The organism is Alloprevotella tannerae ATCC 51259, assembly GCF_000159995.1.
Taxonomy (GTDB): domain Bacteria; phylum Bacteroidota; class Bacteroidia; order Bacteroidales; family Bacteroidaceae; genus Alloprevotella; species Alloprevotella tannerae.
Genome location: NZ_GG700642.1, coordinates 886,242 through 943,912, shown reverse-complemented (window position 1 = coordinate 943,912; position 57,671 = coordinate 886,242). Strand labels below are relative to the sequence as shown.

General features: G+C 45.8%; 50 protein-coding genes, 4 tRNA genes and 1 rRNA gene (1 of these 55 only partly in view). 31 read left to right on the top strand and 24 right to left on the bottom strand.

Annotation, left to right across the window (positions count from 1 at the left end; all coding sequences use genetic code 11):
* From GCWU000325_RS03910 to GCWU000325_RS12160, 6 genes are all read left to right on the top strand, one after another.
* Positions 1-265, top strand: the final stretch of a protein-coding gene (locus GCWU000325_RS03910; RefSeq protein ID WP_006254845.1) for a lipoprotein N-acyltransferase Lnb domain-containing protein. The gene continues 1,034 nt to the left of window position 1, outside the view; 265 of the gene's 1,299 nt are visible here — the last part of the coding sequence; its start codon lies off the left edge, out of view; its stop codon occupies positions 263-265.
* Complete coding sequence (locus GCWU000325_RS03905; protein ID WP_006254844.1) at positions 258-1,853, top strand: alkaline phosphatase family protein; 1,596 nt, start codon at positions 258-260, stop codon at positions 1,851-1,853. The genes GCWU000325_RS03910 and GCWU000325_RS03905 overlap by 8 nt, the downstream gene beginning before the upstream one ends.
* Before the next feature lie 91 nt (positions 1,854-1,944).
* A complete protein-coding gene (gene secA / locus GCWU000325_RS03900; RefSeq protein ID WP_006254843.1) occupies positions 1,945-5,313 on the top strand; it encodes a preprotein translocase subunit SecA in 3,369 nt (1,122 codons plus the stop codon).
* A gap of 236 nt (positions 5,314-5,549) precedes the next feature.
* Positions 5,550-6,119, top strand: coding sequence for a hypothetical protein (locus GCWU000325_RS12385; RefSeq protein WP_006254841.1), 570 nt, complete (start codon positions 5,550-5,552; stop codon positions 6,117-6,119).
* Positions 6,116-6,745 carry a hypothetical protein gene (locus GCWU000325_RS03890; RefSeq protein WP_006254840.1) on the top strand — a complete coding sequence of 210 codons (630 nt, stop codon included), beginning with the start codon at positions 6,116-6,118 and terminating at the stop codon, positions 6,743-6,745. Before GCWU000325_RS12385 ends, GCWU000325_RS03890 begins: the two co-directional genes overlap by 4 nt.
* 234 nt (positions 6,746-6,979) lie before the next feature.
* On the top strand, positions 6,980-7,243 hold the full coding sequence (locus tag GCWU000325_RS12160) for a hypothetical protein (RefSeq protein ID WP_169303813.1): 264 nt from the start codon (positions 6,980-6,982) through the stop codon (positions 7,241-7,243).
* Between the two features lie 114 nt (positions 7,244-7,357).
* Here the strand turns inward: GCWU000325_RS12160 and GCWU000325_RS03880 are convergent, their stop codons facing one another.
* The 3 genes from GCWU000325_RS03880 to mtaB are packed head-to-tail and all read right to left on the bottom strand — an operon-like array spanning position 7,358 to position 10,619.
* Positions 7,358-8,098: an SAM-dependent methyltransferase gene (locus GCWU000325_RS03880; RefSeq protein WP_006254838.1), complete on the bottom strand. Its 741-nt coding sequence runs from the start codon at positions 8,096-8,098 to the stop codon at positions 7,358-7,360.
* Between the two features lie 22 nt (positions 8,099-8,120).
* Positions 8,121-9,173 (bottom strand): glycosyltransferase family 2 protein, encoded by a 1,053-nt coding sequence (locus GCWU000325_RS03875; RefSeq protein WP_006254837.1) that lies wholly within the window; start codon positions 9,171-9,173, stop codon positions 8,121-8,123.
* A 60-nt stretch (positions 9,174-9,233) separates the two neighbouring features.
* On the bottom strand, positions 9,234-10,619 hold the full coding sequence (gene mtaB / locus GCWU000325_RS03870) for a tRNA (N(6)-L-threonylcarbamoyladenosine(37)-C(2))-methylthiotransferase MtaB (protein ID WP_050756617.1): 1,386 nt from the start codon (positions 10,617-10,619) through the stop codon (positions 9,234-9,236).
* Positions 10,620-11,100: 481 nt separating this feature from the next.
* Between mtaB and GCWU000325_RS03865 the strand changes: the two genes are divergently transcribed.
* Entirely contained in the window at positions 11,101-11,304 is a 204-nt protein-coding gene (locus tag GCWU000325_RS03865) for a PG1828 family lipoprotein (RefSeq protein ID WP_006254835.1), read from the top strand.
* A gap of 585 nt (positions 11,305-11,889) precedes the next feature.
* On the opposite strand, the gene GCWU000325_RS03860 is transcribed toward GCWU000325_RS03865, so the two are convergent.
* Positions 11,890-14,094, bottom strand: a complete 2,205-nt coding sequence (locus tag GCWU000325_RS03860; protein ID WP_006254832.1) for a S9 family peptidase — start codon at positions 14,092-14,094, stop codon at positions 11,890-11,892.
* Between the two features lie 86 nt (positions 14,095-14,180).
* Positions 14,181-14,978: a TlpA family protein disulfide reductase gene (locus GCWU000325_RS10935; RefSeq protein ID WP_211205524.1), complete on the bottom strand. Its 798-nt coding sequence runs from the start codon at positions 14,976-14,978 to the stop codon at positions 14,181-14,183.
* 42 nt (positions 14,979-15,020) lie between these two features.
* On the opposite strand from GCWU000325_RS10935, the gene GCWU000325_RS03850 reads away from it, so the two are divergent.
* Positions 15,021-15,791 (top strand): acyl-[acyl-carrier-protein] thioesterase, encoded by a 771-nt coding sequence (locus GCWU000325_RS03850; RefSeq protein ID WP_006254830.1) that lies wholly within the window; start codon positions 15,021-15,023, stop codon positions 15,789-15,791.
* A 682-nt stretch (positions 15,792-16,473) separates the two neighbouring features.
* Here GCWU000325_RS03850 and GCWU000325_RS03845 read toward each other — a convergent pair.
* Entirely contained in the window at positions 16,474-16,884 is a 411-nt protein-coding gene (locus GCWU000325_RS03845) for an HU family DNA-binding protein (RefSeq protein ID WP_006254829.1), read from the bottom strand.
* Positions 16,885-17,733: 849 nt separating this feature from the next.
* Here GCWU000325_RS03845 and GCWU000325_RS03840 point away from each other — a divergent pair.
* From GCWU000325_RS03840 to GCWU000325_RS03830, 3 genes are all read left to right on the top strand, one after another.
* Positions 17,734-17,919, top strand: a complete 186-nt coding sequence (locus tag GCWU000325_RS03840) for a hypothetical protein (RefSeq protein WP_006254826.1) — start codon at positions 17,734-17,736, stop codon at positions 17,917-17,919.
* Between the two features lie 40 nt (positions 17,920-17,959).
* Positions 17,960-19,699 (top strand): hypothetical protein, encoded by a 1,740-nt coding sequence (locus GCWU000325_RS03835; RefSeq protein ID WP_040599290.1) that lies wholly within the window; start codon positions 17,960-17,962, stop codon positions 19,697-19,699.
* A 232-nt stretch (positions 19,700-19,931) separates the two neighbouring features.
* Positions 19,932-20,357, top strand: a complete 426-nt coding sequence (locus GCWU000325_RS03830) for an HU family DNA-binding protein (RefSeq protein ID WP_006254824.1) — start codon at positions 19,932-19,934, stop codon at positions 20,355-20,357.
* Between the two features lie 291 nt (positions 20,358-20,648).
* Here GCWU000325_RS03830 and lpxB read toward each other — a convergent pair whose 3' ends face one another.
* Both lpxB and surE read right to left on the bottom strand, forming a co-directional pair.
* A complete protein-coding gene (gene lpxB, locus GCWU000325_RS03825) occupies positions 20,649-21,818 on the bottom strand; it encodes a lipid-A-disaccharide synthase (protein WP_006254822.1) in 1,170 nt (389 codons plus the stop codon).
* A 29-nt stretch (positions 21,819-21,847) separates the two neighbouring features.
* On the bottom strand, positions 21,848-22,618 hold the full coding sequence (gene surE / locus GCWU000325_RS03820) for a 5'/3'-nucleotidase SurE (protein ID WP_006254821.1): 771 nt from the start codon (positions 22,616-22,618) through the stop codon (positions 21,848-21,850).
* Positions 22,619-22,801: 183 nt separating this feature from the next.
* Here surE and GCWU000325_RS03815 point away from each other — a divergent pair, with 183 nt between their 5' ends.
* The 7 genes from GCWU000325_RS03815 (at position 22,802) to GCWU000325_RS03785 (ending at position 30,965) form a co-directional block, all read left to right on the top strand.
* Complete coding sequence (locus tag GCWU000325_RS03815; RefSeq protein ID WP_006254820.1) at positions 22,802-23,578, top strand: ParA family protein; 777 nt, start codon at positions 22,802-22,804, stop codon at positions 23,576-23,578.
* 5 nt (positions 23,579-23,583) lie between these two features.
* The gene (locus tag GCWU000325_RS03810) at positions 23,584-24,477 is read left to right on the top strand and encodes a ParB/RepB/Spo0J family partition protein (RefSeq protein ID WP_006254819.1); all 894 of its coding nucleotides are present in this window, start codon (positions 23,584-23,586) and stop codon (positions 24,475-24,477) included.
* 41 nt (positions 24,478-24,518) lie between these two features.
* The gene (locus tag GCWU000325_RS03805) at positions 24,519-25,211 is read left to right on the top strand and encodes a DUF5683 domain-containing protein (protein WP_006254818.1); all 693 of its coding nucleotides are present in this window, start codon (positions 24,519-24,521) and stop codon (positions 25,209-25,211) included.
* A gap of 17 nt (positions 25,212-25,228) precedes the next feature.
* Complete coding sequence (locus GCWU000325_RS03800; protein ID WP_006254817.1) at positions 25,229-26,593, top strand: lytic transglycosylase domain-containing protein; 1,365 nt, start codon at positions 25,229-25,231, stop codon at positions 26,591-26,593.
* A gap of 37 nt (positions 26,594-26,630) precedes the next feature.
* Positions 26,631-28,895, top strand: coding sequence for a RelA/SpoT family protein (locus GCWU000325_RS03795; RefSeq protein WP_006254816.1), 2,265 nt, complete (start codon positions 26,631-26,633; stop codon positions 28,893-28,895).
* A 1-nt stretch (position 28,896) separates the two neighbouring features.
* Complete coding sequence (locus GCWU000325_RS03790; RefSeq protein ID WP_006254815.1) at positions 28,897-30,318, top strand: alkaline phosphatase; 1,422 nt, start codon at positions 28,897-28,899, stop codon at positions 30,316-30,318.
* Between the two features lie 239 nt (positions 30,319-30,557).
* Positions 30,558-30,965 (top strand): pyrophosphohydrolase domain-containing protein, encoded by a 408-nt coding sequence (locus GCWU000325_RS03785; RefSeq protein ID WP_006254814.1) that lies wholly within the window; start codon positions 30,558-30,560, stop codon positions 30,963-30,965.
* A 420-nt stretch (positions 30,966-31,385) separates the two neighbouring features.
* On the opposite strand, the gene GCWU000325_RS03780 is transcribed toward GCWU000325_RS03785, so the two are convergent.
* The gene (locus GCWU000325_RS03780) at positions 31,386-32,474 is read right to left on the bottom strand and encodes a glycosyltransferase family protein (RefSeq protein ID WP_006254813.1); all 1,089 of its coding nucleotides are present in this window, start codon (positions 32,472-32,474) and stop codon (positions 31,386-31,388) included.
* Positions 32,475-32,548: 74 nt separating this feature from the next.
* Here GCWU000325_RS03780 and GCWU000325_RS03775 point away from each other — a divergent pair, with 74 nt between their 5' ends.
* On the top strand, positions 32,549-32,950 hold the full coding sequence (locus GCWU000325_RS03775; RefSeq protein ID WP_006254812.1) for a hypothetical protein: 402 nt from the start codon (positions 32,549-32,551) through the stop codon (positions 32,948-32,950).
* Between the two features lie 43 nt (positions 32,951-32,993).
* Here the strand turns inward: GCWU000325_RS03775 and GCWU000325_RS03770 are convergent, their stop codons facing one another.
* From GCWU000325_RS03770 to GCWU000325_RS03755, 4 genes are all read right to left on the bottom strand, one after another.
* Positions 32,994-33,728, bottom strand: a complete 735-nt coding sequence (locus GCWU000325_RS03770; protein ID WP_006254811.1) for a YebC/PmpR family DNA-binding transcriptional regulator — start codon at positions 33,726-33,728, stop codon at positions 32,994-32,996.
* A 32-nt stretch (positions 33,729-33,760) separates the two neighbouring features.
* Positions 33,761-36,250, bottom strand: coding sequence for a phenylalanine--tRNA ligase subunit beta (gene pheT / locus GCWU000325_RS03765; RefSeq protein WP_006254810.1), 2,490 nt, complete (start codon positions 36,248-36,250; stop codon positions 33,761-33,763).
* A 927-nt stretch (positions 36,251-37,177) separates the two neighbouring features.
* Positions 37,178-38,089, bottom strand: coding sequence for a dihydroorotate dehydrogenase (locus GCWU000325_RS03760; RefSeq protein WP_006254808.1), 912 nt, complete (start codon positions 38,087-38,089; stop codon positions 37,178-37,180).
* 2 nt (positions 38,090-38,091) lie between these two features.
* Positions 38,092-38,859 (bottom strand): dihydroorotate dehydrogenase electron transfer subunit, encoded by a 768-nt coding sequence (locus tag GCWU000325_RS03755; protein ID WP_006254807.1) that lies wholly within the window; start codon positions 38,857-38,859, stop codon positions 38,092-38,094.
* Between the two features lie 70 nt (positions 38,860-38,929).
* Here GCWU000325_RS03755 and GCWU000325_RS03750 point away from each other — a divergent pair, with 70 nt between their 5' ends.
* The 3 genes from GCWU000325_RS03750 to GCWU000325_RS03740 all read left to right on the top strand — a co-directional run bounded on the left by GCWU000325_RS03750 (position 38,930) and on the right by GCWU000325_RS03740 (position 42,182).
* Entirely contained in the window at positions 38,930-39,661 is a 732-nt protein-coding gene (locus tag GCWU000325_RS03750) for a copper homeostasis protein CutC (protein WP_006254806.1), read from the top strand.
* A gap of 302 nt (positions 39,662-39,963) precedes the next feature.
* Positions 39,964-40,899 (top strand): glycosyltransferase family 2 protein, encoded by a 936-nt coding sequence (locus GCWU000325_RS03745; protein WP_006254805.1) that lies wholly within the window; start codon positions 39,964-39,966, stop codon positions 40,897-40,899.
* Positions 40,896-42,182: a DUF3329 domain-containing protein gene (locus tag GCWU000325_RS03740; protein WP_006254804.1), complete on the top strand. Its 1,287-nt coding sequence runs from the start codon at positions 40,896-40,898 to the stop codon at positions 42,180-42,182. The genes GCWU000325_RS03745 and GCWU000325_RS03740 overlap by 4 nt, the downstream gene beginning before the upstream one ends.
* A gap of 564 nt (positions 42,183-42,746) precedes the next feature.
* Here GCWU000325_RS03740 and GCWU000325_RS03735 read toward each other — a convergent pair.
* A complete protein-coding gene (locus tag GCWU000325_RS03735) occupies positions 42,747-43,697 on the bottom strand; it encodes a hypothetical protein (RefSeq protein ID WP_040598882.1) in 951 nt (316 codons plus the stop codon).
* Positions 43,698-43,767: 70 nt separating this feature from the next.
* Between GCWU000325_RS03735 and GCWU000325_RS03730 the strand changes: the two genes are divergently transcribed.
* The 7 genes from GCWU000325_RS03730 to GCWU000325_RS03700 all read left to right on the top strand — a co-directional run bounded on the left by GCWU000325_RS03730 (position 43,768) and on the right by GCWU000325_RS03700 (position 50,186).
* Positions 43,768-45,174: an aminopeptidase P family protein gene (locus tag GCWU000325_RS03730; protein ID WP_040598879.1), complete on the top strand. Its 1,407-nt coding sequence runs from the start codon at positions 43,768-43,770 to the stop codon at positions 45,172-45,174.
* Between the two features lie 37 nt (positions 45,175-45,211).
* Positions 45,212-46,405 (top strand): C1 family peptidase, encoded by a 1,194-nt coding sequence (locus GCWU000325_RS03725; protein ID WP_006254799.1) that lies wholly within the window; start codon positions 45,212-45,214, stop codon positions 46,403-46,405.
* 84 nt (positions 46,406-46,489) lie between these two features.
* Entirely contained in the window at positions 46,490-46,879 is a 390-nt protein-coding gene (locus tag GCWU000325_RS03720; protein WP_006254798.1) for an L-rhamnose mutarotase, read from the top strand.
* 160 nt (positions 46,880-47,039) lie between these two features.
* A complete protein-coding gene (locus GCWU000325_RS03715) occupies positions 47,040-48,578 on the top strand; it encodes a DUF4301 family protein (protein WP_006254797.1) in 1,539 nt (512 codons plus the stop codon).
* A 57-nt stretch (positions 48,579-48,635) separates the two neighbouring features.
* A complete protein-coding gene (locus tag GCWU000325_RS03710; protein ID WP_006254796.1) occupies positions 48,636-49,169 on the top strand; it encodes a chromate transporter in 534 nt (177 codons plus the stop codon).
* A gap of 9 nt (positions 49,170-49,178) precedes the next feature.
* Positions 49,179-49,748, top strand: a complete 570-nt coding sequence (locus GCWU000325_RS03705) for a chromate transporter (RefSeq protein ID WP_006254795.1) — start codon at positions 49,179-49,181, stop codon at positions 49,746-49,748.
* Positions 49,749-50,113: 365 nt separating this feature from the next.
* Positions 50,114-50,186, top strand: a tRNA-Thr gene (locus GCWU000325_RS03700).
* A gap of 94 nt (positions 50,187-50,280) precedes the next feature.
* On the opposite strand, the gene GCWU000325_RS03695 is transcribed toward GCWU000325_RS03700, so the two are convergent.
* The 9 genes from GCWU000325_RS03695 to GCWU000325_RS03655 form a co-directional block, all read right to left on the bottom strand.
* Positions 50,281-51,057: a shikimate dehydrogenase family protein gene (locus GCWU000325_RS03695; RefSeq protein ID WP_006254792.1), complete on the bottom strand. Its 777-nt coding sequence runs from the start codon at positions 51,055-51,057 to the stop codon at positions 50,281-50,283.
* Positions 51,041-51,775, bottom strand: a complete 735-nt coding sequence (gene ubiE, locus GCWU000325_RS03690; protein ID WP_006254791.1) for a bifunctional demethylmenaquinone methyltransferase/2-methoxy-6-polyprenyl-1,4-benzoquinol methylase UbiE — start codon at positions 51,773-51,775, stop codon at positions 51,041-51,043. Before ubiE ends, GCWU000325_RS03695 begins: the two co-directional genes overlap by 17 nt.
* 102 nt (positions 51,776-51,877) lie before the next feature.
* The gene (locus GCWU000325_RS03685) at positions 51,878-52,822 is read right to left on the bottom strand and encodes a phosphoribosylaminoimidazolesuccinocarboxamide synthase (RefSeq protein WP_006254790.1); all 945 of its coding nucleotides are present in this window, start codon (positions 52,820-52,822) and stop codon (positions 51,878-51,880) included.
* Between the two features lie 3 nt (positions 52,823-52,825).
* Positions 52,826-53,827 (bottom strand): PhoH family protein, encoded by a 1,002-nt coding sequence (locus GCWU000325_RS03680; RefSeq protein ID WP_006254789.1) that lies wholly within the window; start codon positions 53,825-53,827, stop codon positions 52,826-52,828.
* Between the two features lie 320 nt (positions 53,828-54,147).
* Positions 54,148-54,220: transfer RNA gene (locus GCWU000325_RS03675), tRNA-Met, on the bottom strand.
* Positions 54,221-54,226: 6 nt separating this feature from the next.
* Positions 54,227-54,300: transfer RNA gene (locus GCWU000325_RS03670), tRNA-Asp, on the bottom strand.
* Between the two features lie 12 nt (positions 54,301-54,312).
* A tRNA-Tyr gene (locus GCWU000325_RS03665) sits at positions 54,313-54,395 on the bottom strand.
* A gap of 33 nt (positions 54,396-54,428) precedes the next feature.
* Complete coding sequence (gene ribH / locus GCWU000325_RS03660) at positions 54,429-54,914, bottom strand: 6,7-dimethyl-8-ribityllumazine synthase (protein WP_006254788.1); 486 nt, start codon at positions 54,912-54,914, stop codon at positions 54,429-54,431.
* 76 nt (positions 54,915-54,990) lie between these two features.
* Positions 54,991-55,701 carry a tetratricopeptide repeat protein gene (locus GCWU000325_RS03655; RefSeq protein ID WP_006254787.1) on the bottom strand — a complete coding sequence of 237 codons (711 nt, stop codon included), beginning with the start codon at positions 55,699-55,701 and terminating at the stop codon, positions 54,991-54,993.
* Between the two features lie 132 nt (positions 55,702-55,833).
* Here GCWU000325_RS03655 and recF point away from each other — a divergent pair, with 132 nt between their 5' ends.
* The gene (gene recF / locus GCWU000325_RS03650; RefSeq protein WP_040598876.1) at positions 55,834-56,931 is read left to right on the top strand and encodes a DNA replication/repair protein RecF; all 1,098 of its coding nucleotides are present in this window, start codon (positions 55,834-55,836) and stop codon (positions 56,929-56,931) included.
* The gene (locus tag GCWU000325_RS03645; RefSeq protein WP_006254784.1) at positions 56,921-57,211 is read left to right on the top strand and encodes a DciA family protein; all 291 of its coding nucleotides are present in this window, start codon (positions 56,921-56,923) and stop codon (positions 57,209-57,211) included. Before recF ends, GCWU000325_RS03645 begins: the two co-directional genes overlap by 11 nt.
* Before the next feature lie 234 nt (positions 57,212-57,445).
* Here GCWU000325_RS03645 and rrf read toward each other — a convergent pair.
* Positions 57,446-57,557: ribosomal RNA gene (gene rrf, locus GCWU000325_RS03640) — 5S ribosomal RNA — on the bottom strand.
* Between the last annotated feature and the right edge of the window lie 114 nt (positions 57,558-57,671).

The window sequence follows — 57,671 nt, the reverse complement described above, 5'->3', positions numbered from 1 at the left end:
TTGGCTCAATCCGCTGCCTTTGCTGCTCTTGCCATGGAAGATTTGGCGGGATAGGAAAGAAAGAATCGATTTTTATACCCCCTACGTCGACTTGTTTTTAGTCGTTTACCTCTTGATTTCGGCATTCTTTCAACAATATCCGCCGGAAATTTATATTTTGGCAAGCGTCTTGTTAGTACGCGGCCTGTCATTGTACTCCCTACAGCGCAACGGAAGAAAAAAATCTTGCGCCGGACAAAAAAATATATCCCATCAACATGGATAATTCTCGCCATCGCTTCATTGTCTCCTTGCTGGCCGTGCTCACAACGCTGTCGGCCGCAGAGGCAATCCCGACTGCCGGCGCACGCCCTGCACCGAAGTTGGTGGTCAACATATTGGTGGATCGTTTGCGTTCCGACTATCTGAACGCTTTCCTACCTCTCTACGGCGAAGATGGCTTCAAACGCTTGCTCAATCAAGGTTTGGTCTATTCGCAAGCAGAATCGACTGCGTTGCCTACGGATATGGCCACGGCGGCGGCTGACATCGCCACCGGCACGAGCGCTTCCGATCACGGCATCATAGGCCTACGCCGCTTGGATCGCACTACGCTACGCCCCGTAGGCTGCGTAGACGACAAGAACTTTACCGGCACCAACACCTCGACAGCTTCGAGTCCGCAATACTTGGCCGTATCGACCATCGGCGACGAACTGAAGGCTGCGACGGAGGGTAAAGCGCTCGTTTATGCCATCGCGCCTTTCCGCGAGGCGGCCATTCTGACGGCCGGACACGCGGCTGACGGCGCGGTATGGATCGATGACGCGACGGGACAGTGGTGCTCTACGCAATACTACGGCGCTATGCCCGCTTGGGTCAACGTGCGCAACAGCACGGCGAGTCCGGCGATGCAGATAAAAGGACTGACGTGGAAGCCTTCCTCTCCTTTGGTGGGCAATTTCAGTTATTTCTTGTCGGGCGGTATGAAGCGGCCGTTCTCCCACAAGTTTGTGGGCGACGAACGTTTCCGCTTATACAAGACGAGCGGACTCGTCAATGAGGAAGTGGCGCGGTTGGCGGAGCAATGCCTTTCGGCAACGTCAATCGGCACAGATGCGCTGACGGATTATCTGGCCCTGACGCTCTACGCGGGCAACTTTAACCACCGACCGGCGTCAGCTGCGCCGATGGAATTGCAAGATACTTACGTGCGTTTGGATCAAGCGCTGGCGAAAATCTTGGCGGCGGTGGAGCAAAAGGTGGGGCTTGACAACACTTTATTCGTACTGACTTCGACCGGTACGGAAGATGAGGAAAACGAAGATTTAAACAAATACAAGATACCGGGCGGGACGTTTGACGTAAAACGGTCTGTCTCGTTGCTAAATATGTATCTCTCGGCCGTTTATGGGCAGGGACAATACATAGAAAGCTGCTTGGGCACTCAGCTTTACTTGGATCGAAAATTGTTGGAGCGCCGACAGCTGAATTTGAGTAACGTTCTTGAACACATTCAGGACTTCCTGCTGCAATTGGAGGGCGTGAAGGATGTGTATACTTCGCAACGTCTGCTGCAAGGCGCATGGACGCCGGGCATAAACAAGGTGCGAAATGGGTATAATCCGCGCTTCTCGGGCGACGTTTATATTGAGGTGGCACCGGGCTGGCGCTACGTGAATGCAGACACGCACGAAAATCAATTGGTGCGCGCGTCGTATGTACCTTTCCCTATTATCTTCTTCGGTTATAGCGTTGTCGCCGGACAAATAGGGACGCCCGTGACGGTAGATTACATCGCGCCGACGCTCTCGCAAGCTATGCGCATTCGAGCGCCGAATGCTTGCAAACTGGCTCCGCTGAAAATCAATTAAACTTTTATTCTCCTCCGCTATGCTCGGGTATACATATATATATAATGTGTGGCACGCGGCGGAAACTCAAAATTAGAAATCATATACTACAATGGATATAATACAATTCCTACAAAAACTTTTCGGCAATAAGTCGCAGCGCGATATGAAGCTGATTCAACCCTTTGTCGAAAAGATTAAAGCCGTCTATCCTACGATTGACGAACTGGATAATGACGCTTTGCGCGCAAAGACAAAGGAGTTGCAAGAAAAAGTGCAACACTCGGCCGATGATATTAAAGAGAAAATCAACGAACTGAAAGGAAAGGTCGAAGAAACACCTATCGAAAACCGCGAAACTATTTTCACGCAAATCGATAAGTTGGAGAAAGATGTTCTCGAACGCTTTGAAAAGGCCCTCGATGAGGTGATGCCTGAAGCATTCTCCATAGTGAAGTCTACGGCAAGGCGCTTTGCTGAGAACGAAACCATTGCTGTCGAAGCGACAGACTTTGATCGTGATTTGGCAGCCACACACGACTTCGTACAAATCGAAGGCGACAAGGCAATTTATCAAAACCACTGGATGGCCGGCGGCAACGAGGTTACTTGGAATATGGTGCATTATGACGTGCAGCTGTTTGGTGGTGTCGTTTTGCACCAAGGTAAGATTGCGGAAATGGCAACGGGTGAAGGTAAAACGCTGGTGGCTACGCTTCCGGTCTTCCTCAATGCGCTCACAGGTAATGGTGTGCACGTCGTAACGGTCAATGATTACTTGGCAAAGCGTGACTCGGAATGGATGGGACCGCTTTATATGTTCCACGGCTTGAGCGTCGATTGTATTGATAAGCACCAGCCGAACTCAGATGCGCGCCGCAATGCGTACCGCGCTGATATTACTTTCGGAACAAACAACGAATTTGGTTTCGATTACCTTCGTGATAATATGGCGATGAGTCCGACGGATCTCGTACAGCGCGGCCATAATTATGCCATCGTCGATGAGGTCGACTCTGTCTTGATTGATGACGCGCGTACGCCGTTGATTATTTCCGGACCTGTGCCTAAAGGCGACGATCAAATGTATGAACTCTACCAGCCTTTGATTGAAAAGTTGGTAGGTGTGCAGCGCCAATACGCAACGAAGTTGCTTTCGGAGGCTAAAACGCTCATTGCGACCGGCGAAAAGGACAAAATGGACGAGGGATTCTTGCAATTGTTCCGCAGCCATAAGGCTTTGCCGAAGAACAAGCCGCTGATCAAATTCTTAAGTGAGCCCGGTATTAAAGTTGGCTTACTGAAGACGGAAGAGATCTATATGGAGAACAACAACAAGCGTATGCCCGAAGCTGTGGAGCCGCTTTACTTTGTTGTAGACGAGAAAATGAACTCCGTAGACTTGACCGACAAAGGTAATACTTGGCTGGCCAAAGAGGTGAACGATGATAAGCTCTTCATCTTACCGGATATAGCTGCTGAGATGTCGGCATTGGAAGCTGACAAGTCGCTCTCAGACGAGGAGCGTATAGAAAAGAAAGACCAACTCTTGTCTGAATATGCTGTGCAGAGCGATCGTGTCCATACGATCCTGCAATTGCTCAAGGCCTACTCCATGTTTAATAATAACGAAGAGTATGTCGTGATGGATGGTCAAGTTAAGATCGTCGACGAGCAGACCGGCCGTATTATGGAAGGCCGTCGCTGGAGCGAAGGATTGCATCAGGCTGTCGAAGCTAAAGAGCACGTGAAGGTGGAAGCGGCAACGCAAACTTTTGCAACCATTACGCTGCAAAACTACTTCCGTATGTATCACAAGCTATCCGGTATGACGGGTACGGCATCAACGGAAGCCGGCGAGTTGTGGAACATTTACAAGCTCGATGTTGTGGAGATTCCGACGAACCGCCCGATTCAACGCAATGATATGAACGATCGCGTTTACCGCACACAACGCGAAAAATATGGAGCTGTGATTGCCGAGATCGAAAAGATGCGTTTGGCAGGCCGTCCGTGTTTGGTGGGTACGTCGAGCGTTGAGATTTCAGAATTACTGGGCCGTATGCTGACGCTTCGTCACATACCTCACAATATTCTGAATGCAAAATTGCACCAGCAGGAGGCGCAAGTCGTAGCGCAAGCCGGACAAAGCAGACTCGGAAAGGTGATGATCACGGACGAGAACGGCAACAGTCACGAAGAAGAGCGCATGCTGGGCGCCGTAACGATTGCCACGAACATGGCAGGTCGCGGTACGGACATCAAACTCAGCGACGAGGTGCGCGAAGCCGGCGGTTTGGCGATCATCGGCACTGAGCGTCACGACAGCCGCCGCGTCGATCGGCAGTTGCGCGGCCGTGCCGGACGTCAGGGAGACCCAGGTTCATCCGTCTTCTTCGTATCTTTGGAAGACCACTTAATGCGTCTCTTCGCCAACGATCGCATTGCCCGCATTATGGACAAGCTTGGTTTCAAGGATGGCGAGATGATCGAGGCCAAGATGATAAACAACAGCATCGAGCGCGCCCAAAAGAAGAAAGAAGAGAACAACTTCGGTATCCGTAAGCGCTTGTTGGAGTATGATGATGTGATGAACAAGCAACGTACGGTCATCTACGAGAAGCGCCACCACGCTTTGATGGGCGAACGTATCGGAATGGATATCTCAAATATGATTTGGGACCGCGTAATAGAAATAATTGAGCACAACGACTACGCAGGTTGCAAGGAGCAGTTCCTCGATATTATGGCGATGGAAGTACCCTTCACGGAGAAAGAGAAGGATACGTTGAAGCGCGAAGAACTCTACGAGCAGTCGTTCCAAGCTGCCCTTGCCAACCTCAAGCGCCGCACAGACCGTATGGCAGATGTTGCCACACCGGTTATCAAGAAGGTTTACGAAGAGCAAGGCGAGCAGTTTGAAAATATCCTTGTCCCCGTCTCCGATGGCCGTTTGGTCTACAACATTCGCACGAATCTCAAAGAAGCTTACGAAACGAACAGCAAAGCCGTTGTTCGCGACTTCGAAAAGGCTATCTTATTGCACAACATCGACGATGCTTGGAAGGAGAACCTCCGCGCCTTGGACGATTTGAAGAAGAGTGTGCAGAATGCAAGTTACGAGCAGAAAGATCCGCTCTTGGTGTTCAAACTTGAAAGTGTGAAACTCTTCGACGAAATGGTCAACAAGATCAACAACGAAACGGTTTCTACTTTGATGCGCTGCCAAATTCCTGTACAGGAAACGCAAGACGTAAAAGAAGCTGCGCCCGAGCAGCGCACGCAACAGCAGTATCAGGAAAACAGAGGCGAAGATCCCTTGGCTGACCCCGATCAGCAGGCAGCAGCCAACCAAGATACGCGCCAAACGCCCAAACAACAGACGCCGATCGTAAAAGAAAAAATGCCGGGACGCAACGATCCGTGTCCCTGCGGCAGTGGTAAAAAATTCAAGAATTGCCACGGCAGAGGCCTTGTCTAAACAGGCCCTTTCATTGTTTCTGAAACCTCCCGCCAACAACAAGGCGGGAGGTTTTTACGTCTTGAAAAAGCGTAGCAAACCCTACCGTGAGCAGCTTTCCGCATCGCTTTCTGTCGTCTTGTTTCTTTTATTCCTACACGCCATTCTTTTCCGTAAAAGCCTTATTCTTCAAAGAGAAAGATTATTTTTGCATTTGCCGATATGCATACGGAAAATAAGTTTAAGCTATTCGAGCAATGAAAGCATTCCTTCTGTCAGGCCTTTGCGCCCTATCCATCGCTTGCAGCCCTCCTCCCAAAAAGGCGGCCGCCAATCGTGCTTTACTCGGCGATCGTCTGGTTAATGAGAAGACGTTTACGGATCAAGTAAATGCCTCTTGCGGTTCGGGGTCAACAAACTGTGTGCTTGAACGACTGACGACAAACTACCATCAGTTATTTTCCCATTCGCCAAAATGGGCGATGCCATTGGATGACATGGCGCATAGCTTATCGCTCAGGACTTATCGAAAGCAGAACATTACGGAAGAGCACATACAAACTTATGCCGTGTTAATGGCCAATAAGTTGGCTGTCGATTCCGTCTTGTGCTATGAATATTACAACAATGCCGATGCGCTTTCCTGCTACGAACGACTCTACTACATCGACATCAGTCAGCGCAAGATTCGGACGGTAATGCTGACTTACGATGAAGAGAGTACGACGGCCGATAGCGCACAAGTCTACACCATAGACTTAATGGCTGAGCATTTTCAGCAAGAAATGAACCACGACAATAAACACTCAAAGACCGACAACCGATGAAGAAATATGGCTTACTGAGCGTGTTCCTCCTTTGTCTCGCAGCTTGCTCTGTCCCTCGCCAAGCGGAAAAAGCAGCATCGAGAAACGCGATCGTTTGGACAAACCAATTAGTCGAACCGCTCTTAGTCTTTGACAACTCGGTCATATCCTACCGATTGAAACCCAAGTATAGACGCCGCGCCGTCCCCTTTTCTGCAGCTGAAAAGGCATTGCCACTCAAGGGAGATACACATAACTACGACTTGAACAGCCTTGACGGACGCTATTACACGGTAGCCGAACACAAAGACAGGAATGGCTACGACTACAAACTCATTGTCTATAACGCAGGTGGCGATAATGATACGGAAATTCTGGTTACGCAGTTGAATTCCTACAAACAAGGAAAGCCCATCGACGCGTTGCTTTTGGAGTTGAACTTTACCTTTGAAATAGCATACTCATCACACTACATCGTCGACAACAAATCGATTCGGATAGATCAATATGCCATTAACGGCCTCCAATGTTCGGAAGATGGAGACATAATCGGCACCAAGGAAGTTCCGGATTCTACAGTCTGGCGCCTCGTTTATCACATCAAAGACGGGCAATTCATGCCGGCATCTGTGCAGCGAATAAAATGAGCGCCCAATAAAGCTATGCCGAGGGCTGCAACAAAGCCTCTGCGGCAAGCATTCGCACCACGCAGGTAGGAAGTGTGCCATACGGCGACTTCCTGCCTTTATTTTTATCCCCATTTTTTGCAGCTCTTCTGTTGATAAGGCCGCAAGCTGCACGCAACGACAGCCACTGCGCCCTCATTTCTGTATGCGTTCTGCTGCTTTCGTTTTCGTTTGGCGGGAGCAAACCATTGTTTGGTGGGAGCAAACTATCGTTTGGTGGGGTCAAACCATCGTTTGGTGGGAGCAAACAATAGTACGATAAGGAAAGAACAGCAGCATAGCAGCGGTTGTCGTGCAATTTGTTGTCCCTTAGCCGCGATTTATCAAGGTCAGAAAAAAGATTGTGAGAGAAAAGGAAACGAAAACAAGAGGGGCGGCCAAACCATTGTAAAAAAGAGCATTGCAGGCAAGCAAGAAGCAAAAAAAATCGGCCACTGCGAGCCGAATAATTGGGCGTAAAGCTTGCGATAGGCAGCCATACGCCATAATATATAAGCGGTATGGATCAAAAATGGGGAGATCAATGGCGCTACAACAGCATGGAGAGAGGGCTTGGCCGGACGCTCCGCGCCATTAGCCGGCGTAAAGCGCAAAAATAGCAGGCGTCTTGCCCAAATCGGGCAGTCCTGTTTGGCGCCATTGGCGAAGGGTGCGCGTGCAAATCCACTCTTGCGGCGTCGTAATGCCCGCCGCTATGCAAAGGCGCGTAGTCGGCTGGCAGGCTTGCAAGACATCAGCAAAAAGGCGCACATTGCGATAAGGCGTTTCTATGAACAACTGCGTGCGGCGCTCGTTGCGCGATTGGCTTTCCAAGTGTTTCAAACACCGTTGTCGCTCCGCGCCGTCAATGGGCAAGTAGCCGTTGAAGGCAAAGCTTTGCCCGTTGAAGCCTGACGCCATCACGGCCAAAATAATCGACGACGGGCCGACCAATGGCACAACTTTCAAACCTTCGCGTTGGGCCAAGGCTACAATATCTGCACCCGGGTCGGCCACGGCCGGACACCCCGCTTCGCTCAATACGCCCATCGGTTTCCCATCGCGGAGCGGCTGAAGATAACGCTTGAAGGCAGCGGCGTCAGCGTGCTTTCCCATCGGGTAAAACTCGCACGCGTCGATGTCAAACGTGCGATCGGCGCGGCGGAGAAACCGGCGAGCGGTGCGAATCTCCTCTACAATAAAATGGCGAATGGAACTTAGCAACGCTATATTGTAAGCGGGCAGCACGCGGTCGCACGGCGTATCGCCCAAAAGCGTCGGGAGCAAATAAAGTGCCGGCTCAAGCGCTTGCGAAGGGGTCTGTGTCTCGTTCATAGGTAGATGGTAACTTAAAATATCAGCGATCGGCCTCGGCCGGAAAGAAGCGGCGCAAACAATCAAAACGCTTGCAGCCCTTAAAATAAAAGAGGTATAGCAAACTGCCCGACAATTGCTGCGGAATAGTTTGCACGACGGCGCGGCGCAAGTTCTCTTCTCGCTGCGCAGTGAAAGTTGGTCGCAAGCGCTTAAACTCGCGTCGGGCTTGGACGACGGCGCGTGCATTGGCAGCGTGGCCCGTCAGCAGATATTTCAACGCAGCGATATAATCCAAACATCGACGCCGGCGCATTACGGGGCGCAAATCGGCGACCGGCAGGTTCTTATAAAGCATCAACAAGTTGTTGCGGAAGTTGAGGAAAGTCTTGCGCGGGTGTTCCATAGCCAAAGTGCCGCCACCCACGTGGTAGACGACACTCTGCGGAATGCAGACCACTTTTCTTCCGCGCGCATTCAGGCGCCAACAGAGGTCGATCTCCTCCATATGGGCAAAGAAGCGCTCATCAAGGCCTCCGGCCGACAACCAATCGGCGCGGCGAATCATCAAAGCAGCGCCCGTCGCCCAAAATACGGAACGGACGTCGTCATATTGCCCACCATCGCGCTCGATCACCGAAAAGACGCGTCCGCGACAAAAAGGATAACCATAGCGATCCAGATATCCGCCCGCCGCACCGGCATATTCAAACTCCTCGGGGCGACGCTGCGCGCGGAGTTTGGGTTGGCAAGCAGCCACTTCGGGGTGTGCTTCCATGTAATCCAAGAGCGGACGGAGCCAAGCAGGCGTCACTTCGACGTCAGAATTGAGCAGGAGTAAATATTTTGCGTCAATCTGCGCCAAAGCTCTGTTGTAGCCGCCCGTAAATCCGTAGTTGCGGTCCAAAGTCAGGACGCGCACGGAGGGAAAATCGTCGCGCAAAAGCTGCAAACTGTCGTCCGTCGAACCGTTATCAGCTACAATTACTTCGGCCTCAGCACTCGAATACGCCACGACGGAGGGCAGAAAGCGGCGCAGCATTGCAGCACCGTTCCAATTGAGAATAACGACGGCTATGGGTTTACTAAGATTCATAAAACTGCGATAAAGGAAATCATTGCCGGGCGGCAGGCGTGGTCAGAAAAGAGATAAGCATCACAAAACTACAGTGAGCGATTCCTCATCTGCGGTAAAGTCACCCAAACGTACGCGCTGGATGGTGTTGTCGGCGCTCTGCCCGCCCTCGACGCGGATGTAATTGTCCGTAAATCCGTGTAAGGGGCGCCCTTCTTTGGAATGCTCCCACAAGACGGGGCGCTCCGTGCCGATGAATCGACGGAAGAAAGCCTTACGCTTCTCCTCCGAAAGCGCCAACAAACGCTTACTGCGGGCTTGCTTGGTTTGCGCATCCACAACGTGAGGGATCTGAAGCGCCTGCGTACCGGGGCGCTCGGAATAACTGAAGACGTGGAGGCGGGATATATCTATGTCTTCGATAAACTTGTAGGCGTCTTCGAAGAAGGCATCCGTCTCGCCGCGTGTGCCGACAATCACGTCCACACCAATGAAGGCGTCGGGAATCGCTGCGCGCACCTTTTCGATCTTACGACGGAAGAGCTCCGTATCGTAACGCCGCCGCATCAGGCGCAAGACATCGTCACTACCACTCTGAAGCGGGATATGAAAATGCGGCATAAAGGCACGCGATTGCGCACAGAAGTCGATAATTTCATCCGTCAGCAGATTAGGCTCGATAGAACTGATGCGATAACGCTCAATGCCTTTCACGCGGTCAAGCGCCTGAATGAGCTGGAAAAAGGTTTCGCCCGTGCTGCGCCCAAAATCGCCGGTGTTAACGCCGGTCAGCACAATTTCTTTTCCACCTTCGGCCGCCACGGCTTCAGCTTGGCCGACGAGCGACGCAATCGTCCCGTTGCGGCTTCGGCCTCGAGCGAGCGGAATCGTGCAATACGTGCAATAATAGTTGCATCCGTCCTGCACTTTGAGAAAGTATCGCGTGCGATCACCTTTACTACACGACGGCACGAACGTGCGTACGTCTCGCGTGGGCAAGGCTATGGCAGCGTGGATGTTTTCTCCCTTCTCCAAGGCCTGACGCTGAGCGAGTCCTTCTCGGATATAGCGTACGACGTCTCCTTTTTGCTCCATTCCGATGACCAAGTCGACGCCCGGAAAGCGGGCTATCTTTTCCGGCTGTAGCTGCGCATAGCAACCCAAGACGACGACGAAGGCGTCAGGGTGCTCTCGCGTAAGGCGGTGTATGGCTTGGCGGCATTTATGGTCGGCCACGTCGGTCACACTACACGTATTAACGATGCAGATGTCGGCCGTTTCGCCGGCTTCGACCGGCGAAACGCCGTAGCGGGCCAAGGTATCGCGCAAGGAGGATGTTTCAGCGAAGTTCAACTTACAACCCAGCGTTTGGAAAGCCGCTTTTTTGCCGGCCAAAAGGCTGTCTTTGGCGTAGTGAAGCGTTTGATTGCCCAAGGCTATATCGTTCTTTTTATCTTCTATATTCATTGTTTTGTCATCCGTTCGGCAGATAGGCGCAGCCTGTTTCAACTTCAGAATTGCCGAATTGTAGCTGCGAAGATACAAATTTTCAACAGAAGGAGCGCATTTCTTATCCCCCATCGCGCAGCGTCCTGCGACAGAGGCCAGCGCCCGACCCGCCCTCGCGCCGGGTTCCTCTTTGAGTGACCTATACACATTATATATATATAAAGGCAGCAAGGGCGACTACTGAGAGAGGAATCGGGGCTTGAAGGAGGCCGTTTCTATACGCCTTTGGTCACATTTTAGAGGGAGAGAATCGCTATTATTATTGCACACTTCCTACTATAAGTGGGAAATAAAGTTGGCAAAATCGCAAAAATGTGTTAAATCGCCGTTGAAGGACGCAAAAAAGAGCACGTTTCATTTGGACTACTTCAAAAAGTCCGTACTTTTGCATCGTTTTAATAAAGGCAATTGATTGTTTTACTTAAAAATTAAAAGACCAATGAAAAAGTTAGTTTTCATGCTCGTAGCTTTCGCAGCTGTTTCTTTCGCTTCTTGCGGTAACAAAACTGAAAATGCAGGTACAAACGACAGCGATTCTGCTGCTCAAATGGCTGACACTACAGTTAAAGATAGCGCTGCTGCTCCTGCTGACTCTGCTGCTGCTCCTGCAGCTGCTGACTCTGCTGCTCAGCCGAAGGCTTAAGCATAGACAAGTCAAAAGAAAAAAAGCCTGTGGGTATTTACCTGCAGGCCCTTTTTGTATCCGGTCGGGCGAGTGGCAACAGGCGATTCGGCCGACTTGATTTTGATGATGCGGCGTGCGAACTGAAGGGGTCGTGCGCTGCTTAGTTTTTGACGACAAAAGGAACGAGGATGACTCGCGCCGGATACAGACTGTGAAAAGTTCACAGGAAACTACTGAAGCATAACCATTTGGAAGTTCTTCGGCCCACGGATGAGGTTTTTTATCACGAGAAAAAAGGCTTGCGCTCGTGATAAAAAAGGCTTCACCTCACGAGCGCAAACTCTTTTCATCGTGAGCGCAAGGGGCGTGAACTGACGCTGCTTGTATGGTAGCGAAGAGAACGCATTGCCCTAAGACTACTTTGTCCGTTTACCTTAGGCTTCTACGCGGCGCGGTATCAGTTGTGCGCAAGTCGGCGTGGGCTGTCAGCAAGAAACAAAAAGTGCGAGGCAAGCCCAAGCCTGCCTCGCACGCGTTTATCCTTTTCCCCACGATCGCACTGCTGCCAACTGCGACGTTTGCAACAGCGCGAAGGGGAGCGTTTTACAAATTATCGAAGAAGAATTTCGATATGCGCTCATAGAGATGCAAGCGCGTATTGCCGCCATTGATAAAGTGGTTGCGGTTGGTGTAGATTTGCATCTGAAATTGCTTGTTGGCCTGTACCAAAGCTTCAGAGTATTCCGTGCAATTGCGGTAGTGTACATTGTCGTCGGCCGTACCGTGAACGAGCAATAAGGCACCGTGCAACTTTGCAGCGCGATTGATGGGGTTGATATCATAGCCCGGATTCTCTTTGGGCGTACGCATATAACGCTCAGTATAGACGGTATCGTAATATTTCCAATTAGACGGGGCGGCCACTGCGACACCGGCTTTGAAAACGGGGCGCCCCTCACTCATAGCCATCAACGTATTGAAGCCTCCAAAGCTCCATCCCCAGATGCCGATGCGACTTCCGTCGACGTAAGGCAGAGATGAGAGATAAACGGCGGTCTCTACTTGGTCCTTAGCCTCTTGTTCGCCCAAGCGAAGGTAGGTGCACTTCTCAAAATCTGCACCGCGGAAGCCTGTGCCTCGACCATCGACGCAGACAAAGATGTAGCCGTTTTGCGCCATATAAGACTCAAACAAGCCGCCGCCGTAAGAACCGATCGACCAGGCGTCTTTTACCTCCTGCGAACCGGGACCGCTGTATTGATACATGATGACGGGATATTTCTTACCGGGATCAAAGTGGCGCGGCTTAATCATCCATCCATTCAACTTCACGCCATCGGGCGTCGTAAAAGAGAATAGCTCTTTCGTACCTACCTTGTCGGCCACGCGCTGCTTGAGTTCGGCGTTGTCAACGAGCGTCGTCAGCGTCTTGCCGTTAGCGTCGCAAAGCGTGGTGATAGGGGGTGTTGTCAGATTAGAATAGACGTTGAGGAAATACTTGAAATTCGTGGAAAAAGTGGCAGCATTCGTGCCCACCTGCGTAGATAGGCGGCGCGTTTTGCCGTTCTTTTCAGCTACATATACGGCCCTGCGCAACGGACTTTCAGCTGCGCTCTGGTAGTAAGTGCGCTCCGTTGCCGGATCGTAGCCATAAAAAGTCGTCACGTCGTAATCGCCGTTTGTCAGACGGCGCAGTTGTGTGCCGTTGAGGTCATATAGATACAGCTGTTTGTAGCCTGAGCGCTGCGAAGTCAGCACGAAGCGACCGGGATAGAAGGTCAGGTCGTTGTAAGCAGCCTCTACCAAATATTTTTTGTCCGTCTCGCGCAACACAAGTTTGGCCACGGTGGAACGCGGATTGACCATATAGATATCCATGCGGTCTTGGTGGCGATTGAGCGTGACTACCGCCAACTTTTCAGGGTCGGAAGTGAAGCAAATGCGCGGGATGTAACCGTCGCTATCAAGCGGCACGGCCATTGTACGCGTGACGCCGGCCTTAATATCAAAACTCTTCACGCAGACATCGGCATTTTTAGCGCCGGCCACGGGATATTTGTAGTTGTAATAGCCGGGATATTCGTCGAATTGCTTGAGCGTGGGATAGGCGCCCTTGTATTCTTGAATGGAATAGACGGGCACTTTGCTCTCATCGTAGCGCACCCAAGCCAGCATCTTGCTGTCGGCCGAGAAATCGAAACTGCAGTTGGTTGAGAACTCTTCCTCGTTGACCCAATCGGGGATGCCGTTGAGCACTTCGTTGAACTTGCCGTCGGTAGTCACTTGGCTTTCGGCATTGTTGAAGAGCAACTTCACCAAGAAGAGGTTGTTGGCTCTGACGAAGGCCACCATCGTGCCATCGGGCGAGAAGTGGGGCACTTGCTGCGGACCACCGTCGCTCAGGCGCTCGAACTTGTTGTTTTGAATGTCGAAGATGTAATACACAGCCGTAGATGAGCGGCGATAAATCATCTTTGTCTCCGTCTGCAATAAGATTTTTGAGGCGTCGGGCGACATAATGTAGCCGTCAATGCGGGTCAAAGTGACTGGGCCGCGCGCCGTATTGCAGTCAAAAAGCGTGCCTACCTCTTGCCCGGTCTTAAATGATCGGCGAATAATACGTGCGCCATCGTCGGAGATTTGCGTGTAGGTCTCGCCGTCGGCAGCCGGACGAACGCCGTAGATATAATTGGGCGCAAAGGCGCCATGTACGACGTCTTCCAAGCGAAGCGGTTGCGTCGTAGGCTTTTGGGCTGAAAGGCCACACCAAGCTACAAGAGCGAGAGCGGCAGTAAGGAAGTATTTCATTTGTTGTGAATTTGTGTGCGTCATAATATAGATAAAATTATAATAGAGTGAGTGGACAAGCGGTATGCACAAGACTCTATGATTTCTTATTCTTCATATAATGTCTTCAATAATTGGTGGAGGAAATCGCGTTTCTGTTGGCTCGTTCCGTCCATTAAGTATCTAATAAGCCCTTTCTTATCAACCAGAACCGTCAGCGGATAAGCGTGGGGTTTGAATTGGAGAAATAGATCATTATCTCCAGCTACTTGATGAAAGCGAAAGCCGCGCTCATCAACAAGCTTTGCAATATCCTCTGGCGCCTCGTAGGTCACGGCAATATAGTTTGCATCAGGCATTTCAACAACCCAACGGCTCAATTCAGGCATTTCAGCTATGCAAGGTTTACAGCCGGTAAACCAAAAATTGAGTACCAACGGCCGCCCTTTGATTTTCCCATTGTCAAAAACACTTCCAGCAACAGTTCGCACGCTGAAAGGCTTAATATACTCGCCGACCTTTGGGCGTAAAGGGTCTACATTGTAACTGAAAGCTGTGGTTCGGGGCTTTTTATCGTTCCTAATAGCCGCTAATATCAAATCTGCATCCAAAACATCTTTAACAGGCGTGCTGTATTTCAAATCTTCCGGAGATAAAGAGTCGGATAAGGTGCAATAAAATATGATCCGATGGCCGACTTGTACGATATTTTTTGGCAAAAGATCTGCGCTCATCGGGCATTCTTTAAAGAAAGAGCCATTGATTACAAAACGACAATCTACGGGCAACGCTAGAGTTTGCCCCCGCATTGAACTGAAGGCAGTGAATAGTAAAATAGTGATCAAAAAGTGCTTCATCAACAGTAAAAAATAGGCTAAACTCCTTGCAAAAATAAAGATTTCCAACGAATTTGCTTAGTTTTGCAGTAAACTATTACGCAACTTATTATGGAAAAGAGGCAGATCGGGACGTATAAGTTCAAGGTAGAGCCTTTTTCAGAAGACTTTACAGGACGCATAGCTTGGGGAAACTTGGGCAATATCTTACTGCGCTGCGCGCAAAAGCACGCTTCGGAGCGCAAATTCGGTTTCGGACCGACCAGTGAGGAGCAATGGAGCTGGGTATTCTCACGCTTGATTATTGAAATGGAGGATCGACCGATCGCCAATGCAGACTTTAGGGTCTCGACGTGGGCCAGTGGCGTCGTCAGACAATTCACGACGCGCTTGTTTTCCATACAAGACGCCGCCGGACGGGTAATAGGGCACGCCTACAGCGTATGGGCCTTGATCGATCTGCGCACAAGGCAACCGGTAGACTTGGCTCAACTCTCGCACTTTCAAAACGTGCTGCTCCCAACGCCGAACTTCCCCATTAAGGGACCGGGGCGCATCCGCTTAAAGCCTGAAGAAACGGCTCAAGCGCAAGCCATCGGACGCGTAAGCTTTTGCGATTTGGACTCAAACGGGCACGCGAATTCGATACGATTGTTAGAAAAAGTGCTGGATCTGTTTTCTAAAGAATGGTATGAGCACAATAGGCTGCGCCGCGTGGAAATAGCTTACGCAAAGGAGACCTTTTACGATCAAGAATTGCACTTCTATAAGGCGAAACGCGAAGGGGGAGTCTACGATGTTGAGATCCACCACGCTGATGGCACGACTGCGGTAAAGGCGCAATTGACCTTCGCGCCCGGCAAGCCGACAGCAAAGCCCTAAAAGAGAGCGGCCGCTGCGCCGTCCGCTTGAGCCGTATACATTATATATATAGGCCGGACATTATATTTAATCTTGACATACGTGTTTTGTGAGCTTTCAAACTGTCAACTTATTTAATCCACTACAGCCCCGTAGTGGAGCAAGGTAAGATTGACAACCCCTTAAGGTTGGTCTCTCAAAAACATCCTAATTTATGGATAAAGGGCGCTTCGCGCTTTTACGGAAACGCGCAAAAAGTAAGATAGAAACGGAAGAAAAGTTCAAAAAATGCTGATTTCATCGAGGATTCAGCTACAAAAGATACCGCTTTCGGCACTCCGATTCACCATCTCCGCACCCCGTTTCACCACTTCCGGCACCTCGATTTACCATCTCCGCACCTCAACTCACCACCTTCGCACTCCGATTCACCCACCTCCGCACCCTCGCCAAACTTTCACCTACGATCGTTGAAACTTTCCTATAAGACAATTTCAACTCTCCTATAAGAGAGTTTAAACTTTCACCTAAGACAATTTTTCCGATCCTATAGGAAAGTTTGTCCGAAACCTATCCTCGCACACACGAAAAACGGGCAAAATTCAAGAAGATACGAAAAAGCCGCGCTTCCCAAACAGGGAAACACGGCCGATGATAAGTGTGAAACGCTTTTTGCTGCGCCTTTCAGTGCCTTTCGACCCGACTACTTCGCATTCAGAATATCGTTCTGCGCACCGAAGATTGAGTTGCGCTTGTCGAGAGCCATCCGCATCGTACTGCTTTTCGTAAACCGCACGCTTACGCGCTTAATGAGATTTGCCCCTTTTTCCTTGGCCTCTTTCGCCGTCAACGTACCCTCGGCGTGCATCGTCAGATGGAAAGAGCCAAGATCGCCTAAGCGAACCGAATTGCCGTCCGCAAGCGTTTCGAGAATCTCATATTGCAATGCATCCAAGACCGCCTTGACGGAGGCCGAAGATACGCCCGAACGCTTCTCGATGCGCCCGACAATCGTGCGCAAGAGTACGGGTACGCCCGGCGCCATCTGCGGATAAAATTTCACTTGATCTCTCTTGAGCGGATTTTTCTTCGCTCTGATAACGAATTTAATCATTGTGGTATAGATTTAATTGGTGAATAATTGAATCAAGAGCGCTCCTCGCCCTTGCGCTTGCAAAGGTAAGCATTTCTGCCGAACCGACAAAACGATCCGAAGAGCCGGCATAAGGCCCTGAAGAGCTAATCACTCCCCCGAAGAGCCTGCAAAACACCTTGAATAGCCCGTAAAAATTCCCCGAAGAGCCTGCACCTTTGCCGATACGCGGACGAATTTGAAAGACCAACCCTAAGGGGGTTGTACTTTTGCGGCGCATCGTGGCAGGGTTGTCACTTCGTTCCAACGCCTGCCCTGCCAAAAGACCAAGCCTAAGGGCTTGTGGGCGTGCTTTTTTCGTATCGTTATATAAATTTGTTGCGGGAAATAGTCGATTGTTCGCCTAAACTCGCGTCTTTTTCCCTGCGATATTTGCCGGTTTCAATAAAAGGCCTTACCTTTGCTCCCAAATACGATTACGATGCCCGGCGGGTGGGTGTGAAGATGTTAGCAAAAACAAATATAAACAAAGCCAATGAACAGGTGCTGCGGAGCAATGTGGATTTCTCTGCACTTTTTAAGGGTTTATATTTGGGCGAATCGGAGATTTTGCTAACACACACACACACACACACACACACACACACACACACACACACACACACACACACACACACACACACACACACACACACAGGCGCAGGCCGTAATCACACACTTTCAAATCCTTTCCTACGCGCGCGCGAAGCGTGCCGTAAACTTAGCAAACAAAGGGCTTCCGGCAAGTTCCCTTTGTTCGTTTTGTCATACCCTTTTGCCTCCTGGGGCAAGCGAAGAAATCAGCAAGATTTAATCCATTAAATAAAGCATATGAAACAGAAAGAAAACGAGAAACGCACCTACGTGACGCCGCAGGCGGAGTTTATCGAACTCGGTCACAGCTTCCAGCTGTTGTATTTCTCCGGCGATCACCAAAGTGTCGGCGATGACGGCGATCCCCTGCACGCCCCGCGCTTCGACGACTTCCCCGACAATGAAGACGAAGAAGATCTGTAGAAGACGGAAACAATTGGTAACGAACAAAAACTACAAAACAATGAAAAGAAAGATGAAGACAAACATTTTATCCCTGTTGTCCCTCACCGCCCTGCTCTTCGCAGCCTGCGCCACCGACGATTTAGACCCGGGCAAGCAGAAGCCGGGGTCGGAGATCGACACCACAGGGCTTACCGCTTTTTCCATGGTAAAGCCCAACGAAGGCCCTGAAACCCGCCTCTCGGGCGAATATACCGGTTCGGGCGTCGACTTCTATTGGTCAGATGACGATAACCTCTTTGTGAATACCCACGCCGAAGGTCCCTCACGCGAGTGGCTGAGGGATAAATGGAATAACATTTATGAACTGGCAGGAACTGTTAGTGGTGGTCCCGGCCGCGCTCCGAGGGCCACGTTCTGGTTCGAAGGCGAATTTACCAAACCTGAATATCGCGTGCGCTACTTAGGTAAGAACCACGGTGCATACCACGATTTAGACGAAATATATATTCCGGAAGATCTCAATTATCTTGGCCCCTTCATTTACGGTGTGAAACGCTCCAGACATGGCGACTTCGCCACGGGCATTGCGCACCGGCAACCCGACGGCAATTATACTTTCACGCTCGAGCACAAAGGCTCTTACATAACCTTTCGCCCCTACTCCGATCATGCACCCTTCACGAAATGGGGCGGATTGTATGTTCGATATATCGATGTAATGGCCGACCAGGCTCTCTGCGGCCGATTTAAAATCAAGGGCGACACCATCGACCTGAGTTCGCGCCCCGTCGACGACCAATACAAGAAGAGCACCTGCTATCACCATTATAATGACCTCTTACGGCTTACTGTAGGGAATCCTCCCGCAGTGCCGCCGGTGCCGGGCGAGGGCCACAAGTATGACACCCCTTTATACGCCATAATGAGCATTGCTCCGGGCACATATACCAACTTCACCGTGAGATACTGTTTCCTTATTCGTAGCACAGGTAGGTATGGTTACGTCACCAAGACCTATCCGCGCGTAACCTTTACCGCCGGTAAGAACAAGGTGATCAGCCAGAACATGCAAGTACACGAATATCCTGCCGATACGTATTATATGTGGGATGCCGCCGTTGGACAGCACTACTGGAAAGGCTATGAATGGAACGGCCCCAACCCCAATCAACCTCCTTATTCATCTGCTGACCAGATAGGCGACAAAAATCCGAAGAACAACCAGGACCCTCGTTGGTACAACGAAGTGGCCCCCTATGCCGATCCTACCGGTGCCGCACCGGCCGTGGCAGCCACCCGAAGCTGTAAAGACCTACCCAATGTCAACGAGCTATGTTGGTATGCCAAGTATGGATTTGGTTATGGAGGAGATTACGAAATATATAGTGTAATGAACTATCTCGAGAGTCATAAAGTCTGGTTTAGAAAATTGAGCGCCATTGCCAAAAGTGTGGGCAAGACGGTCGACGAATTAAAGGCAAAAGCTCCCGACGGCATCGACTACACCAGAAGTATCAAAAAGCCGGACTTTGGTAACGGTTCCCTAACGATGGAGAAGCCGGATAATCTGAAGGACTATTTCTGTCTGCCCATGATGGGAGCATACGTACCGGATACGAACGGGAATGGCTATTTTGGCAATATGGGAGAAACGCTTTACTACTGGTCGAGTACACCTGTTCCGGGGCATCCTGATTATGCATATGCCTTGCAAGCGGGAAGATTCACCTATGGACCGGAAGTCGTGATCATTCCTCGCAAACACGGAGCCTGCACCATGTGGCCGACCGACCGCTAAGCCATACACGCCTTATATAAACCCCGATTGCACTTACACTCCTTATAGGAGTACAAGAGGAGTCCTTATAGGAGTACAAAAGGAGTCCTTATAGGAGTACAAAAGGAGTCCTTATAGGAGTACAAGACAAGTCCTTATAGGAGTACAGGAGAACACACAAAACAATAGTATTAACCGGGTGCCGCTCCAAGACGAACGGCACCCTTTTTCATAACTTAAAACAATAAACAATATGCTGGTATTCAAAGTGATTGAAAGCATCATGCGCATAGGTCCGCGCAAGGGGCAGAAGGCCTACAGCGCTGTGCCGAAGGCTCCGCTGAAATTCTCCTCGAAATGGCTCGTGGAGCGCATCGTCAGGGAAACGTCATTGAGCGAGGGCGACGTGAGGAACGTCATCATCACGTTGCGCAACATCGTCATAGAGATTGTCACCCTCGGCGGCTCGCTCGACTTGGGCGACATTTTCTCGCTGCGCACCGCCATACCCTCGAAGATGGAAGCCAAGGAGGTCGATGTCTGCGCCGAATCATTGAAGCGTCCGCGCATCATCGTGACGTGGAAAGAGCCCGTTCGCCAGGCCTTGAAGAAGATCGAGGTGGAGGTCGACAACCCGAAGCGGAAGAAAGAAAAAGGAAAGTTGGGCCCAAAACCGTAAACCTTCCCGAGACTCTCCGGCTTTGCCTGCTCCCGCAGGCAAAGCCTTCCGGAAGCGGAAGATCGACACAAAAGGCAAGGGAGAAGAGATGCGTTTCTCTTCTCCCTTGCCTTTAATGCTAACAAGCCAAGACCGGACGAACTTGGTTTAGGGGATAAGGAAAATCTCCTCGAGAAAGTTTTCCCGCAACACGAATCAACCTGCTCAACCTACCCCGTTATTGCGCATACAGTTCTTTGTGAAATAATGAGAAATGAAGGGTTAAAATGTTGCGGCAACCGAACTTAAGTCCTATTGTTCAAGCCGTAGACGCTCATAGATTTCTTCTGCCACGCGCAGAGGAGCACCAAGTCCGCCTAACCGCTGTCGCATAGTTTCATAACCGGATAAAACAGCCTCATGCTTACACCCTTCCGGAAGGATATCGGCTAAAGCTTGGCGCACATTAGAGACCGTCATTTCATCGGCCACCAACTCGTTGACCACTTCTTGATCGCAGATGAGATTCACTAAGCTGATATACTTTACTTTCAGGACAAGTTGCCTCATAAAAGAAACCAACTTGCCGGCAGCCGTATGATAGCAGACGACTTGGGGCACATTGAAGAGTGCCGTTTCCAGCGTTGCCGTCCCGCTTGTAACGAGTGCCGCCGTAGCATGCGAAAGTAAGAGGTAAGTTTCATTACGCACCAGATGCAAGTGTGCACGTTCATCGGCCGTCAACCGGGTCAAGACTTTTTCATAAAAGGCCGGATTAACGGCGGGAGCGCACGCTATCACTAATTGATAGGTCTTTTGCAATAAGGGGTGAGCCGCTCGAATCATCTTTATCAAGTTGCGCTCTATTTCAGAAGCCCTGCTACCTGCCAACAAGGCGATAATCTTGCGATTTTTCTCTAACCCGTGCTGCTCGGAAAAGTCTGCAAAAGTTGTTTTATAGGATGATTTGAAGCGGGCCACCTCTTCAACAGACGGATTGCCCACATAGCTGATTGGGTAATGATGCTTCTGCTCAAAAAATTCGACCTCAAAGGGTAATATCGAGAACAGACGATCAACGTAGCGCCTTATGCTTTTAATGCGATACTCCTTCCACGCCCATATCTTAGGTGCAATATAGTAGTAGACAGGACAAATGTTTTGCTTATGTACATACTTGGCCATTTTCATATTGAAACCCGGATAGTCAATCAAGATCACACAGTCGGGACGCCAATCCTTTATCTCCTTTTTGCACCTCCGCAACCCTTTCAAGATAGCAGGCAGATGCAGCGCAACAGCTATGATGCCCATATAAGCCAAGCTGCGATAGTGGTAAAGCAACTGCCCGCCTACCGCGCACATTAAATCCCCTCCGATAAACCGAAATTCAGCATCCAAATCCTTACGCTGCAAGGCCCGCATCACATCAGCCGCATGCAAATCGCCACTGGCTTCTCCGGCAATCAAAAAGTATTTCATATCACAAAAGGGATTTCAAAGAAAGGAACTTAGTAGTCCTGACGCAACAGTTCGACAAAATCGTAGGCTGTATTATCCATAGTAGTCGGCGTCACGGCAACATAATCGTGCGACAAGGCCCAAATATCCGTATCTTCCGCCTCCGGCTCCAGACTCTGCCGACTTCCTGACAGCCAATAATACTTCGCGGAATAGCCGTTGCGTTCGCAGTCTTCAATTTCGTTAATCCAGCGACTACGTGCCATACGGCAAATGCGAACTCCGGCAAACTTGTCGACCTTGGGGAAATTGATATTTAAGCACGTAAAGGGCGGGAATCTCCAAACCAGCGCCTTCCGATAAAAATCCAAGATATACGTCTTTAACGGCTGAAAGTTTGCATCATCTCTATGGTCACACAGCGAAAAAGCAAGCGCCGGAATCCCTTGCAAAGCCCCCTCGCAAGTTGCGCCCATCGTACCTGAATAATGACTATTCACACTCGAATTGTCGCCATGATTGATACCGGAAATAACCAAATCAGGCTTTCGCTCCACTAAACGATTTAAAGCCAACTTTATGCAGTCGCCCGGCGTCCCCGTGCAAGCATAGACCTTCAAATGCTCTTCATCTTTGAGCATTTCTGCTTGAACAGGAAGCATCGAAGTTATAGCCAACGCATAGCCGGAGCGAGCGCTATCAGGCGCCACAACAATTATATCAGCTTCATCTTTTAGTGTATCAATGAGGAAATTTATGCCTTTTGCAAAAAAACCATCATCATTGGAGATCAATATATAGGGTCTCTGTCTCTTCATCATAATCTATTTATCTTCTTTGTTGTTAGAGGTAGAAAATCGTGCGATTCCCTTGCTTTCGTAGGTCGGCAAAATTACGAAAAAAAGGGAGACTGCTTTCTAAATAGCTATATTTTTGCTACCTTTGCCATCTATAAAAAGGCGCCGAGACGACATTTGGCGTTCTTAACTAAGACGATTCCGTAAATGGGTAAAATAATTGCATTAGCAAACCAAAAAGGTGGTGTCGGGAAAACGACCACCTCGATGAACTTGGCCGCATCATTGGCCACGTTAGAAAAAAGAGTGCTCCTGGTAGATGCTGACCCGCAAGCCAATGCCTCTTCAGGCTTAGGCGTAGATCTAAACGAAGTAGACTCTACGCTCTATGAATGTATCATCAATCAGGGAGACATTAAGGAAGCCATCTATACTACAGACATCGAAGGCTTTGATGTCGTGCCCTCTCATATTAACTTGGTCGGTGCGGAGGTTGAGATGCTCAATCTAAAGAAAAGAGAATATATCTTGAAAGAATTGCTCACGCCGATTCGAGATGAATACGATTATATCTTGATTGACTGCTCACCTTCATTAGGGCTGATAACGGTGAACAGCCTTACGGCTGCAGACTCTGTAATCATACCGGTGCAATGTGAATACTTTGCTTTGGAAGGAATAAGCAAACTTCTGAATACGATTAAGATCATCAAGAAGAAGCTGAATCCGGCATTGGAGATCGAAGGCTTTTTGCTGACAATGTATGACAGTCGCTTAAGACTCGCCAATCAAATCTATGATGAGGTGAAACGCCACTTCCAAGAGCTCGTCTTCAAAACTGTGATTCAGCGCAACGTAAAATTGTCAGAGGCGCCAAGTCATGGTTTGCCGGCAATACTCTATGATGCAGACTCAACGGGGTCGAAGAATCATATGGCTTTAGCTAAAGAGATTATTCAGCGAGAAACGACTCCCAAACAATAGACATTATGGCTGTTCATAAAAAATATCCTGCACTCGGGCGAGGTTTAGATGCATTGATTGATAGAGATGAAGAAATTCACACCAGTGGATCTTCATCTATCAATGAAGTTGCCGTAGACCAAATCAACCCGAACCCCGACCAACCTCGACACGAGTTTGATACCGCTGCACTGACAGAGCTTGCTGAAAGCATAAAGCACATCGGAATCGTGCAGCCCATCACACTACGCCAAATGGAGGATGGGAGCTACCAGATCATAGCCGGTGAACGCCGATGGAGGGCCTCAAAACTTGCTGGTCTTAAGACCATCCCTGCATATGTTCGCACAGCTAACGACGAGAATATGATGCAAATGGCGCTCGTCGAGAATATTCAGCGCGAAGACCTGAATGCCATCGAAGTGGCGTTAGCTTACCAGAAATTCATAGAACAATATAGCTGGACACAAGAAGAACTGAGTGCAAAAGTTGGTAAGAACAGAGCAACTGTAGCTAACTCGTTACGCCTATTAAAGTTGCCGGCAACGGTGCAAATGGCACTCCAGAACAAGACATTAAGTCAGGGACACGCGAGAGCTATCTTAGGACTTCCGGAGCCATCGCTACAACTTAAACTCTTTAAAGAGATCAATGAGCAAGGCTATTCTGTACGCCAAGTTGAGGAAATCGTCAAAAAGATAAACAATGGCGAAACCGTAAATAGTGGACGACATACCATAAGAAATAGAAAGGTCGGCTTATCACCGGAATATAATGAATTGAAGGAAAGTCTCTCTAAATTCTTCCAAACGAAGGTGCAAATGACTTGCTCACAGGAAGGAAAAGGCAAGATTACTATTCCGTTTACGAATGAGCGTGAATTGGAACATATCATTGCGCTCTTTGATAAAATGAGATAATCGTGAAGTATAATTCTTGGCTATTTGTTGTCGTAACTTTTATGCTTTGTGTAAATTGTTTTTCACTCAGAGCTCAAACAACTGACACTATACAAACAACACAGGAAAAAGCGATTGCAGCTTCTCATCTATCACATGAACAGAAAAATGTATTTTTGAAAGATTCGCTACTTAAGGAACTTGAAGACTCAATCGGCGTACAAGATCAAAAGTACATCAAAGACTTAAAGAAGAAGAAATTCACCCCTAATCCTCAGCGCGCACTTTGGCTTGCTTTGGTTTGCCCAGGTGCCGGACAAATTTACAACAAAAAATATTGGAAATTGCCCATCTTATATGGAGGCCTGTTGGGCTGCACTTATGCGTTTCTTTGGAATCAGCAAATGTACAAAGACTATTCGCAGGCCTATCTTGATATAATGGATAATGATCCTAACACGAAAAGCTACTTAGATTTGCTTCCTCCCAACTATGATATAACAGGGAAGGAAGATCAATTTAAGAAGATTTTCAAAAATAAGAAAGACTTCTATCGTCGGTATAGAGACCTGAGCATATTCAGCTTTATCGGCGTATATCTTCTTTCAGTCGTGGATGCTTATGTTGACGCTCAGCTCTCCGTCTTTGACATATCAAAAGATTTGAGCTTACGCATAGCTCCCGCTATTATCAGTAACACTCAAAACTTTCGAACACAATCTGCATTTGGAGTAGGTTGTAGTTTGTCTTTTTAAGAATCACTATCATTAATATGAATATAAAGACTTTCGCCATCACAGCTTGTATAGTAGGGAACCTACTTTTTTGCACTCAAACATCGGCACAAGATATAATAACGGTCCACGACTCTATCACAAATTCAGATGAGGAATTTGACCTTCCCGAAGGTATGACTTTCGCAGAGGATTCCTTATTGCGCCAATGGCAAAATAAGAATTATCTATATCCGGATACAACCTGTGAAAATCCGAATTTTAACCCCACATACGCTACCGACGTTTATCAAGATCGATTGAGACGCCTCTTGACTGTAATGGAAATGCCCTACAATCAGGTTGTGCAAAAATTTATCGACCAATATAGTAACAGATTGCGACGTTCCGTCTCAATTATGTTGGGAGCTGGCAATTTTTATATGCCTCTCTTTGAAGAAGCATTAGATCATTACAACCTCCCCTTAGAACTAAAATATCTTCCTGTCATTGAGTCTGCTCTCAACCCTACGGCAAAAAGTCGTGTTGGCGCAACCGGCTTATGGCAATTTATGCTTCCTACAGCTAAACGCTATGATTTGGAAGTAAATAGTTTGATTGATGAGCGTTGTGATCCATATAAATCAACTTGGGCTGCGGCAAAATATTTGAGAGACCTTTACAAGATCTACAAAGATTGGAATTTAGTAATTGCAGCCTACAACTGTGGCCCTGGTCAGATAAACAAAGCAATTCATCGCAGTAAAGGAGAACGCGACTATTGGAAAATATACCCTTATCTTCCTAAAGAGACACGCGGCTATGTGCCGGCTTTTATCGCGGCTAACTACATTATGAATTACTACTGCGACCATAATATTTGCCCAATGAAGACAAAGTATCCCATTGTAACGGATACGGTAATGATCACAAAGGATTTAAACATACAACAGGTCGTAGAACTATGTAATATAGATGCTGACCTTATCCGCACATTAAATCCGCAATACAAAACAGACATTATTCCAGGCTATTCAAAGCCAAGTTCGTTATGTCTTCCTCAAAAAGAATTAAATTATTTCTTAGATTTAGGCGACTCCATATACAACTATAAGACAGAGCTGTATCAAAAGAAACGCTATGAAGTAGCTGTTGACGAAACAGAAATTCCTGTTGAGAGACAGCAATACAGTAGCACCTTTACAAGGTATAGCAAGAACAAAAGCAATGGTCGACACCTCAGTAAAAAAGAACGGCTAAAAGAAAAAACAAGACATAAAGACTCAAAATTAAAAAGAGATAAAAAGAAGCCTTCTTCAAAGAAACATGCCAAAGATTCTAAGAAGAAACCCTCTAGAAAAAATGAGGCAAAACCCTCAAAGCACAACAACAAGAATAGCAAGAAGGGAAAGAAACGTCGTTAATAAAGTAGTAACCCCTCATTTCAAAGGAGAATAAATTATGGACGATCGACATCTCACATTAACGCCTCAAGAGCAAAAAGACGAGGAACTTATACAAGCCGCTTTCCAGCATTTGTTGGACACCTATTTAGCTACGAGCCACAGAAAGAAAGTGGAAATCATAACTAAAGCGTTCAACTTTGCAAAACAAGCTCACAAAGGCGTGCGTAGACTTTCAGGGGAGCCTTACATTCTCCACCCCATTGCCGTAGCTCAAATTGCTTGCGAAGAAATAGGGTTAGGCTCAACCTCTATTTGCGCGGCTCTTCTGCACGACGTAGAAGAAGATACCGACTACACAAACGAAGACATAGCCAATCTATTTGGGCCGAAAGTTGCAGACATTGTTGAAGGACTCACGAAAATCAATCGTGGCGTGTTTGGAGACCGCGACTCTCTACAAGCCGAAACCTTCAAAAAGTTGCTACTAACAATGAGTGACGATATACGCGTCATTCTCATTAAGATATCGGACCGCCTCCACAACATGCGAACTTTGGCTTCTATGGCTAAAAGTAGGCAATATAAAATTGCAGGAGAGACATTATATATATATGCCCCTTTGGCTGATCGTTTAGGGCTGAATAAGATTAAGACTGAACTTGAAGATCTCAGCTTTCGCTACGAACTACCTGAAGAATACGAAAAGATTACCCAGCTTCTTGCCAACACACAAGAAGAGCGAAAGACAATTTTCGATAGCTTCGTTGGTCCGATTCGTGCCGCTTTGGACAAAATGGGTTTCAAGTATGCTATTCTGCAACGTATCAAGTCTCCATACTCCATTTGGTGCAAGATGCAAAACAAGCACGTTGTATTCAAAGAAATCTACGATATTTTAGCTATTCGCATTATCTATACCCCTTTAGATCGCTCGAAAGAAATTGATGAGTGCTTCAGCATATATGGCGCCTTAACTCAGATTTACAAGCCTCACCCTACCCGCTTTCGCGATTGGTTGAGCACGCCCAAGGCCAATGGCTATCAAGCTCTGCACAATACGTTTATGAGTAATGATGGAAAGTGGATAGAAGTACAAATCCGCTCTGATCGTATGGACGACATCGCTGAGCAAGGATTTGCAGCCCATTGGAAATATAAAGACAAAGAAGCAGAGCACGACGAAAGCGAGTTGGATAAATGGCTTGATTCTATCAAAGAGATCTTAGATGATCCTCAGCCGGACACATTAGACCTTTTAGATACAATCAAACTAAACCTGTTTTCCAAAGAAATCTTGGTATTCACGCCAAAAGGTGAAATTAAAACGATGCCCAACAATGCAACGGTTCTCGATTTCGCCTTTTCAATCCATACATTTTTAGGAGCTCACTGCTTCGGTGCCAAAGTTAATCATAAGCTTGTCCCACTCAGCTACCGCTTGAAAAGTGGTGATCAGGTTGAAATCCTAACTTCCAACACACAACACGCACAAGCCGAATGGCTAAACTTTGCCACGACGGCCAAAGCGAGAGGAAAAATTCAAGCAATACTCAGACACGAAAAGAGAGAGGTCATCAAAGAGGGCGAAGCGAAGCTAAAAGCATTCTTAAAGAAGGCCGGCTTAGAACTTTCTGCAAGTAATCTTGATAAGCTGACTAGTAGTCGCAGCTACATGAACAAGGACGAGTTCCTCTATGCTATAGGAAATGAAAAACTTTCCTTGAGCGAAAGCGATCTCAACACGCTATTAGGTAAGACCAGCACATCCGGTTGGCGCAGATATGTACCTTTTATGAACAAAAAAGCGCCTGAACCCCAAATCCTTAGAGAGAGTGACTTCTTAGAAGGACTAAACCACAAAAAGATCCTGACCATCACCGATGAAATCCTTTCTAAGAGTACAATGGCAACTTGTTGCCATCCTATTCCGGGCGATGATGTCCTAGGTTATATCACACCACAAAAGACCTTAGAAATACATTTACGCAACTGCCCCGTAGCCACAAAACTCAAAACACGCTTCGGCAATAATATTGTTGCGACAAAATGGGATACACACAAAGTTCAACAATTTCCCGCAGCTGTTTATATACGTGGCGTAGACAGCCAAGGCGTATTACACACGATAGCTGATACACTAAGCAGTGAGAAAAGCTATGTTTTAAAGCGAATTACGCTTGATACAAACGATGGAATTTTTGAAGGCAAGTTAGAATTTTTAGTCAACGACACAAAAGATCTCAAGCGCATTATTACTAATCTCCAAAAGCTCAACAACGTAGAGAAAGCATATCGCATTGAGGATATCACGATTCAATAATATGAAAAAGTTTTACTTATTAATTCTTTCCCTCACACTGACTTGTGCAGCTTTTGCGCAGCCAAAAGCCAAGTACGTCTTTTACTTCATTGGCGATGGAATGGGCGTTAATCAAGTCAATGGCGCAGAAACTTACTTGGCAGCTCTAGAAGGCCGTATAGGCATTAAGTCTTTGTGCTTTACACAATTTCCTTATGCCGCATTCGTCACGACTTACTCTGCCACCAACGGTGTAACCGACTCTGCAGCCGGCGGCACAGCTTTAGCAACCGGTCATAAAACGAAAAACGGCGCTATTAGTGTGTTAAAAGACCTCCAGACGCCGATTTACAGCGTTGCGGAAGCTGCTCAACGCGGTGGCGCCGCCGTAGGCATCTCTACCTCGGTGACAGTAGACCACGCCACACCGGCCGTCTTTTATGCCCACGCTGAGCATCGAAAAATGTATTATGAAATAGGCAAGCAACTGACAACATCTAATGTTGACTTTTTCGGCGGCTCTGACTTCCATTCGCCGGTAAACAAAGAGAAGAACAATTCAGAACCGGATCTATATCAACAAGCAAAAAATAACGGCTACACGATCGCTCGGGGCTATGCTGACTTTACGCAGAAAGCCGCCAAGGCAAAGAAGATGATTTTATTCCAACCGGAAACCGATAGTAAAGCCTTTCGTTATTCTATTCCTTACAAACTCGACCGCAAGCCGGGCAATCTTTCTTTAGAGCAGATCACCCAAGCCGGCATTAGCTTTCTCACGAAGCAGAAAAAAGATGGTTTCTTCTTTATGGTTGAGGGTGGTATGATTGACTGGGCCTGCCACGGCAACGACGCAGCGTCATACGTCAACGAGTTAATTGATATGGACAAATGTGTACAAATTGCCTACGAATTTTACAAACAACACCCTGACTCTACGCTGATTGTCATTTCTGCCGATCACGAAACAGGCGGACTTTCTCTTGGCCGCGGACCTTACGAATTGCACCTCGATCGCTTAGCCTATCAAAAAACAAGCTTGGCCGAATACACGCGCCACCTGAAAGCGCTACACCAATCATTGAAGGAAAATTTTACTTGGGAAGTTGTCAAAGCAGATTTGCAAACTAACTTCGGCTTTTGGGATAAAATAGAATTAACGGAGCAACAAACCGCGCGTCTCAAGAAGGCATACGACGACCTAATGACCGGTATTGCTGCCGGCAAAGAGGACATGTATAGCAAGAAAGACCCCATTACCTATGCAGCCGGGCTGACGATGGATGAGGTTTCACTGATCGGTTGGCAAAGTGGTGGCCATTCCAATGGTTTTGTAGGCGCTTACGCTATCGGCGTAGGGGCAGAGGCTTTCCAAGGACAGATAGATAACACAGAAATTCCCCGTCTAATTGCCAAAGCTGCAGGCTGGCAACTGCGTCCATAAATAAGGGAATTAGCAAGGCTCAAAGTAACAGCTTTTATCAACAGCGACGATTCGCAATGAAAAGCAACACATCAAAGAGGCGCGACACGAGACGACAAGCAGTTTCTCGTGTCGCCTTTCTTTATTTACCACGTTTGCATTTATTTCTCAAAATAGCAAAGAGAATACCCCTTGCGCTCAATCCTCCTCACAATTCGCCCAAACGAACAACCTCTAAAGGCACGATATCTCTAACAATCATGCAGAAGCAACTCCAAGAAGTCTTAGAATTTCACCAAAAATTTGACGTCTACAGCAACACTACGCCCACGATCAACCTACCCCACGATGCCTACCTCCTACGCAAGCATATCATGCAAGAGGAAGTAAGCGAATACTCAGAGGAATATGAGCGAGAAGGCCTATCTGACGATGAACGCCTGCAAGCTGTGGCCAAAGAGTTAGCCGATATTATCTACACAGCCTTGGGCACGGTCATAGCACATGGCCTACAGGATAAATTTGAACAAATCTTTGATGCTGTACATCAAAGCAATATGAGCAAACTCGATGCAGCAGGAAAGCCTGTGCGCAGACCTGACGGAAAGGTGATCAAGTCTGACTTGTATCAAGCCCCAGATCTTAGTTTCTTAAAGCAAAATGATTAGCAGACGGCTTACGCAACCGGTGCGAAAGCCCAAAAGTATCCAGCTATTCGTCTGATTTTTAACGACGAATAGCCAATTTTCGCGCAAGGACTCCTCATCTTTTCCACTTTTTATCGCGATAACAAAGTCGTACCATCACGAGCGTACGTTTGTATCATCGTGAGAAAAGAGCTGTACGCTCACGATAGTACAATGCAAAAAAAGGAGTTCGTCTGCAAAAACCAGACTAAGCGTCGGAAAAATTAGGGTTTAGTAGTGAGCTTTACTGATGCTTGCTTAAGCATAGATTTATTTACCGAACAACTTATGGGAGATGCGTCAAATGTGTACAACCTGTCTTTAGCATTTAACAAAGAAAGACAGCGCATTTGAGTGTCATAGCAAAACTCGATCAAGACAGCAGCTTGCAAATTATTATTCTCACCGACTCCAGAAGTCCAAATAAGCTGCTGCTACTTTGCGATAATCATGGTAGCGCTCAATATAGGTATAGCTATCCTTTCTGCGCTGTATCAAAGCTGATTTATCCTGAATCAAAGCCTTCAGCTGCTCATACACATCAGCCTCATTGGGCAGCACGTTTACTATCGGAAAGAGATCTTTATCGCCTAATATTTCATAGTTTTCGGGCTCTCCTCCCCCGACAATCGCTATCCCTTGCGCCATAGCCGCCAATGCATTCATCGCAGGCGTGTAACTATAAAGCTGATCCAGCAAGACATCGCTGCCACTTAAGAGCTTCACATACTGCTTAAAAGGTACGGATTCTACTTTTACGACTTCGACAAGCTCCGGATAGTCATTGGCCAAACGCAGCAAGGCTTTGAGCATAACATCTGTGCCTTTATAAGCAGAACGCTCTTTCTGTATGCCGATGAAAAAGCGTACTTTATCGCGAACTTCAATAACTTTCTTTTCAGAAAGCTGAATGGGGAAAGGGATAAATTTTAGTTTGTCGGCATAAGTTGCCACATAAGACACGTAATATTCGTATAAACCAGCAATAATCCCATCGCAATCGGCTGCTACATATTGGTTTAATCGGCCTTTTTCGCCGACCAACCAATCCCGAACCCAAACCGTATTATCCGGATTCTGACGCAAGTGTGGGCCAAAATTAAAATCGCTATACCGAAAAGTATGACCATCTAATCCGGCTTTCACGTAGTAGTGATCCATACCAAAAGCCCCCATGAAGACCTTCTTATTATGGCGCCGCAAATAGCGATAAAAGGGATAAATGCGCTCAGCTTTCAAGGGCAAAAAGACGGGGTTGATAATTTGAACGACATCGTAGTTGCGAAATTTGCGAAACGTACGCCACAATTTTCCGTAATAAAGAAGGGAGGAAAACTTTCCTAAAGATGGGCGCTTCAAGTCGATATCGCGCGGATAGTTCTTCCAGCCATCGCCATCAGAAGCAAGGACTACGTCATGCCCAAACTCGCGCAGACCTTTTAGAAGAGTTGCGTGCACATTACTATAATCGCCGATCAGGAGGATTCGCATAGCGGGTAAAGATAAAGTTTATTTATGTGAGGAATGGTTCATTGCGCAGAAATTTATCACTATCTTCGCCCATTATGATGAAGTTATGCCCCTTATTACTATTATTGGCCTTTGTAAGCTGTCAAGAAAACTTCGATAAACGTTTACATCGTGAAGCAAAAGAGTATTCAGCACAACATTGCCCGCAACAAGTGCAAGAGGAAACCGTATTGGACAGCACGACTTACGACATTTCGACACGCACTTTCACACGCTGGTTTACGCTAAGTGGGAGCTTAGATACGCTACAAGCACAGGAGATCATGCAAAAGCAGCAATCGACCTTACAACAAGCGCTTCTAAAAGAATTACAAGACGATCCTAAATGGAAATATTGTATGGAAAAGGAGATTATCTTCGCCTATAAATATCGCTCAAAAGAGACTGGCAATATCGTTTTCCAAACAACACTTATGCCTAAGGATTATGCGCAGTAAGATATGAGACTTCGCTAACAATAATAAAGAAGAAGCTCCTTAATTAAGAAGCTTCTTCCGGTTTCATGTTCGTGTAGACGGTTTGCACATCGTCAAACTCTTCTAATTTCTCCACCATTTTATCGATGGATTCACGTTGTTCGGGCGTTACGTCCTTAAGATCGTTGGGAATGTAAGTGAACTCAGCACCTACAACCTCAAAATCGTTTTCTTCTAAATGTTTCTGGATCTCACCAAAACTCTTGGGGTCACCATAAATCGTAATACTATCCTCTTCATCATCGATATCGTATTCGTCTTCTACACCATAATCGATCAGATCGAGGATGAGTTCATCCATATCTAAGCCATCTTTCTTCTTGAAAGAAAACACGCATTTGTGGTCGAACAAGAAAGCGAGCGAGCCCATAGTTCCGAGGTTGCCACCAAACTTATTAAAGACGCTGCGAACGTCGCCGACGGTACGCGTAGTGTTATCCGTCAGCGTATCAACAAAGACAGCAACACCATGAGGTCCATATCCTTCATAAGTCATCGGCTTATAGTCGCTTTGATCTTTGCCGGATGCATTCTTTATTGCACGCTCGATATTATCTTTAGGCATATTCTCGCGCTTTGCATTGGCAATGATGGCGCGAAGCGTCGGGTTGTTTTCCGGTTCCGGACCTCCCGCTTTAACAGCTATGGCTATTTGTTTTCCGATCTTTGTAAAAGCTCGCGCCATATGCCCCCAGCGTTTTAATTTGGCGGCCTTTCTATACTCAAAAGCTCTTCCCATAATTTTATATTTCGATGTTTGTTTGTTATCTGTTATCTCAATGTAGCGTTTAGCTGCTTCTGAAGTTGCTGAATAATCTTGTTCATGACAGCTTCCGTTTGCTTATCATTCAAAGTCTTATTCTCATCTTGGAGCGTAAAGTTGACAGCATAGCTTTTCTTATCAGCCCCCAAATTTTTCCCTTCGTACACGTCAAAAAGCGTAACTGATTTGAGCAATTTCCGCTCTGCCTCAAATGCAATCCGTTCAATCTCTGCAAACTTCACGGTTTTATCAACCAATAAGGCTAAGTCGCGACTTACGGATGGGTATTTGGCTATTTCTACAAATTCCACCTTATTTTTTGCCGTCTTACGCATCAATTCATCCCAATGCAAATCGGCAAAATAAACTTCTTGGTCTAAGTCGAATAAAGCATTAATGCGGCGAGCCACCACACCAAATTCTAATAGGACTTTATCGTTTCTGTCTTTTAAGACAAGTCCTTTGCTGAAAAGGTTATTATCTGATTCTTCCGTCTTGAGCCCTTTAAAAGAAAGGCCTAATCGAACTAAAATGTCTTGTACGTAGCCTTTTAATTCAAATACGCTGGACTCTTCATTTGGATGCGCCCAGTTGTTTTCGACACGTTTTCCGGTAATCCACAAGCCTAAATGATATGACTCCGAATAGCGGTTTACTGTTTTAGCAGTTTGCTCTTCACCCTTGCCTTCTGCGTTTTGCAGTTTAGCATCAACGCGATAGCATTTGCCTATTTCAAAAAACCTTAGATTAGAAGTCTTGCGGTTTACATTACGCGTAATGGATTCCATTCCACCAAAAAGCAGCGTCTGTCTGAGCACATTCAAATCTCCACTTAAAGGATTCATTATATGAACAAGATACTCATTTTTATAGGCATTTAATTCAGTATAATAACTCTCTTTCGTCAAAGAGTTATTCATAATTTCATTAAAGCCCTGTCCAACCAATTGCTCCGAAATCAAATTTTGCAATTTGTAGGAGCGGTCTTCTTCACCCTGAATTGTTAGGCAAGTATTCATTTGCTTGGGCAGACCAACATTGTTATAACCGTAAATACGTAAAATATCTTCGACTACATCGCAGGGACGCTGTACATCTACTCTATAAGAAGGAACAAGAAGTTGCAGTCCACTTTCTGTCTCTTCCGCAATCTTCATTTCAAGAGAGGTAACAATCTCTTTGATAACATCAACAGGAATTTCTATTCCGATTACCTCGTGTATATATTGGTAGGTCAAATCAACGGTGAAATGAGAAGGTTGCTTGATGGGATTAACTTCTTTAATCTCCATAGAAACCTTACCTCCGGACAACTCTTTCGCCAACATGGCCGCAACCTTCAGCGCGTAAATCTGCCCTTCCGGATCTATACCACGTTCAAAGCGGAAACTGGCATCTGTGCTGATCGCATGATGACGAGCGCTTTTACGAATCCAAGTTGGATTAAAGTAGGCACTTTCAAACAAGATATTCTTCGTCGTCTCATAAGTGCCAGAACCTTTTCCTCCCAAGATTCCCGCAATGCACATAGGTTCTTCCGCATTGCAAATGGCTAAGTCTTTTCCATCTAGTTTATGCTCTTCTCCATCCAAGGTAACAAATGGCTCACCGTCCGAGCAAGTCCGTACGATAACCTTGTTGCCCTTGACCATATCGGCATCAAAACAATGAAGCGGCTGTCCATAAGCAAACATTACGTAGTTGGTTATGTCGACTATATTATTAATTGGCCTAACGCCAATAGATAATAATCGATTCTTCAACCACGTAGGGCTTTCTTTCACCTCGCAATCGGACAAGGTCACCGCACAATAGCGAGGGCAGCCTTCCGGTGCGTCTATTTGAATGGCTATATCAAGGTCCTTGTTATCTACCGAGAAAGCAGCGACATCTTGTCGATGAAGAGCTGTCTTATGACCGTTTCTTACCAGCCAAGCATACAAGTCTCTGGCAACTCCATAGTGTGAACACGCATCTGAACGATTAGGCGTAATATCTACACCTATAATATAGTCAGACTCTAATTCGTAATATTTCGCAGCCGGAGTTCCAACTTGTGCTTCAGCAGGAAGAACTATAATTCCGTTTTGATCAGTCCCAACGCCTATTTCATCTTCCGCACAAATCATACCGAAGCTTTCAACTCCGCGAAGCTTTGATTTCTTTATCTTAAAGCTGTCTTCTCCATCGTAAAGAGTCGTGCCGATTGTTGCAACCATCACTTTCTGTCCGGCAGCAATATTCGCAGCTCCACAAACTATTTGTATAGGACTGCCTGCTCCCAAATCTACAGAGCAAACATGCATATGGTCTGAATTGGGATGAGGCTCACAAGTTAAGACCTCGCCTACTACAATGCCCTTTAATCCGCCCTTTATCGTTTGGAATTCTTCTATATCATCAACCTCCAGACCTATAGATGTGAGCGCTTTGGCCACTTCTTCTGCAGAGAGGTCAAAATCGACATATTCTTTAAGCCAATTATACGAAATGTTCATAGCCTATCATTTGTTTATAATCGCACATCATTCTTCATGCGCAAGAGAAAGTATGCAAACTTTCCTCCTTATTGTAATCTTATTGGGTGCAAAATTACAACTTCCCAACGAAAAATAGAAGTGAAAGAGCAACGTTTCTATTTGATGATATCTTATTGAAAGAATCTTACTTCAAAAGACGAGTCAAACTATCGCAAATTCTATAGTTCCCATTCGGGATAAGCCACATCTTCGGTATAAGGGCTCGCTGAAGACGCCTTATAGGTGGCGTTAAGGGCTCATATTTTAAGATGTCAAGGAGTTCTATAAGGAGTGCAAGAGGAGTCATATAAGGAGTGCAAGAGGAGTCCTATAAGGAGTGCAAGAGGAGTCCTATAAGGAGTGCAAGAGGAGTCCTATAAGGAGTGCAAGAGGAGTCCTATAAGGGATGCAAGAGGAGTCCTATAAGGGATGCAAGAGGAGTCCTATAAGGAGTGCAAGAGGAGTCCTATAAGGGATGCAAGAGGAGTCCTATAAGGGATGCAAGAGGAGTCCTATAAGGGGTGCAAGAGGAGTCCTATAAGGGGTGCAAGAGGAGTCCTATAAGGGATGCAAGAGGAGTCCTATAAGGGGTGCAAGAGGAATCCTATAAGGAGTGTGAGATGATTTATACTTAAAGATGTCGAGGACTTATACTTGAAGATGTCGAGGATTTATACTTAAAGGTGTCGAGGACTTATATAAAGAACGTCGATAAACTTACTATATCGGCACAAAAGTCTCATAACCGTTTCACCGAATCCGGCGAAACAACCTATGGTGCAGCAGGATTGGAAGTGAGTCTTCGTTTGTGGCGGTTTACAGTCAGTCATAAAATCACGCAGAACGGCTCACTATGACAACTTTTAGTTAGAGAGCCTTGCTTAAACCGAATAGGGATAACAAGCATCAAACTTCCAAAGAACCGACAATCTCTTGTACCTGTTTTATATTATGGTTATCCATCCAAATCTCTAAATCAGCTGCAATTCGCATCGTTATGGAAGGATCAATGAAATTTGCCGTCCCTACTTGCACTGCTGTTGCTCCGGCCATTAAGAACTCCACGACATCTTGCGCCGTCATAATACCTCCAAGCCCTATTACCGGAATCTTCACTACTCGCGCAACTTGCCAAACCATTCTCAAGGCCACCGGCTTTATAGCCGGTCCGGAAAGTCCACCTGTAGCAATACTCAACTTGGGGCGGCGAGTCTCAACATCTATTGCCATCCCCATCAACGTATTGATCAAAGATAAACCATCAGCTCCCTCGGCCTCTGCGGCTTTTGCTATTTCCGCAATATCCGTCACGTTAGGAGAAAGCTTTACGACGAGCAATTTATCATAATGTCTGCGTACCTCTTTCACGACAGCTGCGGCACACTTTGCAGAAGTACCAAAAGCCATCCCGCCATCCTTCACGTTCGGACAAGATATATTTAGCTCTATTCCGGGTATGTCTTCCAATTCATTGACGCGTGCTGCACAAGCCGCATAGTCTTCCGGAGAAGAACCGGAAACATTCACAAAGAAATTGGTCTTCAAATTCTTAATCTTCGGATAAATCTCTTTTGAAAAATAATCGACGCCCTTGTTTTGAAGACCTACACAGTTAAGCATTCCCTGCGCCGTCTCTGCCATACGCGGGTAGTCGTTGCCTTGCCTTGGCAAAACAGTAGTGCCTTTTACAAATACACCTCCCAAGCGGGTAAAGTCGACGAAGTCTGCAAACTCGAGTCCATATCCAAAAGTTCCGGAAGCCGTCATTATAGGCGTGTTTAATGAGAGCTCTCCTATTTTTACGCGTAAATCAGCCATTTTTACCAAGTTAATTGATTTGCATTAAACACCGGCCCTTCCGTGCAGACGCACACATTTCCCTTCACCGTCTTTTCCACACAGCAAAGACAAGCCCCAAGTCCGCAAGCCATTAGGTTTTCAAGTGACACCTCGCAGTTTATATTTCTTGACTTAGCAACCTTTACAACCGCTTTCATCATCGGTTTTGGACCGCAAGTATATATTCCCTCAAACGTGTCTTCCAATACCTTATGATCAGTTACAAAGCCTTTTGTCCCCAAGCTTCCATCTTCTGTCGTCGTATAAGTATCTCCCAGTTTTCTGAACAAATTCAATTGCAAAAGGTCCTCTTCTCTCTTTCCTCCCAACAAGAACACGGGCTCGCTACCTAACTCTTTTAGTTTTTTTCCTAAGAATAAAAGCGGTGCAGTCCCTACTCCGCCGCCAATTAGTAAGTAGCGACCAGTTTTTAAGGATAGCGAAAAATTATTGCCTAAAGGAAATAAGCAGTCTAAAAGGTCTCCTGCTTTCAAACAAGCCAAACGTCGCGTACCTTCCCCCACGCTATGCACCAACAGCCACATTTCATTTTTCGACTCATCTACATAATTAATAGAAATAGGACGACGCAAGAACGTAGCAGGTGAGTTTGTTATTCTTATATTCACAAATTGTCCCGGCATCATATCCGAAAAAAGAATTTGTTCATCAGTTGCTTTTAAGAGCACATAATCATCTTTAAGCTTTTCTACGGCGGTTATTCGTAATTCGCTTACATATTTTTTCATAAGATAGGGCTTTAAACGCGGACAAATTTAGCAAAAACTTGGTATATTCGCAGTTGAAAAACGAAAGACAATGGAATTAGAAATCTGTACAAACAGTTATAATAGTGCATTAGCGGCCCAACAGGGAGGAGCTGATCGCATTGAATTATGTGTAGGCTTGGCTGAAGGTGGACTTACGCCTTCAATGGGGCTAATTAAGCAGGTTGCACAATTAAGCGGACTCAAGAAACATGTATTGATTCGCCCGAGAGGTGGCGACTTTTGCTATACTCCTGATGAAGTAGCTATTATGGAGACGGACATTCGTCTCTTAAAGGAAGAAGGAACAGATGGGGTTGTTATAGGCGCATTGAATCCTGACGGAACAGTCGACTTGCCTACCATGCGGCGTCTTATTACTGCGGCAGAAGGACTTAGTATTACCTTCCATCGAGCCTTTGATATGTGCGCCAACCCCGAAAAAGCCTTAGAAGACATCATAGCATTGGGGTGCCATCGTATCCTAACATCCGGCTTATCTCCAACGGCAGAACAAGGCATTCCGATGTTGCGAAAATTGGTTGAACTTTCCGGACGACGCATTGAAATTATGCCTGGCTGTGGTGTCACTCCGCAAAATGCAGCACGCATCTTACAAGAGACTGGTGCTACCAATATACACGCTTCAGCCAAACATACGAGAGACAGTGTAATGGCTTATCGAAGAGACACTATAGATATGGGCGAAAAAGGAAAGAATGAGTTCGCCATTCAAGAGACTTCACCTCGCTTGGTTGCAGAAATCAGACAAGCTATTGGCTAAAGATGTCCATAGAAGCTCAACGCGTAGGGTCCTTATTCCGATGACGTTCTAAGAAACCTTCCTATTTTCTTTGGTATAAACAGTTACATTCCACTATCTTTGCATAAAATAGGCGGCGCCTCAGCAATTGAAACAAGTTTCATTGCATTCAGCTTGCTCTATCTTTGCATAAAATAGGCGGTAGTTCCACTTCTAAAAGTGAGCGTCTGCAACCTCTACCCTCTCACGCGCACAAGCTAGCCGGGAAAGCAAAACTTTTTCTAAACATCTCCTAGCAGCTTTTTTATGATCTTTACAAGCGTATGAAAAGTATCGAAGTTCTCATCCCCACGTACAATGAGGAGCAATCCATTCCTCTGTTATATGAGGCATTGTCCCATACCGCTCAACAAATAAGCCGGTACGATTGGCGCTTCATCTTTATCAACGACGGGAGTAAAGACCATTCGCAGGACATATTAGAAGCTTTGAGCGAACAGGATGAAAGAATTGCCGTCATTAACCTTTCGCGCAATTTCGGAAAAGAGAATGCAATGCTTGCCGGAATTGATTATGCTCAAGGCGATGCGGTAATTATTATGGATTGCGACCTGCAACATCCCGTTTCAATCATTCCGGAAATGCTCAAAGCTTACGAAGAGGGTTATCAGGATGTTTATGCTCGTCGTGCGCATCGAAATGCAGAGCCTCGACTAAAGCAATGGTGCACGAAGCGCTATTACCGTTTATTACAGAAGTCTACGCGCTTCGACGTACTCCCGGATGTTGGCGATTTCCGACTGTTAGATCATCGATGCATAGGGGCTTTAAAGCAATTGAGAGAAACGGATCGCTATACAAAAGGCCTTTTCTGCTGGATTGGTTTTAAGAAGAAAGAAATCACGTACACTACGGAAGAGCGCCGCTTTGGAAAATCTACCTTCACCTACTTTGGCTTATTGAAGTTAGCCTTAAACGGCTTAACCTCTTTCACAACTGCCCCACTCCGGTTCTCTACCATCACCGGCTGCATCGTATCTTTTTTCGCATTCGTCTACCTCATCTATGTCGTCATCAAGACTTTGATCATAGGCGAACCCGTGCAGGGGTTTCCTACGCTTGTAGTCTTAATACTGTTGTTGGGCGGACTGCAACTACTTAGCATTGGTATTATCGGAGAATACATTGCCCGGATTTTTAATGAATCTAAGCGGCGCCCTAATTATATCGTGGCATCCATTAAAGCAAAGCAGCAATGAAAAAAGGCTCATATTCTCTGGTTCTCCTACTCATGTTGGCGGCGTTGGTCTCTTACTTTTCCTACGTCTCCCCTTGGGTTGGCGACGACATAGAATATGCTTATTTCTCTGCGATCAAAGATACAAACGGCACAAACCTACCTATCCACACGCTACAAGACATCTTTGTTTCTCAATATAACCATTATCAAAGCACAAATGGGCGAACGGTGGCCCATTGTTTCGTACAATTCTTCTGCGGCATTGGCGGACAAATCGCTTTTTCTATTTGTAACGGCTTGATGTATATACTACTCGTCGTACTCATCTGCCGCCTGATACATTGGGATTGGAAAAAACCTCGCTCGGTCTTTGTGACACTCTTATTAGTGCTTTTTACGTTCAATACAGGTTTTACGCCGAGTTGCCAAATTGGCTATATCTGGATGTTTTGCACGGCTTTAGGGACACTCTATATCTTCCAACGACAACCCCAACTCTCATTTTTCTCAGCCATACTCGTTTTTCTATTCAGCATTTTGGCCGGATGGGGACAAGAAAGCTTAAACTTCGGTTTATGCATGTCGTTTTTCGTCTTTTTCTTGCCCCATTTCAAGCAAAACAAGGCCGCTCGCTGGCTTGTACTTATCGGCTTCGGTTTAGGCACACTGATGATCTGCCTCTCGCCCGGCGCTTGGACGCGCGCCGCACAATCACACCAATTGCTAAATGTCTCTCTGCTCAATTTAGCTCACTATTCGCGCGCCCTTTATTTATACCTATTCTATGCTCTTTACCTGCTCTTATTCAGGCGGGCCAAAATTGGGCAATTTTTCCACACAAATGCCTTCTATCTCATTGCCATTTTCACCCTGCTATGCTTCAATCTTATCATAGGAATAAGCGGACCGCGACAGCTTTTGGGCATAGAACTGCTCTCCATCTTAGGCTTATTGCAGTCTCAGCAAAGTTTTGAAACAAAAAGGGCCTATAATACGGCCTTCATTATGCTACTTACCTTCTTCACGACCCTCATCATATTGAAGCGAATGAGTTTTACGCTACAGACGCGCACAGCTTTTGATCAGACAATGGCAGCTTGCAGGAAAGCACCGAGTGGTTCTACCGTAATACATTACTTCGGTAGTGATGCAAAGGCTTGGCCCGGCGACCATTTTTTAAGGACGATGGAGAAGAAAATCAAGATTGAGACCGGGCATACCATTCATATCATCCCCGCAAGTCGCCCCGATTACACACCGCAAGGCGCTATTCAAGCAGACAATCTTAAGCAACGCCCATAAGTTCGCATGGCGAAACGCAAAGCGCAAGATTTCCAACACTCACCCACGCAATTCGGCAATCCCTTTCTCCCCATTTCATACAAGCAGAGCAGGAATGGACAGTGTACGCTCGTGAGCGCACGTTTGTTCTTTCGCGAGCGTACGTTCGTATCATCACGATAAGAAGGTCTTGCTCTCACGATGGGACAAGGCGTAAGCTGAGAGTTGCAGCAGAACCTCAAAGCAAATAGTGTTTATAAACGGGTGCTGAGAAAGCACATTTTTAAGGAAAGAATCACGATGCAAACTTATCTGCACGCTGAGGCTTATTTGCCGAATAATAACCCCATCAAAAAGCGCAAAATTGACGAACGACTAATTTGAAAGCTATCCTTTATATCAACAAAAACAGCTCTCATAAATCACTTTTACGAAAGTACGATATTAGACTGTTTACTTGCGTATTAAAAGAAATTATTTCAAGGAATAAAAGCTCACGCTTGTTGGAGATATCGGCTACTTCCCATATCATTGCTCAGATAAGAATGCGGAAAAGATAGAACTACCCGACTGCTCCCTGCGATGTCACTTTGAAGAAATAGGTGTAATCGACGGAAATATTTGTCCGTTTTTATTCAAAAGAGAGAAAAAACCGGGACGAGGTTTCGCCTTGTAAATATATAATGCGCACCGCCCCATCGTATTACGCAGATTGATTTCTACGCAAGGGTGTATCTTTTGTCTGGCGACCATCATGTCCACTCCAACCGGACCAATATATTTCCCGATCAGCAACTTTCCCAATGCTTTTTCCAACTGTTTGCGTACCAAAGTCAGATGTTCCGGAGCCACATTCAGATGGGCTTGAAGCCTCGCCTGATCATCGAGTAAGTTACCCAAATAATGTCCGGCCGCATCCGTTCTAAAAACTGATAAACCTTCATAAACAACCGCATCAGCCCGACAATAAAATTCCATAGCAAAGTCCTGGTCATGCGCAAAAAAGGGTTCGACGGCAATCCCCCCTTGCTCGCGAATGATTTTTCGTACACGATCCAATCCGGATGAAAAGACGCCGCGCCCACTACAACTCCAAGGAGCTTTATATAAAACAGATTCATAGTTTTTCACGTAGTTTTGCACTTCATCTGTGGTTCTACAAAAAGCAGATTCGCCAAAAGTTATATCTGCTAAAGGCGTGCGCAGCTCGCGTAGCAAGGTCACTGCCGTCTGCCTTGAACTCAACGTGCGTATATTATCGATAGCTTCCTGCGTTCTCAACAAACTTTCAGGAGCGCCAATTTGCCTAAGACGGTGACAAACCAGCAGATCCCAGCCCCACACCTCTATTTCGTGAATTGTGGACCAGTCTGTTTTTATACCTTGTTTGTAGTAAACAGCCGGACTATCATTCCAAAATTTAGGTAAGTCATATAATTGCTCAGACAGGTCGCGTGCGATCTTACATGGGTAGTAAAAAGGCGAATTTGAGGCCAAAGCCTCATCATGATAAAAATTTAGCAGAAAGAGTTTCATATTTTCTAACGCGAAATTACGCCTTACGTAGAAAACTTCGTATATTTGCGAAACGAAAAATACGATTATTATGCTTTTTTCAAAAGACACCTACGTAGAACGTCGGCGCAGATTGCGTGAAATGGTGAGCAATGGGCTCATTCTTATCTTCGGCAACAACGATGCTCCGATGAATTGTCCGGCAAACACCTACAAGTTTCGCCAAGATAGCTCTTTCCTCTATTTTTTTGCGCAACACCGCGACAGATTAGTTGGCGTGATCGATGCTGATAGCGGCCAAGAATGGCTCATCGGCGATGAAATAGATATAGATGACATCGTTTGGTTCGGCTCAGTCAAAAGTGTGGGCGAATTAGCCGCAGAAGCCGGCGTAGAACATCACGCTCCGATGGCCCATCTCGCAGAATTGGTCAACGAAGCGCTGAAAAAGAGAAGAAGAATCCACTTCCTGCCGCCTTATCGCTTTGATACGCAAATCCAAATTATGGACTTGCTGAACATTCATCCGTCTAAGCAAAAAGAGGCAGCAAGTTTTCCTTTAATTCAAGCAGTTGTCAAGCTCCGCAGCGTAAAGAGTCTTGAAGAAATTGAAGAGTTGGAGCGCGCAGCGACAATCGGACATAAAATGCATACAACGGCTATGCGCTTGTGTCGCCCCGGTGTGACCGAACAATACATCGGCGGACAAATTGACGGCATTGCCGCTTCTTATGGTTGCATCGTCTCTTTCCAAAGTATAGTAACAATGCACGGAGAGATTATGCACGGCAATCCTTCTCCTCGCGCTTTGGAAGCCGGAAGGTTGATGCTGTGTGATGCAGGTGCGGAAACCAATGAAAATTATTGTTCAGACAATACGCGTACCACACCTATCAGCGGAAAATATACGCAACGACAAAAGGAAATCTATCAGATTGTGGTCGATTGTCACGACTTAGCATTAGATGTGGCAAAGCCTGGTGTACGCTGGTGGGATGTCCATTTTGACGTTTGCCGCTTAATGACTAATCGTCTTAAGGAACTCGGCCTGATGAAAGGCGACACGGAAGAAGCGCTGCGCGCCGGTGCTCACGCACTTTTCTTGCCGCACGGATTAGGCCATATGATGGGCTTGGATGTACACGATATGGAAGGCTTAGGCCAAATACACGTGGGCTTTGATGAGGAAACGCGGCCGAGTACGCAATTCGGAACGGGCTCACTCCGTATGGGGCGGAAGCTTGAAGAAGGCTTTGTTGTAACAGACGAGCCCGGTATTTATTTCATTCCGGACTTGATCGACTATTGGAAGGCTGAAGGCATCAATAAAGACTTCATCAACTTCGAAAAAGTGGAAACTTACAAAGACTTTGGTGGAATCCGCATAGAGGATGACGTGCTCATCACGAAAGATGGCTGCCGTTTCTTAGGCAACGAACGCATCCCCTATCATATTAAAGAGGTAGAAGACTTCCTCGAAAGCAGAGATAATCAATAAATAAAACATTTTTAATCACTAACAATAATACACAATTATGAAAAAAGGTATCTTTCTCGCAGCTACACTCTTGACGTTGCTGCCTGGAAGTGTGCTGGCACAAGCAAATAAACCAGCAGAAAAGAACGACACAGTAAAATTTACTGTTATCAAAGAGGCTCCAATTACCTCTATCAAAGATCAGCACCGTTCAGGTACGTGCTGGGACTATAGCTCACTGGGCTTCTTTGAATCAGAGTTGCTCCGTCAAGGAAAAGGAACGTTTGATTTGTGCGAGAGCTTCGTAGCTTATCATACCTATATGGATCGTGCAGAAAAAGCTATCCGCATGCACGGTGACGTAAGCTTTGCACAAGGCGGAAGTTTCTACGATGTGCTGTATTGTATGAAGCATTATGGAATCTGCCCGCAAGAGGCAATGCCTTTCCCCGGCTCTCTTTATGGCGATTCTCTCTTTAACTTTAACGAATTTGGCAAGATCATGTCAAGCTATGTTGAGGGCATCTCAAAAAGCGATATGAAGCGTCTTCCTCCCACGTGGAAAAAAGAGTTCTCTTCTATTCTCGCTAACTACTTTGGAGAGCTGCCTGCAACTTTCCAGTACAAAGGAAAGACTTATACTCCGCAATCTTTCCAAAAGAGCTTAGGCCTTGATCTTGATGATTATGTGTCTTTGGCATCTTTCTCTCACCACCCGTTCTATTCTAAATTTATCATTGAAGTTCAAGACAACTGGCGTTGGGCTGAAAGCTACAACTTACCGCTTAATGAGTTTATGGACGTAATGGAATCTGCCGTTCGCAATGGCTACGCCTTTGCTTGGGGTGCTGATGTCAGCGAGCAAGGATTCAGCCGCAACGGACTTGCAAGAGTTCCGGCAAAGAGCTACAAAAATGATATGTCTGGCTCTGATGCCGCACGCTGGACCGGCACGAATGGGAAAGAATCTGGTTTCTCAGATAGCAAAGACGAACTCACAATTACACAAGAGATGCGTCAGCGCGCTTATGACAATTGGGAAACTACAGACGACCACGGAATGGTTATCTATGGTTTAGCTAAAGATCCGCAAGGTCAAGAATACTTTATGGTAAAGAACAGCTGGGGTGAATATGGCCGTTATAAAGGTATCTTCTACGCTTCTAAGCCTTATGTAGCTTACAAGACGATGAATATCCTTATTAACAAGAAAGCAATTCCTGCAAATATTCGCAAGAAGCTGGGAATCTAATCAGCCTTGCAAAACAACAAAGACTACGGAAAGCTTATAGCTTTCCGTAGTTAGCATATATACCATTTTAATCTTACCTCAATTATGAAAATACTAAAACAAGGTTATCCTGTAGCAGCTCAGGCTATACCTACAAAAAGATACTGTCAAACTCTAGACCTACGCGAAGATCCGGAATTAATCGCAGCCTACAAAAAGTTGCACACCAAGGAAGGTATTTGGCCGGAGACATTAGAAGCAATAAAGGCTTCAGGCATTTCAGAGATGGAGATATACCTATTAGACAACCGCCTCTTTATGATTATAGAAATGCCGGCTAACTTAGAATGGGATGAAGTAATGCAAAAAATGGCGAATATGCCCAAGCAAAAAGAATGGGAAGCCTTGACAGCAAAATATCAGCAAGTAACAGCAAAAGGAGAGAACAGCGCTGATAAATGGAAACTGATGAAGCGTATATTCCACCTCTATTAGAATACTACTCACGTACACTTTTCTACGACTGACTCCAAATAGTCTAAGAGAATGTCATAAGAAGAGAGAAATAAAATTGCAAGGCGTGAAAATCAAACAGTAAAGATTGCATTTTCAGAATAATGTATTTATCTTCGCGTATCGTTTAAACGCAAACACAATGGCTACTACACTTCAAGTTAAAGACAAAATGCTCCTTTCACAAAAGGGCATATCTGAAGAAAAATTGGAATCACAGCTTCAATCATTTAGGAATGGTTTTCCTTTTCTAAAACTATATGCTGCCGCTGCCCCTAAAAAGGGGATTTTACAACCGTCCAATGAAGCGCAACAAGCCTTTCTTTCTGCTTGGCAGAAATACCTAACAGAGGGCCACAAGATAATAAAGTTTGTTCCGGCTTCAGGCGCGGCAAGTCGAATGTTCAAAGACCTTTTCGCCTTTTGTGATGCAGATTATGATACACCTCAAACGCATTTTGAGCAGACTTTCTTCCACGATCTTCACAAAGCGCCTTATTATAGCCTACTCAACGAGACATGTCTGCGCCTTTATGACCAAGACATCGCAGCATTGTTGCAGACCAAACGCTATAAAGATATTGTTCGCGCACTTTTAGGCGCAGAAGGATTGAACTATGGCAACCTCCCCAAGGGCCTACTCCTCTTTCATCAGTATCCAAACGGAAACAGAACGCCAGTAGAAGAGCATCTTGTAGAAGGCGGCCAATATGCTAAAGGAGCAGATGAGAAAATCAATATACACTTCACTGTTTCTCCAGAGCATCGCGAACTTTTCTCAAAATTAATTGCAGATAAAAGCGCACAATACGAAAAAGAGCTGCAAGCAAAACTCTGTATAAGTTTTTCAGAGCAAAAGGGAAGCACAGACACAATTGCCGTAACAGAGGATAACGACTTCTTCCGTCAAGCAGACGGTTCCTTGCTTTTCCGTCCGGGTGGACACGGTGCACTGATTGAAAACCTCAACGAAATAGATGCAGACGTCGTCTTTATTAAAAATATAGACAATGTCGTTCCGGACTACCTTAAGCCCGAAACAGTTCATTACAAGCAGCTTTTAGCCGGTATCTTGGTAGAACTCCAGCAAAAGACATTCCATTACTTAAGGCTTTTAGACGAGAAAAATTGCTCAGCAGATACGATTAAAGAGATAAAACAATTCATAGAAAAAGATCTTTGCTGCATTTTGCCTCAAGACATAGCTGAGCAAGATTTAGTGGCGGTCTTGAAAGAAAAACTTAATCGTCCGATGCGCGTTTGTGGAATGGTTGCAAACGAAGGCGAGCCCGGAGGTGGCCCATTCTTGGTCTACAATGCCGACGGGAGCATTAGCTTGCAAATTCTTGAAAGCTCACAAATCGACCTGAACAATCCCGAAAAGAAAGCCATGTTTGAGGAAGGGCTCTACTTCAATCCGGTAGACCTCGTATGCGCTCTTAAAGATTACAAAGGGAAACCGTTTAATTTACCCGATTATGTTGATCCTGCAACAGGTTTTATTACACATAAGAGCAAAGACGGCAAGCAACTGAAAGCCTTAGAACTACCTGGTTTATGGAATGGCGCAATGAGCAATTGGAACACCGTGTTTGTAGAGGTACCATTGATTACTTTTAACCCGGTAAAAACGATAAACGATCTCTTCAGACCGCAACATCAGCCGGCAGACGGTCAGTAAGCAATAAGTTAGCTCAAGAAACAGTTCATACTGATTAAGAGATAAAACGCTACGCCCTTGAATATCTATATAGAAACGTTTAAAACTTTTCTGAAAGGAGGAGGATTGGCCTTGGGATATGGCTATGCTGCTATTACGCCCATTCGTGACAGCATTATGAACCACCAATGGTTGTCTGAAGAAGCTTTTGAAGACACCATTGTTATAGCTCAAGCTTTGCCGGGTCTTTTCTCCTTAAACTTTGCCGTATTTCTTGGCTATAAGATTAAAGGATGGCGAGGCAGTTTGGCTGCATTATCAGGCATGTTGCTTCCGGCTTTAGCGCTAGCCTTCATTCTTGCCGTATCTTTCAATAAGGTTCGAGATCTTCCCATTATAAATTCGTTTCTTAAAGGTGCTCGCCCGGCCATCATCGCCTTGATGGTCTACCCGTGCTTCAAGTTATTTAAGCGGTCCAACAACTCTTTAAGCACAATATGGCTGCCCATTGGAGCATTATTAGCTATATATCTCTTACATATATCCCCGGCTTACATCATAATGGTCGTTGTAGCCTGCGCTATCGTTTATTCATTGCTTATCAAACCTTAGTCTCTTAAAATGATCATCTTATATCTGTCTCTATTTGTTCAATTTTTCTTGTGCGGTTGTTTTGGATATGAAGGTGCCTATACTTTGCCGGCTTTTTATGAGAATATGCTTATTTCTCAGCACGGCTGGTTAACGTCGGATCAGTTTGCAGATATTCTTTATGTAAGCCGATTATTGCCCGACAGTTTAGGAATAAACTCAGCCGTAATGGGTGGTTATCTCGCAACAGCGACACAGTATTCTACCGGATTCTCCTTCTTAGGCGGGTTTATCGCTCTTTTCGGCTTAACCCTCCCCTCTTTTATTTGGACAAAAGTCGCAAACTACTATCGCCATCGTTTCAGAAACGTTGGAGAAGTAGTCATCAGTTGGCTGCGCCCACTTGCTCCCGGCATTGTTGCTGCTGCTATTCTCCTTTTATGTACGGAGGAAAACTTCGGAAGCATCGCGACTTCTCCATGGCATTTCGGAATCAGTCTGTTTTTGTTTATTTCTACTTTAATCGGAACAAGGGTTTATCGCATCAATCCTTTATTCATGGTCTTCTTGTGCGGTTTTGCCGGCCTTTTACTCTTTTAATTAGCAGCACAAATCAAAAATGATCGACAGCGAATTGTGAGTTTACTACTTACAACTATTTCCAAGCGATAATACTCTCCTTTTTGAATTGTTCCACCTCATATTATTATGGTTTGCTCGGGGCAAACGACTGTTTGGTGGGAAGAAACGATGGTTTGCTGGTAGCAAACGATTGTTTGCCCCGAGCAAACCATAAACAGACTTATCGAAGCGCTTCAAAATGCGATCAAACAGATTCATAATACAAGGTCTCTGAACAACGTATCTTATTCGAACCATCATAAAGCATATTTTTCACGAAAAAGGCTCTGCAACTCTTGGCAGTTTCGCAGGAAGTCATTAACTTTGCACCGCAAATCAGCAAAGCCGATATAGCTCAGCTGGTAGAGCGACTCATTCGTAATGAGTAGGTCGCCGGTTCGAGTCCGGCTCTCGGCTCTTAAAGACGTAAAAGATTCATCTTTTGCGTCTTTATTTTTTGTACTTGTAAAAGATAAGGGAGAGATAGTTGAATAAAGGCTACAGAAAAACCTTAGAAAGATGATGTATCAAAGGGTTCTTGCCAAATATCCCAAGCCTTTTCAGCTTGCAGATGTAACATTTCCAAACCATTCTTCGTCATTGCTCCTTGTTCTTTCCCGCGAGATAAGAAGAGCGTCTCCTCCGGATTGTATATCAAATCATAAAGCAAATGGTAAGAAGATATTTCCCGATAAGGCAAAGGCGGAAATGTTGTTGTGTGCGGATGCATTCCGAACGGTGTACAATTGATCACCAATGAAGTTGTGGCAAGCAGCTTCATATCGGCTAATTCTTCATAAGTGATTACGCCCATTCTTTTTGTTCTACTAACGAATTGTACGCTTATGCCTAACAAACTCAACGCATAAGCTACAGCTCTTGCAGCACCACCAGTCCCTAATACAACTGCGCGAAGATCAAATGGGCGCAACAAGGGGCGCAAAGAAGTCATAAATCCATAATAGTCAGAATTGTAGCCTATCAAACCTTGGGGCGTAAAGCGAATCACATTGACGGCTTGAATAGCTTTCGCTTCCGGTGAGAGCGCATCAAGATGAGGAATGATTGCCTCCTTATAAGGAAGCGTGACGTTCAGTCCGCAAAGATTGGGGAAGCGTTGTAAGAGTTCGGGAAAAGCGCAAGCAGAAGATAATTCGAAGTTTTCATAAATCGCATTAAGTTGCAACAGCGAAAACTTCTTATTAAAATAATCCTTTGAAAAGGAATGCCCTAAAGGATAACCGATCAAGCCATAAATTTGTTGGCCCTCATTACTTTTCGCCCACATACATCGTATTCAAACCAAAGGTATAGGATTTGAAAAACACGTGCTTGAAACCGGCCTTTTCCATTATCTTTTGCATATCTCGCCCTTGAGGCACAGCTTCCATAGATGCCGGCAAATAGCTGTAAGCCTTAGTATCCTTAGAAATAAGACGACCAACAAGGGGCATCAACACGCGTGCATAAAGCTGAAATAATTGTCGCATTGGGAAGCGGCGCGGGCTGCTCAATTCAACAATAATGGCGTGCCCCCCTGGCTTTAATACGCGAAACATCTCACTTAGCCCTTTATCTAAATCTTCAAAGTTGCGCACACCGTAGGCTACTTGAACGGCATCAAAACTATTCTCCTCAAAACTCAGATTCAAGCAATCTTCTTTCTTAAATTGTATCTTCTCTGACAATCCAGCCGCAGCTACCTTTTGACGTGCAACCTTAAGCATGCCTTCAGAAATATCTATGCCCACCACTTGATTGGGGTATAATGAACGCGTCGAAAGAATAGCAAAATCTCCCGTACCTGTGGCCACGTCCAAAATCTCTTTTGGCTCAAAACTACGCAACTGCTTTATGGCTGCTCGACGCCATCGTTTGTCAATTCCTAAAGAGAGAAAATGATTTAGCTGATCATAAGAGTGAGCAATGTTGTCAAACATCTGCTCTACTTGCTCCGACTTACTGGAATCAGTGTCGTAAGGTTTGATCTTTTCTTGCTTATACATATCTAAGAGTATCGTGTGCTCGATAAGGGGGAATAAAAAAGGATAATCCGAATTGAAGATAGGATTCTACGCTATCTCAATTCGGATTACTTATAGCAAAACTTATTGCTGCAAGAACTGCAACACGTTGCGCTCTATACGCTCTTCAAGCTTGTCGCTATCTTCTGCAACAAACTTTTCGCCCGTAATATGCTCGTAAAGCTCAATATAACGATCAGAAATAGACTTAACGATTTCGTCGGTCATTTCCGGCACCTGCTGCCCTTCCTTGCCTTGGAAGCCATTATCCATCAGCCATTCGCGCACAAATTCTTTGGAAAGTTGGCGTTGTGGTTCGCCCTTTTCAAAACGTTCTTGATAACCATCGCTGTAGAAATAACGACTGGAGTCGGGCGTATGAATCTCATCCATCAAGTAAATCTTACCATCGTGCAGACCAAATTCATATTTCGTATCCACAAGAATCAATCCGCGCTGAGCAGCAATCTCTGTGCCTCGCTTAAACAGCTGGAGCGTATATTTCTCTAACAGAGCATACTCTTCCGGAGTAGCGAATCCCTGCGCTAAAATTTCTTCCTTCGAAATTTCAGCATCGTGCTCGCCAATCTCAGCTTTAGTTGTCGGCGTCACGATGGGTTCAGGAAATTTCTCATTCTCGCGCATCCCATCAGGAAGTTTGATCCCGCAGATCTCTCTTACACCATTCTTGTAGGCGCGCCAAGCTGATCCGCACAAATATCCGCGCACGATCATCTCAACCGGGAAGCCTTTACACGTAATACCGACAGTCACCATCGGATCCGGAGTGGCTAATTTCCAGTTCGGGCAAATATCAGTTGTCGCATCAAGAAATTTTGCGGCGATTTGGTTAAGCACTTGCCCTTTAAAAGGAATACCCTTCGGCAAGATTACGTCAAAGGCCGATATGCGATCGCTTGCGACCATAATAAGTTTGTCGCCCTCGATGCTATATACATCGCGTACTTTCCCATTATACACCCCTATTTGACCAGGAAACTGGTAGGTCGTTTTAGTTAAAGTTGCCATATCTCAATTATTTGAATAACATTCTTCTGAAATCTGTTGTTGCTCTTCCGTTGTCGAGGCATCATCCTTCTTATGTGTTGTTTGCTCGTAAGCCTTCACGATGCGTGCAACCAACTTATGTCTGACAATGTCGCTCTTATCCATCTCGACGAAGGAAATACCTTGTATGTGTCGCAAAATACGGATCGCTTCAATCAAGCCGGATTGCTGCATACGCGGAAGATCTATCTGCGTAATATCACCCGTGACGATCATCTTCGTATTCATACCCATACGCGTTAAAAACATTTTCAGCTGAGCACGCGTTGTATTTTGCGCTTCATCTAAGATTACGACAGCATCATTCAACGTACGACCGCGCATAAAAGCCAACGGAGCAATCTGTATCACACTTGTATCAAGATACTCCTGCAATTTGGCTGCAGGAAGCATCTCTTGCAAAGCATCATATAGAGGTTGCAGATAAGGATCTACCTTTTCACGCATATCTCCAGGAAGAAAGCCCAACTTTTCTCCGGCTTCTACAGCCGGACGACTTAATATTATCTTCTTTACCTCCTTATTTTTCAAGGCCCTGACGGCTAAAGCAATCGCAGTATACGTTTTACCCGTTCCGGCAGGACCAATGCAAAAGAGCAAATCGTCCTTTTTATAGGCATCCACAAGTTTTTGCTGATTCTGGCTTCTTGCAAGAATCGGTTTGCCACTTGTAGAATAGACAATCACCCCTTCTTTGTCAAGCTGTTCGTTTGTTCGGCCTTGGATCAAGGTTACAATATCTTCCTCGGTGAGCTTATTATAATTGACACAATGTCTATAAATCGCCTCATAAACGACGTCAAATTCAGCTATATCTTCCGGATTTCCAATGACTTTCAACACACTTCCGCGCCCTACGATACGCAACTTTGAAAAAAGAGCACGTAGCATACGAAGATTTGCGTTGTTTACGCCATAAAAGACCATCGGATCAGCATCCTGGAGAATAAAAATTTTTTCTATCAAATCGCAATTCTTTATGCTGCAAAAGTAGCTATTATCTCACAAATACTAAAGCTATGATAAGCTAATCTTAAGAATAAAAATGCGAAGAAAGCCCCTTAAAAGCATTCGACAAGATCTAAAGATTTCCTCTCTCGATGGTAGGAATTTTCTCTCACGATAAAAAGACTGTACGCTCGTGAGAAGACAGACTTTTTCTCACGAGAAAAATCTCTGCAAAAAGATCTGCGTACACTAAATTACACGCATCGAAGACTTTCAAAAGGACAGTGAAGGTATATAAAGAAAAGAGGATATGTCTATTTCGACATATCCTCTTCTTGTGGCGGAGATCCGACTCGAACGAATGACCTCCAGGTTATGAGCCTGGCGAGCTACCAACTGCTCCACTCCGCGATGTTGCGGTGCGTACGGGACTCGAACCCGTGACCTCCTGCGTGACAGGCAGGCATTCTAACCGGCTGAACTAACGCACCAATGTTTTTTTGTGGGCAAAGATGGATTCGAACCACCGAAGGCGTAAGCCAGCAGATTTACAGTCTGCCCCATTTGGCCACTCTGGTATTTGCCCCTTTAAGTTGTTTTGCGAGTGCAAAAGTAACACCTATTTTTTTAATGACCAAGAAAAATCAATCATTTTTATCGCTGTCATTGCAAATTCTTCTCCCTTTCGCCCTACAGTTCCATCAATTCGCTCGATGGCTTGGTGCTCATTCTCTGTCGTTAACAAGCCATAGATAATAGGAACTTCCCCCGTTGAGTTCTGTCGAGCAAGCTCTTGAGTGACACCATTACATATATAATCGAAGTGGGGAGTATCGCCACGAATCACGCTACCAATAGCTATGATTCCATCTACGCCCTTATACCTTGCCAATTCTGAACAGCCAAAAATCAATTCAAAACTTCCAGGCACGCGCTTAATGATGATATTCTCCTTTTTCGCTCCGGCAGAAAGCAGTGCACAGACTGCCTGATCAAGTAATACGTCTGTTATGTGGCTATTCCATTCTGCAACAACCAGTCCAAAGCGCATATTTGACGCATCTGGTGTCGTCGTGCTCTCTTTAAAGAATGTATGAGTTGACATCGTTTCTTCCTTTTAGCAATTGCAGCCGGAATAGAAAAACCGGCTGCAATTGTATACTATATTTATGAATAGATGCTTACTTACTTACACGCTCAATGTAGCGATCTATTTCCGGATTAGCAAACGTGCCGTTTTGTAGACGTTGCGGCGTTGCCATCGTACTCGTTGGATAAGACTTCTTGATTAATTGATATACCTCAAGCGCCTGATCGTTCTTCTTTTGTGATTCGAGCAATTTACCAGCTTCAAGCAAATAAAGCGGGCTCAAAGCCGGGTTAGCAGCTTTATCTGCAGCTTTCTTAAAAGCTTCAACAGCTTTGTCTACTTGCTTGTCAGAAGCATAACAGTTGGCCAAAGCAGCTATACCGGCAGGAGAAATAGTATGATCACTTTTGGGCGAAAACTGCTCCAAATATTTAATAGCCTCTTTTATCTTACCGGTTTTCTCGTAGCTAATACCGGCATAAACATTTGCGAGATTACCAGCATCGGTAGAAGAATAATCATTCGCTAAACGTGTGAACCCAGGGAAGCGTCCGTCACCTTTCAAGGCTTTATCATAATCTTGTTGCGCCAAATAAGGCAACCCCAAAGTAAGGAGAGATTGCGCCTTCTCCTCACGCGGCTGTTGGTAACCAAAATAATAAGCTAAGCCACCCCCAACAACAACGGCAACAGCGGCCAAGGCTATAAGCAATTGCTTCTTGTACTTAATGATAAAAGCCTCTGACTGCGCCATCGCATTATTTACGTCAAGCGCTGCTTCTTTCTTTCCTTTTTGAATCATAATATGATGTTCTTTTTTATACTACGTTAAGGTGCACAAAATTGCAAGGCAAAAGTAATACATTCATCTTATATGGAGGAATTAAATCTCTCTTTTTTTGGCTTTACCTCCTGCAAATCGTATTTTTGCACTATGATATTACGCAGTCTTTCTCTTCTGAATTATAAAAATATCTCTTCTGCCGATTTATCTTTTTCCCCTATGGTCAATTGTTTTGTAGGCGATAACGGTATGGGGAAAACAAACTTGCTTGACGCTATTTACTATTTGAGTTTTTGCAAAAGCGCACGCAGCTCTACTGATGTCACTAACGTCAAACATGGAGAACAAGCATTTATGCTGCAAGGACTTTATGACGATGATACTGGAGGCGAGGATAAGATTGCTATAGGATATCATGAAGGCCGACGCAAACAACTGCGACGCAACGGCAAAGATATAAAGCGTTTTGCAGAACACATTGGTACAATTCCACTTGTAATGATTTCTCCGTCAGATAGTGAATTGGTAACCGGCGGAAGTGACAATAGGCGGCGCTTTATGGATACTGTGATCGCACAATATGATGCAACTTATTTAGAGGCTTTGATGCGATATGAAAAGACGCTACGCCAACGTAATGCTTTATTGAAAAAAGAAGAAGAGCCGGAAGCTGACGTCATAAGCATCATAGAAGATATCATGAGCCGCGATGCAGCCATTATTTATCAAGGAAGAAAGCTTTTTGTCGAAACATTTACAGCTTTCTTTCAAGGCATTTATCGCGAATTATGCTACGACCCCGAACAAGTAAATATCGTCTATGAGTCTCATGGTAACAGAGGAGAACTCAAACCTATGTTAGAGCAATATCGCTCGCGGGAGCGTCTGGTTGGCTATACGCTGCACGGTATTCATAAAGATGACTTATTATTATACATTAACGGCTATCCTGTAAAGCAAGAGGCATCACAAGGGCAAACTAAAACTTACTTTATTGCTCTAAAATTAGCACAATATGTATATCTGCGTACAAAAAGTAGTCTACGACAGCCCCTCCTCTTGCTAGATGATATTTTTGATAAGCTAGATGCAGGGCGGGTAGAACATATCATACGATACGCTGCAGAAGCGCAATTTGGACAAATCTTTATAACGGATACCAGCAAGGAGCGTCTACTCCCAATCCTTCAGTTACAACGTAACTACAAATTATTTACTGTAAAAGACGGAGAAATCCATGAAACGTAAAAAGGCTGAACCTATAGACAACATCCTAGCGCGCTATCTGCGCCATATAGGCCTAGAAACGCCCCTGAATCAGTATCGTCTCATAAACGCCTGGGCATTAGTTGTTGGCGAAAATATAGCGAAAAAGACAAAAGATATCTACATCAAGAATCAGACGCTTTGTGTTAGCCTGCAATCGCCCGCATTGCGTTCTGATTTACAGATGAAACGGCAAACCTTAATTGCACGTTTAAACGCAACTGTTGGTACTCAGGTTATCGTTGATATTCACTTCACTTGAATGAGGCTAACCAAAGCCGCTACAGGCGATAGTACAAAAAGGGAAGAAGCACAATTAGAACTAAATACTATAAAAAGGGAGCAAAGCTAATCTGCGGCACAAGGTGCGCAGCCGACAACCGAAAGGAGCGCAAACGCAGTCGGAATGGATAAGACAATAAAACAAGCATACGGGTAAGTATACATAAAAAGATCCGTCTCCAAGTCATATCGACCTGGAAACGGATCTTAATAAAATAGGCAGCTACCTACTCTCCCACCTAATCGGCAGTACCATCGGCGTAGACGGGCTTAACTTCTCTGTTCGGGGTGGGAAGAGGTGGAACACCGTCGCTTTGGCCACCTGAATAATTCAGACATATTCAAGCGTACGACAACAAACAAACAAAATTTCTTATTACTTGGATAGATACAGTATCAAAACAAAGAAATACTGAAGCATATTCCTATATCAACCGATC

What these genes read in the sequence shown, in the direction of transcription:
- GCWU000325_RS03905 (WP_006254844.1), top strand. Translation starts at nt 258, where the DNA reads ATGGATAATTCTCGCCATCGCTTCATTGTCTCCTTGCTGGCCGTGCTC.
- secA (WP_006254843.1), top strand. Translation starts at nt 1,945, where the DNA reads ATGGATATAATACAATTCCTACAAAAACTTTTCGGCAATAAGTCGCAG.
- GCWU000325_RS12385 (WP_006254841.1), top strand. Translation starts at nt 5,550, where the DNA reads ATGAAAGCATTCCTTCTGTCAGGCCTTTGCGCCCTATCCATCGCTTGC.
- GCWU000325_RS03890 (WP_006254840.1), top strand. Translation starts at nt 6,116, where the DNA reads ATGAAGAAATATGGCTTACTGAGCGTGTTCCTCCTTTGTCTCGCAGCT.
- GCWU000325_RS03880 (WP_006254838.1), bottom strand. Translation starts at nt 8,098, where the DNA reads ATGAACGAGACACAGACCCCTTCGCAAGCGCTTGAGCCGGCACTTTAT.
- GCWU000325_RS03875 (WP_006254837.1), bottom strand. Translation starts at nt 9,173, where the DNA reads ATGAATCTTAGTAAACCCATAGCCGTCGTTATTCTCAATTGGAACGGT.
- mtaB (WP_050756617.1), bottom strand. Translation starts at nt 10,619, where the DNA reads ATGAATATAGAAGATAAAAAGAACGATATAGCCTTGGGCAATCAAACG.
- GCWU000325_RS03865 (WP_006254835.1), top strand. Translation starts at nt 11,101, where the DNA reads ATGAAAAAGTTAGTTTTCATGCTCGTAGCTTTCGCAGCTGTTTCTTTC.
- GCWU000325_RS03860 (WP_006254832.1), bottom strand. Translation starts at nt 14,094, where the DNA reads ATGAAATACTTCCTTACTGCCGCTCTCGCTCTTGTAGCTTGGTGTGGC.
- GCWU000325_RS03850 (WP_006254830.1), top strand. Translation starts at nt 15,021, where the DNA reads ATGGAAAAGAGGCAGATCGGGACGTATAAGTTCAAGGTAGAGCCTTTT.
- GCWU000325_RS03845 (WP_006254829.1), bottom strand. Translation starts at nt 16,884, where the DNA reads ATGATTAAATTCGTTATCAGAGCGAAGAAAAATCCGCTCAAGAGAGAT.
- GCWU000325_RS03840 (WP_006254826.1), top strand. Translation starts at nt 17,734, where the DNA reads ATGAAACAGAAAGAAAACGAGAAACGCACCTACGTGACGCCGCAGGCG.
- GCWU000325_RS03835 (WP_040599290.1), top strand. Translation starts at nt 17,960, where the DNA reads ATGAAAAGAAAGATGAAGACAAACATTTTATCCCTGTTGTCCCTCACC.
- GCWU000325_RS03830 (WP_006254824.1), top strand. Translation starts at nt 19,932, where the DNA reads ATGCTGGTATTCAAAGTGATTGAAAGCATCATGCGCATAGGTCCGCGC.
- lpxB (WP_006254822.1), bottom strand. Translation starts at nt 21,818, where the DNA reads ATGAAATACTTTTTGATTGCCGGAGAAGCCAGTGGCGATTTGCATGCG.
- surE (WP_006254821.1), bottom strand. Translation starts at nt 22,618, where the DNA reads ATGATGAAGAGACAGAGACCCTATATATTGATCTCCAATGATGATGGT.
- GCWU000325_RS03815 (WP_006254820.1), top strand. Translation starts at nt 22,802, where the DNA reads ATGGGTAAAATAATTGCATTAGCAAACCAAAAAGGTGGTGTCGGGAAA.
- GCWU000325_RS03810 (WP_006254819.1), top strand. Translation starts at nt 23,584, where the DNA reads ATGGCTGTTCATAAAAAATATCCTGCACTCGGGCGAGGTTTAGATGCA.
- GCWU000325_RS03805 (WP_006254818.1), top strand. Translation starts at nt 24,519, where the DNA reads ATGCTTTGTGTAAATTGTTTTTCACTCAGAGCTCAAACAACTGACACT.
- GCWU000325_RS03800 (WP_006254817.1), top strand. Translation starts at nt 25,229, where the DNA reads ATGAATATAAAGACTTTCGCCATCACAGCTTGTATAGTAGGGAACCTA.
- GCWU000325_RS03795 (WP_006254816.1), top strand. Translation starts at nt 26,631, where the DNA reads ATGGACGATCGACATCTCACATTAACGCCTCAAGAGCAAAAAGACGAG.
- GCWU000325_RS03790 (WP_006254815.1), top strand. Translation starts at nt 28,897, where the DNA reads ATGAAAAAGTTTTACTTATTAATTCTTTCCCTCACACTGACTTGTGCA.
- GCWU000325_RS03785 (WP_006254814.1), top strand. Translation starts at nt 30,558, where the DNA reads ATGCAGAAGCAACTCCAAGAAGTCTTAGAATTTCACCAAAAATTTGAC.
- GCWU000325_RS03780 (WP_006254813.1), bottom strand. Translation starts at nt 32,474, where the DNA reads ATGCGAATCCTCCTGATCGGCGATTATAGTAATGTGCACGCAACTCTT.
- GCWU000325_RS03775 (WP_006254812.1), top strand. Translation starts at nt 32,549, where the DNA reads ATGATGAAGTTATGCCCCTTATTACTATTATTGGCCTTTGTAAGCTGT.
- GCWU000325_RS03770 (WP_006254811.1), bottom strand. Translation starts at nt 33,728, where the DNA reads ATGGGAAGAGCTTTTGAGTATAGAAAGGCCGCCAAATTAAAACGCTGG.
- pheT (WP_006254810.1), bottom strand. Translation starts at nt 36,250, where the DNA reads ATGAACATTTCGTATAATTGGCTTAAAGAATATGTCGATTTTGACCTC.
- GCWU000325_RS03760 (WP_006254808.1), bottom strand. Translation starts at nt 38,089, where the DNA reads ATGGCTGATTTACGCGTAAAAATAGGAGAGCTCTCATTAAACACGCCT.
- GCWU000325_RS03755 (WP_006254807.1), bottom strand. Translation starts at nt 38,859, where the DNA reads ATGAAAAAATATGTAAGCGAATTACGAATAACCGCCGTAGAAAAGCTT.
- GCWU000325_RS03750 (WP_006254806.1), top strand. Translation starts at nt 38,930, where the DNA reads ATGGAATTAGAAATCTGTACAAACAGTTATAATAGTGCATTAGCGGCC.
- GCWU000325_RS03745 (WP_006254805.1), top strand. Translation starts at nt 39,964, where the DNA reads ATGAAAAGTATCGAAGTTCTCATCCCCACGTACAATGAGGAGCAATCC.
- GCWU000325_RS03740 (WP_006254804.1), top strand. Translation starts at nt 40,896, where the DNA reads ATGAAAAAAGGCTCATATTCTCTGGTTCTCCTACTCATGTTGGCGGCG.
- GCWU000325_RS03735 (WP_040598882.1), bottom strand. Translation starts at nt 43,697, where the DNA reads ATGAAACTCTTTCTGCTAAATTTTTATCATGATGAGGCTTTGGCCTCA.
- GCWU000325_RS03730 (WP_040598879.1), top strand. Translation starts at nt 43,768, where the DNA reads ATGCTTTTTTCAAAAGACACCTACGTAGAACGTCGGCGCAGATTGCGT.
- GCWU000325_RS03725 (WP_006254799.1), top strand. Translation starts at nt 45,212, where the DNA reads ATGAAAAAAGGTATCTTTCTCGCAGCTACACTCTTGACGTTGCTGCCT.
- GCWU000325_RS03720 (WP_006254798.1), top strand. Translation starts at nt 46,490, where the DNA reads ATGAAAATACTAAAACAAGGTTATCCTGTAGCAGCTCAGGCTATACCT.
- GCWU000325_RS03715 (WP_006254797.1), top strand. Translation starts at nt 47,040, where the DNA reads ATGGCTACTACACTTCAAGTTAAAGACAAAATGCTCCTTTCACAAAAG.
- GCWU000325_RS03705 (WP_006254795.1), top strand. Translation starts at nt 49,179, where the DNA reads ATGATCATCTTATATCTGTCTCTATTTGTTCAATTTTTCTTGTGCGGT.
- GCWU000325_RS03695 (WP_006254792.1), bottom strand. Translation starts at nt 51,057, where the DNA reads ATGTGGGCGAAAAGTAATGAGGGCCAACAAATTTATGGCTTGATCGGT.
- ubiE (WP_006254791.1), bottom strand. Translation starts at nt 51,775, where the DNA reads ATGTATAAGCAAGAAAAGATCAAACCTTACGACACTGATTCCAGTAAG.
- GCWU000325_RS03685 (WP_006254790.1), bottom strand. Translation starts at nt 52,822, where the DNA reads ATGGCAACTTTAACTAAAACGACCTACCAGTTTCCTGGTCAAATAGGG.
- ribH (WP_006254788.1), bottom strand. Translation starts at nt 54,914, where the DNA reads ATGTCAACTCATACATTCTTTAAAGAGAGCACGACGACACCAGATGCG.
- GCWU000325_RS03655 (WP_006254787.1), bottom strand. Translation starts at nt 55,701, where the DNA reads ATGATTCAAAAAGGAAAGAAAGAAGCAGCGCTTGACGTAAATAATGCG.
- recF (WP_040598876.1), top strand. Translation starts at nt 55,834, where the DNA reads ATGATATTACGCAGTCTTTCTCTTCTGAATTATAAAAATATCTCTTCT.
- GCWU000325_RS03645 (WP_006254784.1), top strand. Translation starts at nt 56,921, where the DNA reads ATGAAACGTAAAAAGGCTGAACCTATAGACAACATCCTAGCGCGCTAT.